General features: G+C 50.7%; 54 protein-coding genes and 1 riboswitch (2 of these 55 only partly in view). Of the genes, 23 read left to right on the top strand and 31 right to left on the bottom strand.

The annotated features are described in order from the left end of the window. The 3 genes in view from ptsH to crr are tightly spaced (at most 50 nt apart) and all read left to right on the top strand, a layout consistent with a single transcriptional unit that may run on beyond the window. Nucleotides 1-135: the 3' portion of a phosphocarrier protein Hpr gene (gene ptsH, locus I2123_RS07575; protein ID WP_003038086.1), read on the top strand. 123 nt of this gene lie to the left of the window's left edge; 135 of the gene's 258 nt are visible here — the last part of the coding sequence; its start codon lies off the left edge, out of view; it ends in the stop codon at nt 133-135. 50 nt (nt 136-185) lie between these two features. Next, complete coding sequence (ptsI, locus tag I2123_RS07570; protein ID WP_112164969.1) at nt 186-1,913, top strand: phosphoenolpyruvate-protein phosphotransferase PtsI; 1,728 nt, start codon at nt 186-188, stop codon at nt 1,911-1,913. A gap of 47 nt (nt 1,914-1,960) precedes the next feature. After that, the gene (crr, locus tag I2123_RS07565) at nt 1,961-2,470 is read left to right on the top strand and encodes a PTS glucose transporter subunit IIA (protein ID WP_056774079.1); all 510 of its coding nucleotides are present in this window, start codon (nt 1,961-1,963) and stop codon (nt 2,468-2,470) included. 65 nt (nt 2,471-2,535) lie between these two features. Here the strand turns inward: crr and I2123_RS07560 are convergent, their stop codons facing one another. The 23 genes from I2123_RS07560 to I2123_RS07450 all read right to left on the bottom strand — a co-directional run bounded on the left by I2123_RS07560 (nt 2,536) and on the right by I2123_RS07450 (nt 24,991). After that, nucleotides 2,536-3,864 (bottom strand): HAMP domain-containing sensor histidine kinase, encoded by a 1,329-nt coding sequence (locus tag I2123_RS07560; RefSeq protein ID WP_112164966.1) that lies wholly within the window; start codon nt 3,862-3,864, stop codon nt 2,536-2,538. 4 nt (nt 3,865-3,868) lie between these two features. Continuing rightward, on the bottom strand, nt 3,869-4,552 hold the full coding sequence (locus tag I2123_RS07555; RefSeq protein ID WP_112164964.1) for a response regulator transcription factor: 684 nt from the start codon (nt 4,550-4,552) through the stop codon (nt 3,869-3,871). A gap of 100 nt (nt 4,553-4,652) precedes the next feature. Next, nucleotides 4,653-5,537 (bottom strand): cysteine synthase CysM, encoded by an 885-nt coding sequence (gene cysM, locus I2123_RS07550; protein ID WP_112164962.1) that lies wholly within the window; start codon nt 5,535-5,537, stop codon nt 4,653-4,655. A gap of 186 nt (nt 5,538-5,723) precedes the next feature. After that, entirely contained in the window at nt 5,724-6,467 is a 744-nt protein-coding gene (locus I2123_RS07545) for a M23 family metallopeptidase (RefSeq protein WP_213052109.1), read from the bottom strand. Beyond that, on the bottom strand, nt 6,467-7,309 hold the full coding sequence (locus I2123_RS07540; RefSeq protein ID WP_112164958.1) for a prepilin peptidase: 843 nt from the start codon (nt 7,307-7,309) through the stop codon (nt 6,467-6,469). Before I2123_RS07540 ends, I2123_RS07545 begins: the two co-directional genes overlap by 1 nt. Before the next feature lie 23 nt (nt 7,310-7,332). Further along, the gene (locus I2123_RS07535; protein ID WP_112164955.1) at nt 7,333-8,304 is read right to left on the bottom strand and encodes a hypothetical protein; all 972 of its coding nucleotides are present in this window, start codon (nt 8,302-8,304) and stop codon (nt 7,333-7,335) included. Nucleotides 8,305-8,325: 21 nt separating this feature from the next. Further along, nucleotides 8,326-9,354: a type II secretion system F family protein gene (locus tag I2123_RS07530; protein WP_213052108.1), complete on the bottom strand. Its 1,029-nt coding sequence runs from the start codon at nt 9,352-9,354 to the stop codon at nt 8,326-8,328. Continuing rightward, a complete protein-coding gene (locus I2123_RS07525; protein WP_274611823.1) occupies nt 9,341-10,828 on the bottom strand; it encodes an ATPase, T2SS/T4P/T4SS family in 1,488 nt (495 codons plus the stop codon). The genes I2123_RS07530 and I2123_RS07525 overlap by 14 nt, the downstream gene beginning before the upstream one ends. A gap of 35 nt (nt 10,829-10,863) precedes the next feature. After that, entirely contained in the window at nt 10,864-11,391 is a 528-nt protein-coding gene (locus tag I2123_RS07520; protein ID WP_213052107.1) for a hypothetical protein, read from the bottom strand. Beyond that, nucleotides 11,373-12,194, bottom strand: coding sequence for a hypothetical protein (locus I2123_RS07515; protein WP_213052106.1), 822 nt, complete (start codon nt 12,192-12,194; stop codon nt 11,373-11,375). The genes I2123_RS07520 and I2123_RS07515 overlap by 19 nt, the downstream gene beginning before the upstream one ends. 7 nt (nt 12,195-12,201) lie before the next feature. Next, on the bottom strand, nt 12,202-12,753 hold the full coding sequence (locus tag I2123_RS07510; protein ID WP_213052105.1) for a hypothetical protein: 552 nt from the start codon (nt 12,751-12,753) through the stop codon (nt 12,202-12,204). 5 nt (nt 12,754-12,758) lie between these two features. Beyond that, nucleotides 12,759-14,030 carry a type II and III secretion system protein gene (locus I2123_RS07505; RefSeq protein WP_244879892.1) on the bottom strand — a complete coding sequence of 424 codons (1,272 nt, stop codon included), beginning with the start codon at nt 14,028-14,030 and terminating at the stop codon, nt 12,759-12,761. 230 nt (nt 14,031-14,260) lie between these two features. After that, nucleotides 14,261-14,845 (bottom strand): TcpQ domain-containing protein, encoded by a 585-nt coding sequence (locus tag I2123_RS25440; protein WP_244207698.1) that lies wholly within the window; start codon nt 14,843-14,845, stop codon nt 14,261-14,263. A gap of 69 nt (nt 14,846-14,914) precedes the next feature. Then, nucleotides 14,915-16,564, bottom strand: coding sequence for a type II secretion system protein (locus tag I2123_RS07495; protein WP_213052104.1), 1,650 nt, complete (start codon nt 16,562-16,564; stop codon nt 14,915-14,917). A gap of 39 nt (nt 16,565-16,603) precedes the next feature. Next, complete coding sequence (locus I2123_RS07490; protein ID WP_244879891.1) at nt 16,604-17,311, bottom strand: type IV pilus major pilin; 708 nt, start codon at nt 17,309-17,311, stop codon at nt 16,604-16,606. Nucleotides 17,312-17,702: 391 nt separating this feature from the next. Beyond that, on the bottom strand, nt 17,703-18,059 hold the full coding sequence (locus tag I2123_RS07485) for a hypothetical protein (RefSeq protein ID WP_120078184.1): 357 nt from the start codon (nt 18,057-18,059) through the stop codon (nt 17,703-17,705). Nucleotides 18,060-18,702: 643 nt separating this feature from the next. Next, nucleotides 18,703-19,797 carry a sulfate/thiosulfate ABC transporter ATP-binding protein CysA gene (gene cysA / locus I2123_RS07480; protein ID WP_213052102.1) on the bottom strand — a complete coding sequence of 365 codons (1,095 nt, stop codon included), beginning with the start codon at nt 19,795-19,797 and terminating at the stop codon, nt 18,703-18,705. After that, nucleotides 19,787-20,662, bottom strand: coding sequence for a sulfate/thiosulfate ABC transporter permease CysW (gene cysW, locus I2123_RS07475; RefSeq protein ID WP_112164933.1), 876 nt, complete (start codon nt 20,660-20,662; stop codon nt 19,787-19,789). The genes cysA and cysW overlap by 11 nt, the downstream gene beginning before the upstream one ends. Then, nucleotides 20,662-21,492: a sulfate/thiosulfate ABC transporter permease CysT gene (gene cysT / locus I2123_RS07470; RefSeq protein WP_112164931.1), complete on the bottom strand. Its 831-nt coding sequence runs from the start codon at nt 21,490-21,492 to the stop codon at nt 20,662-20,664. The genes cysW and cysT overlap by 1 nt, the downstream gene beginning before the upstream one ends. Beyond that, nucleotides 21,492-22,469, bottom strand: coding sequence for a sulfate ABC transporter substrate-binding protein (locus I2123_RS07465; RefSeq protein WP_244207721.1), 978 nt, complete (start codon nt 22,467-22,469; stop codon nt 21,492-21,494). Before I2123_RS07465 ends, cysT begins: the two co-directional genes overlap by 1 nt. Before the next feature lie 297 nt (nt 22,470-22,766). Further along, nucleotides 22,767-23,666, bottom strand: a complete 900-nt coding sequence (locus I2123_RS07460) for a Dyp-type peroxidase (RefSeq protein ID WP_112164928.1) — start codon at nt 23,664-23,666, stop codon at nt 22,767-22,769. A gap of 107 nt (nt 23,667-23,773) precedes the next feature. Beyond that, on the bottom strand, nt 23,774-24,400 hold the full coding sequence (locus I2123_RS07455) for an RpoE-regulated lipoprotein (protein ID WP_213052101.1): 627 nt from the start codon (nt 24,398-24,400) through the stop codon (nt 23,774-23,776). A gap of 147 nt (nt 24,401-24,547) precedes the next feature. Next, nucleotides 24,548-24,991, bottom strand: a complete 444-nt coding sequence (locus I2123_RS07450) for a DUF2919 domain-containing protein (RefSeq protein ID WP_112164924.1) — start codon at nt 24,989-24,991, stop codon at nt 24,548-24,550. A 171-nt stretch (nt 24,992-25,162) separates the two neighbouring features. Here I2123_RS07450 and I2123_RS07445 point away from each other — a divergent pair, with 171 nt between their 5' ends. Then, nucleotides 25,163-25,561, top strand: coding sequence for a YgiW/YdeI family stress tolerance OB fold protein (locus tag I2123_RS07445; RefSeq protein ID WP_213052479.1), 399 nt, complete (start codon nt 25,163-25,165; stop codon nt 25,559-25,561). 68 nt (nt 25,562-25,629) lie between these two features. Here I2123_RS07445 and I2123_RS07440 read toward each other — a convergent pair whose 3' ends face one another. Further along, nucleotides 25,630-26,055, bottom strand: a complete 426-nt coding sequence (locus I2123_RS07440; RefSeq protein ID WP_112164920.1) for a GNAT family acetyltransferase — start codon at nt 26,053-26,055, stop codon at nt 25,630-25,632. A 277-nt stretch (nt 26,056-26,332) separates the two neighbouring features. Here I2123_RS07440 and amiA point away from each other — a divergent pair, with 277 nt between their 5' ends. The 4 genes from amiA to uriH all read left to right on the top strand — a co-directional run bounded on the left by amiA (nt 26,333) and on the right by uriH (nt 29,699). Beyond that, nucleotides 26,333-27,217, top strand: a complete 885-nt coding sequence (gene amiA, locus I2123_RS07435) for an N-acetylmuramoyl-L-alanine amidase AmiA (RefSeq protein WP_112164916.1) — start codon at nt 26,333-26,335, stop codon at nt 27,215-27,217. 72 nt (nt 27,218-27,289) lie between these two features. Beyond that, nucleotides 27,290-28,255 (top strand): oxygen-dependent coproporphyrinogen oxidase, encoded by a 966-nt coding sequence (gene hemF / locus I2123_RS07430; protein WP_213052100.1) that lies wholly within the window; start codon nt 27,290-27,292, stop codon nt 28,253-28,255. Beyond that, a complete protein-coding gene (locus I2123_RS07425) occupies nt 28,255-28,704 on the top strand; it encodes a YaiI/YqxD family protein (RefSeq protein WP_112164912.1) in 450 nt (149 codons plus the stop codon). The genes hemF and I2123_RS07425 overlap by 1 nt, the downstream gene beginning before the upstream one ends. Before the next feature lie 47 nt (nt 28,705-28,751). Beyond that, nucleotides 28,752-29,699: a uridine-preferring nucleoside hydrolase UriH gene (gene uriH, locus I2123_RS07420; RefSeq protein ID WP_213052099.1), complete on the top strand. Its 948-nt coding sequence runs from the start codon at nt 28,752-28,754 to the stop codon at nt 29,697-29,699. A 171-nt stretch (nt 29,700-29,870) separates the two neighbouring features. Here the strand turns inward: uriH and maeB are convergent, their stop codons facing one another. After that, on the bottom strand, nt 29,871-32,150 hold the full coding sequence (gene maeB / locus I2123_RS07415; RefSeq protein WP_112164908.1) for an NADP-dependent oxaloacetate-decarboxylating malate dehydrogenase: 2,280 nt from the start codon (nt 32,148-32,150) through the stop codon (nt 29,871-29,873). Nucleotides 32,151-32,549: 399 nt separating this feature from the next. Here maeB and tal point away from each other — a divergent pair, with 399 nt between their 5' ends. The 3 genes from tal to yegD all read left to right on the top strand — a co-directional run bounded on the left by tal (nt 32,550) and on the right by yegD (nt 37,135). Further along, a complete protein-coding gene (gene tal, locus I2123_RS07410) occupies nt 32,550-33,503 on the top strand; it encodes a transaldolase (protein ID WP_112164904.1) in 954 nt (317 codons plus the stop codon). Between the two features lie 62 nt (nt 33,504-33,565). Next, nucleotides 33,566-35,560: a transketolase gene (tkt, locus tag I2123_RS07405; RefSeq protein ID WP_213052098.1), complete on the top strand. Its 1,995-nt coding sequence runs from the start codon at nt 33,566-33,568 to the stop codon at nt 35,558-35,560. 222 nt (nt 35,561-35,782) lie between these two features. Continuing rightward, nucleotides 35,783-37,135 (top strand): molecular chaperone, encoded by a 1,353-nt coding sequence (gene yegD, locus I2123_RS07400; RefSeq protein ID WP_112164900.1) that lies wholly within the window; start codon nt 35,783-35,785, stop codon nt 37,133-37,135. Nucleotides 37,136-37,215: 80 nt separating this feature from the next. On the opposite strand, the gene I2123_RS07395 is transcribed toward yegD, so the two are convergent. Further along, the gene (locus tag I2123_RS07395; protein WP_213052097.1) at nt 37,216-38,172 is read right to left on the bottom strand and encodes an aldo/keto reductase; all 957 of its coding nucleotides are present in this window, start codon (nt 38,170-38,172) and stop codon (nt 37,216-37,218) included. A 269-nt stretch (nt 38,173-38,441) separates the two neighbouring features. Here I2123_RS07395 and mdtD point away from each other — a divergent pair, with 269 nt between their 5' ends. The 9 genes from mdtD to I2123_RS07350 all read left to right on the top strand — a co-directional run bounded on the left by mdtD (nt 38,442) and on the right by I2123_RS07350 (nt 49,356). After that, complete coding sequence (mdtD, locus tag I2123_RS07390; RefSeq protein ID WP_213052096.1) at nt 38,442-39,914, top strand: multidrug transporter subunit MdtD; 1,473 nt, start codon at nt 38,442-38,444, stop codon at nt 39,912-39,914. After that, nucleotides 39,911-41,296: an envelope stress sensor histidine kinase BaeS gene (baeS, locus tag I2123_RS07385; protein WP_112164894.1), complete on the top strand. Its 1,386-nt coding sequence runs from the start codon at nt 39,911-39,913 to the stop codon at nt 41,294-41,296. The genes mdtD and baeS overlap by 4 nt, the downstream gene beginning before the upstream one ends. Beyond that, nucleotides 41,296-42,015 (top strand): envelope stress response regulator BaeR, encoded by a 720-nt coding sequence (baeR, locus tag I2123_RS07380; RefSeq protein WP_112164892.1) that lies wholly within the window; start codon nt 41,296-41,298, stop codon nt 42,013-42,015. The genes baeS and baeR overlap by 1 nt, the downstream gene beginning before the upstream one ends. A 167-nt stretch (nt 42,016-42,182) precedes the next feature. After that, the gene (locus tag I2123_RS07375) at nt 42,183-42,530 is read left to right on the top strand and encodes a YegP family protein (protein WP_112164890.1); all 348 of its coding nucleotides are present in this window, start codon (nt 42,183-42,185) and stop codon (nt 42,528-42,530) included. A 185-nt stretch (nt 42,531-42,715) separates the two neighbouring features. Continuing rightward, nucleotides 42,716-44,101 carry a prephenate-dependent tRNA uridine(34) hydroxylase TrhP gene (gene trhP / locus I2123_RS07370; RefSeq protein WP_213052095.1) on the top strand — a complete coding sequence of 462 codons (1,386 nt, stop codon included), beginning with the start codon at nt 42,716-42,718 and terminating at the stop codon, nt 44,099-44,101. A gap of 372 nt (nt 44,102-44,473) precedes the next feature. Further along, nucleotides 44,474-45,361 (top strand): lipid kinase YegS, encoded by an 888-nt coding sequence (gene yegS / locus I2123_RS07365; RefSeq protein ID WP_112164885.1) that lies wholly within the window; start codon nt 44,474-44,476, stop codon nt 45,359-45,361. Between the two features lie 336 nt (nt 45,362-45,697). Continuing rightward, nucleotides 45,698-46,912 (top strand): starvation-sensing protein RspA, encoded by a 1,215-nt coding sequence (rspA, locus tag I2123_RS07360; RefSeq protein ID WP_112164883.1) that lies wholly within the window; start codon nt 45,698-45,700, stop codon nt 46,910-46,912. 11 nt (nt 46,913-46,923) lie between these two features. Then, a complete protein-coding gene (locus I2123_RS07355; RefSeq protein ID WP_213052094.1) occupies nt 46,924-47,937 on the top strand; it encodes a Zn-dependent oxidoreductase in 1,014 nt (337 codons plus the stop codon). 129 nt (nt 47,938-48,066) lie between these two features. Beyond that, nucleotides 48,067-49,356, top strand: a complete 1,290-nt coding sequence (locus I2123_RS07350) for an MFS transporter (RefSeq protein WP_112164880.1) — start codon at nt 48,067-48,069, stop codon at nt 49,354-49,356. 72 nt (nt 49,357-49,428) lie between these two features. Here I2123_RS07350 and I2123_RS07345 read toward each other — a convergent pair whose 3' ends face one another. Both I2123_RS07345 and I2123_RS07340 read right to left on the bottom strand, forming a co-directional pair. Further along, nucleotides 49,429-51,405 carry a glycoside hydrolase family 127 protein gene (locus I2123_RS07345; RefSeq protein WP_213052093.1) on the bottom strand — a complete coding sequence of 659 codons (1,977 nt, stop codon included), beginning with the start codon at nt 51,403-51,405 and terminating at the stop codon, nt 49,429-49,431. 26 nt (nt 51,406-51,431) lie between these two features. Continuing rightward, nucleotides 51,432-52,841 (bottom strand): MFS transporter, encoded by a 1,410-nt coding sequence (locus I2123_RS07340; RefSeq protein WP_213052092.1) that lies wholly within the window; start codon nt 52,839-52,841, stop codon nt 51,432-51,434. A gap of 272 nt (nt 52,842-53,113) precedes the next feature. On the opposite strand from I2123_RS07340, the gene I2123_RS07335 reads away from it, so the two are divergent. The 3 genes from I2123_RS07335 (at nt 53,114) to I2123_RS07325 (ending at nt 55,721) form a co-directional block, all read left to right on the top strand. Then, nucleotides 53,114-53,950 carry a helix-turn-helix domain-containing protein gene (locus I2123_RS07335; RefSeq protein WP_213052091.1) on the top strand — a complete coding sequence of 279 codons (837 nt, stop codon included), beginning with the start codon at nt 53,114-53,116 and terminating at the stop codon, nt 53,948-53,950. A gap of 112 nt (nt 53,951-54,062) precedes the next feature. Beyond that, entirely contained in the window at nt 54,063-54,749 is a 687-nt protein-coding gene (locus I2123_RS07330; protein WP_112164874.1) for a GntR family transcriptional regulator, read from the top strand. A gap of 123 nt (nt 54,750-54,872) precedes the next feature. After that, nucleotides 54,873-55,721 carry a hypothetical protein gene (locus tag I2123_RS07325; RefSeq protein WP_213052090.1) on the top strand — a complete coding sequence of 283 codons (849 nt, stop codon included), beginning with the start codon at nt 54,873-54,875 and terminating at the stop codon, nt 55,719-55,721. 17 nt (nt 55,722-55,738) lie between these two features. Here the strand turns inward: I2123_RS07325 and thiD are convergent, their stop codons facing one another. The 3 genes from thiD to I2123_RS07310 all read right to left on the bottom strand — a co-directional run. Continuing rightward, nucleotides 55,739-56,539 carry a bifunctional hydroxymethylpyrimidine kinase/phosphomethylpyrimidine kinase gene (gene thiD / locus I2123_RS07320; protein WP_112164871.1) on the bottom strand — a complete coding sequence of 267 codons (801 nt, stop codon included), beginning with the start codon at nt 56,537-56,539 and terminating at the stop codon, nt 55,739-55,741. Further along, the gene (thiM, locus tag I2123_RS07315) at nt 56,536-57,345 is read right to left on the bottom strand and encodes a hydroxyethylthiazole kinase (protein ID WP_213052089.1); all 810 of its coding nucleotides are present in this window, start codon (nt 57,343-57,345) and stop codon (nt 56,536-56,538) included. The genes thiD and thiM overlap by 4 nt, the downstream gene beginning before the upstream one ends. Before the next feature lie 34 nt (nt 57,346-57,379). Next, a riboswitch (TPP riboswitch) is annotated at nt 57,380-57,481 on the bottom strand. A gap of 89 nt (nt 57,482-57,570) precedes the next feature. Next, on the bottom strand, nt 57,571-57,671 hold the 3' portion of the coding sequence (locus I2123_RS07310) for a carbon starvation CstA family protein (RefSeq protein ID WP_213052088.1). The gene runs 1,705 nt beyond the window's last position; only the last 101 of its 1,806 coding nucleotides appear in the window; its start codon lies beyond the right edge, outside the window; it ends in the stop codon at nt 57,571-57,573.

The raw sequence follows: 57,671 nt of genomic DNA, 5'->3' as shown, positions 1-57,671 counted from the left end.
GCCAGTGCTAAAAGTCTGTTCAAACTGCAAACTTTGGGCCTGACCCAAGGTACCGTTGTGACCCTCTCAGCTGAAGGTGAAGACGAGCAGAAAGCCGTTGAACACTTGGTAAAACTGATGGCAGAGCTCGAGTAACAACAAGCCGCTCTTATATCGTTTAAACCAGTCAAGAGAAAGGTAGGGTTATGATTTCAGGCATTTTAGTATCTCCCGGTATCGCTTTCGGCAAAGCACTTCTGTTGAAAGAAGATGAAATTGTCATCAACCGGAAAAAAATCTCTCCCGATCACGTTGATCAGGAAGTTGAACGTTTCCTCACTGGCCGTGCGAAAGCGTCCGCCCAGTTGGAAGTGATCAAGACCAAAGCCGGTGAGACCTTCGGTGAAGAGAAAGAAGCCATCTTCGAAGGCCACATCATGTTGTTGGAAGACGAAGAGCTTGAGCAGGAAATCATAGCCCTCATCAAAGACGAGCATGCATCTGCTGACGCAGCCGCTTTCTCTGTCATTGAAGGCCAGGCGAAAGCCCTGGAAGAGCTTGATGATGAATACCTCAAAGAACGTGCGGCTGACGTACGTGATATCGGTAAGCGTCTCCTGCGTAACATTCTGGACATGGCGATTGTCGATCTGAGCTCCATCCAGGATGAAGTCATTCTGGTTGCGACCGATCTGACGCCTTCAGAAACAGCACAGCTGAACCTGAACAAGGTGCTCGGCTTCATTACTGATTTGGGTGGCCGTACTTCTCACACCTCAATCATGGCTCGCTCACTGGAACTGCCTGCTATCGTGGGTACCAGCGACGTGACCAAACAAGTCAAAAATGATGACTATCTGATCCTCGATGCCGTCAACAATAAAATCTACGTTAACCCGACTGCCGATATTATTGACGAGCTGAAAGCGGTTCAGAACCAGTACATCTCTGAAAAAGACGAACTGACGAAACTGAAAGACTTGCCAGCCATCACACTGGACGGTCATCAGGTTGAAGTTTGCGCCAACATCGGTACCGTGCGCGACGTCGCCGGTGCAGAGCGCAACGGCGCTGAAGGTGTCGGCCTGTATCGTACTGAATTCTTGTTCATGGATCGTGACAGCCTGCCTACCGAAGAAGAGCAATTCCAGGCGTATAAAGCCGTTGCTGAAGCGATGGGTTCACAAGCTGTTATCGTGCGTACCATGGACATCGGCGGTGATAAAGACCTGCCGTACATGAATCTGCCAAAAGAAGAAAACCCGTTCCTGGGCTGGCGTGCAATCCGTATCTGTCTGGACCGTAAAGAAATTCTTCACGACCAGCTGAAAGGTATTCTGCGTGCTTCTGCTTTCGGCAAACTGCGCATCATGTTCCCGATGATCATTTCTGTTGAAGAAGTGCGTGAACTGAAAGCAGAACTCGAGATGCTGAAAGCTCAGCTGCGCGAGAAAGGCCAGGCATTCGATGAAACTATCGAAGTTGGCGTGATGGTAGAAACTCCGGCAGCTGCCGTGATTGCTCACCATCTGGCAAAAGAAGTCGATTTCTTCAGTATTGGTACAAACGATCTTACCCAGTATACTTTGGCTGTGGATCGCGGTAACGAGCTGATCTCTCATCTTTACAACCCAATGTCTCCGTCTGTACTTGGCTTAATCAAGCAAGTTATTGACGCATCTCATGCTGCCGGTAAATGGACAGGGATGTGTGGCGAGCTAGCCGGTGACGAACGTGCTACACTTCTTCTATTGGGCATGGGATTAGACGAGTTCAGCATGAGTGCTATCTCAATTCCACGCATCAAGAAAATTATTCGCAATACAAACTTCGAAGATGTGAAAGCGCTGGCAGATGAGGCTCTGGCTCAACCTACGGCGCAAGAGTTGATGAACCTGGTTAACAAGTTCATTGAAGAAAAAACACTCTGCTAATTGCGCGATGCTGTAAAGCTGCCCAAATTAATGCTTAGGAGAAGATCATGGGTTTGTTCGATAAACTGAAATCATTGGTTTCTGATGATAAAAAAGACGTTGGCACTATTGAAATCGTAGCGCCAATCTCTGGTGAAATTGTCAACATTGAAGATGTGCCAGACGTTGTTTTCGCTGAGAAAATCGTCGGCGACGGTATTGCAATCAAACCAACTGGCAACAAAATGGTTGCTCCGGTTGACGGCACTATCGGTAAAATCTTTGAAACTAACCATGCTTTCTCAATCGAATCCGACAGTGGCATTGAACTGTTTGTTCACTTCGGTATCGATACGGTGGAACTGAAAGGCGAAGGCTTCAAACGCATCGCTGAAGAAGGCCAACGTGTGAAGAAAGGTGATTTGATTATCGAGTTTGATCTGGCTCTGCTGGAAGAGAAAGCGAAGTCTACCCTGACTCCGGTTGTCATCTCTAACATGGACGAGATCAAAGAGCTGATTAAACTGACTGGTAGCGTGACTGTGGGCGAAACCCCAATCATCCGCATCAAGAAGTAAGTCGCTCAGCGATAAAGAAAACGGCGCTTAAGCGCCGTTTTTTATTGCTCGAATTCAGAGAGTCTTTACTGAATCTTCCAGTGGGGAACCTGCAGACTGATCACCAGCCCGTGCGGCTGGGCATTACGGGCATCTACTTTGCCTTCATGCGCCACCATCACCTTACGGGTGATTGCCAGCCCCAGACCGTAACCTTTGCCTGATAACGGCGACTTGACGCGCACGAACGGGTCAAAGATGCTCGAGAGCTTGTCTTCTTCCACACCCGGCCCCTGATCGGCCACTTCAATCTGCAAGAAGTCTTCAAAATGCGCCAGCGAAACGGTAATCGTTTGCCCGCGGGCTGAGAAACGTAACGCGTTACGTACCACATTATCAACTGCACGACGCATCAGTTCCGCGTTGCCTTTCACGGTGTAATCCGCGTCATCCGGCGTTTCAGGATGCATAGCAATTTCCACACCCGGTAACTGCGCTTCATAACGAGCATCATTGACCACCGCTTCGACCAGCCCGAACAGATCGAAATATTCTTCATCAGGAATTTCGCTGCTTTCTGTTCGTGACAGCGCGAGCAGTTCACCGATCATCTTATCCAGGCGCCCTGCTTCATGCTCTATGCGGCTCAGAGACGTTTCTACATTCGACGGATTCTGCCGCGCCAGACCGATCGCCAGCTGCAAGCGAGCCAGCGGCGAACGCAGCTCATGTGACACATCGTGCAGCAGTTCTTCGCGCGCTTTCACCAGCACTTGTAAACGTTCGGCCATAGAATCGAAATCACGCGCCACTTCAGAAAGCTCGTCGTGACGTTTCCCCATGCTGGAGAACAACCGCACCGATAAATCACCCTGCGCCACCCGTCCGAACGCTTTACGCATTTGCAGCATCGGCCGCGTCAGGTTCCATGCCAGCACCGCACTGAACAGTAATCCACCCAGGCCGCCCAGCCACAGCAGCGGCGGCGGCATGTTCAGCAGATCTCTGTGCCGGCGTGGCCGGTATTCGTGCATCAGCCCCTGAACGTCGTAACGCAGGCGATAGCCTTGTCCATCCGGTCCCTGAACAAATTCGACGACTTCATGGGGGATTTTGCCCGGTTCCAGATCCTGCACGGTATTGCCCTGCGCCGGCAGCAGTGAAGGCGTTACCGAAAACAGTTTGCGGTCACTCTCCGGCCAGTTAGCCATCATGTTATTGAGTGCGGGCATTCCACCGGTATGCAGCATCGAGACGGCCGAGTTGATTTGCAACTTAACGAAACGCCGTGCTATGCCGCTTTCCGGCGGTTCATGCGGATTATAAAAGGCGAATACCACCCAAAGGCCCTGGGTGATAGCAACGAAAGTAAACCAAAATCCTAAAAGGATTTTCCAGAACAACCTTCCGCGCATACGTTTATCGGATCCGGTAACCAATACTGCGCACCGTCTCAATAGTCAGAATATCGCCACCGTCCAGTGATCCCAGTTTTTGACGAATATTACTGATATGCACGTCAATGCTGCGGTCGTATGCTTCACGTGGGCGTCCCAGACCTTTCTCGGACAATTCATCTTTGGAAACAACACGCTCCGGGGAACGTAAGAGCAATTCAAGCAAGTTGAATTCGGAAGCGGTCAGATCGAAAGGCACACCGCGCCATTCGCTGCTGCGGGTGGCAGGATTGAGCGTCAGATCGCCGTAGTTGACCGATGAGGAATCTGAGTGTGATTCCTGTTGCTCTTCCACACGACGCAGCACAGCACGCAGGCGGGCCACCAGTTCACGCGGATAACACGGTTTTGGCATGTAATCATCCGCGCCCATTTCCAGACCAATCACGCGATCGATGTTGTCGCCTTTGGCGGTCAGCATGATGATCGGCAGACGGCTGTTTTTACGCACCTGGCGTAGCACATCAATACCGCTCATGTCAGGTAACATAATGTCGAGGATCATTGCGGTGTATTCGCCAGACATGGCGCCTTCCACCCCCGCTTTCCCGGTCAGCACCAGTGAGGCGTCAAAGCCTTCGGCAATCAGGTATTCGCTGAGCATGGTGCCTAACTCGAGATCGTCATCGACTAACAAAATTTTCATTATTTTTCCGCCTGGCTAAAATTCTGGTCATTTTTACCACTAAGCATGCAATGCGCAGCCGCTTTTACTCTAATTTTACATTCTAGTGATGAATATAGGATCAGAGATCAAAAACGCCAGTCGACAGATAGCGATCGCCGCGATCACAAACGATCGCAACGACAACGCTGCCTGGGTGGCTTTTTGCCACACGTAATGCACCCGCCACGGCACCGCCGGAGCTGACGCCGCAGAAGATACCTTCTTCACGCGCCAGCGCACGCATGGTGTCTTCAGCTTCCGTCTGGCCCATGTCCATGACGTCATCGACCAGTTCAGGTTTGAAAATACCCGGCAGATATTCCTGTGGCCAGCGGCGGATCCCCGGAATGCTGCTGCCTTCAGAAGGTTGCAGGCCGACAATGGTGACGCCCGCATTCTGGCTGCGCAAATAACGGCTGACGCCGGTAATGGTACCCGTTGTGCCCATACTGGATACAAAATGCGTGATCCGCCCCTGGGTCTGCTGCCAGATTTCCGGGCCTGTGGTGGTGAAATGAGCGAGGGGATTGTCCGGGTTATTGAACTGATCCAGCACTTTTCCCTGTCCCTCCTTTTCCATGTCCAGCGCCAGATCACGTGCGCCTTCCATACCCTGTGCGCGGCTAACCAACAGCAGCTCTGCGCCGTAAGCCCGCATTGAAGCCTGACGTTCGAGGCTCATGTTTTCCGGCATCAGCAATTTCAGCTTGTAGCCCTTCAGCGCAGCAATCATCGCCAGCGCAATACCCGTGTTTCCACTGGTGGCTTCAATGAGCGTATCGCCGGGGTGGATTTCTCCGCGCTTTTCCGCCTGCTCAATCATGAACAGCGCTGCGCGATCTTTTACCGAGCCGGCAGGGTTATTGCCTTCCAGCTTAACCCAAATCTCGCTGTCCAGACCTTTGGTCAGGCGCTGTAATCTCACCAGAGGGGTGTTACCGATAAATTGTTCGAGCGTACTCACTGGGACTGGCCTTATGACAGGGCGTTATTGACGATGCCAATACGGAATTAAGGGAATTCAGACGTAAAAAAAGCGACCTCAGGGCCGCTTTTTAAGCCTGCTGCTCAAGAAAAATTAACAGCAGGAAGATTGATTGGCAAACATTGTTAGTTTGCCATAAACAGAAAGGGGAAAGACGACGCCCTGTTAATTGCCGATTTTTTGTAAGCTGTAACGTTTACCGTTATTTACTACTCTGAATTCTTTGAAAACTTTGTCTCCGGGATTAACTAAAACCAGCTTTTTCCCTTTTTTCACCCCGATCACGGGGCCCCCCGCTTTCTGGGTGATAAAGATAATTCGAGCCTCCTGAGAAACCTCCGGTTCAGCTGCCTCCCTTGATTTTTTTACCATCTGCATCTGCGCCGACAGAACGTAACGGGAAGGCGAAAAGTATACCAAACCGGGATCTAAAGATTGCCCTCTGTAACTGAGTTCCAGATGCAAATGAGGTCCGGTAGTTCTACCGGTGGTACCGGATAATGCAATCACCTGGCCTTTGGACACGGGTTGATTGACAGAAACGTTAAATACGCTCAGGTGCAAATATTTGCTGACCCAGCCATTTTTATGGGTAACAACAAGATAGCGCCCCGAAATCGGGTCACTGCCCACTTTTGTCACCACCCCGCTCTGAACTGCCAGCACCTTGCTATGTAGCGGAGCTGCAAAATCGGTACCATTATGCGTCGCGAAACGCGCAGTCACCGGATGAAAGCGGCGCCCAAAGCCGGACGTCACGCGTAAAGGCACCTGCAGCGGTGAGGCGAAAGAAAGCTGGCCGCTATAACGCAGCGGTGATACACCGTCCACGTTATCCGTCTGCACACTACCGTAGGCTGATACAGAACAGACCAGAATCATCCATAAACTCTTCAGCCCTAATTTCATCACTGTACAATATTCACATGGAAAAGAATCAACGTGGCTACTGCAATAGCAGGACCATAAGGAATGTAATTGTTCTCTTTAATTAGCGGGCTTTCAGAGACACGTAAAATCTTTTCGTAATAAGCCCATGAGACGAAATAAACAAACCCGCCTACTACCGCTGAAATCAAAATCAGTTCAGGCAGCAGATCCAACCCTAACCACGCCGATGCTGCCGCGTACAGTTTAACGTCACCGTTGCCAAGGCCATCCTGGTGACGAAATTTTTTGTACAGCGTCATTACAGTGTACATCAGTGCCCAGGACACCACTATTCCCAGAACAGACTGTTGCGGTTTTACAGGGATAATTCCAAATACCGAAGCCAGAACGCCACCCCACAGCAACATGTATACCAGAGGGTCAGGCAGATAAAGGGTTTTGATGTCAATAACCGCCAGCGTATAGAGAACACAGAATAACCCCATGCAAAACACAAATTCAGTCACACTGATACGAGGTACTAAATAAAAAGCCATAACAAAGAACCACAACCCGACCACCGCTTCGGTGATCGGATATTGTGCGGAAATGCCGTTGCCGCAGAAACGGCATTTCCCTTTTAACAAAAGCCAACTGATGACCGGTATATTATCCCGTTTCAGTACTGGTTTTTCACATTGCGGGCAATGAGAAGGTGGCCACCAGAGATTCACTGGTTTAGCCCCCTCATTTTCTTCATCATATTGAGCAAGCATCATCAATGGCAGGCGATAAATGACCACATTGAGGAAACTGCCTATAACTAACCCAACAATCAATGCCAGTATTGGGTAACTGGAAAATAATATAAACTCAGCCACAACGACCTCAGTAATTTAGCATATTAATGACAATTCACATCTTTGCCAGTTTTAGTATTTTTTAATTTATTAAAACTCATGCTGCTGTTTGTATACATAGCATCATTAAAGTCACCTTTGGCAAGTATGGCTATATTATCCAGAGATAGTAGATCCACAGTAGATCCTACAGCCATGCCAGGAATCGCTTTATAGGTACCAAACGTAGTGCCATCTTTTTTATTATAAAGCTCAGACCGGGTCACTTTAAGTCTTGTACCATCCTCAGATGAAATTGACTCACCTTCCCAAACCATAATTTTACTTAACCAATTCGGAACATTGTAATCAGTTGCCCCACTTACGACCTCAATGTGTAACATTTTATAATTCCTAATGGGGATACGCATTGTAATAGGGGCGCGGTCGATATAATCCATATAGGTGTCGTCACCATGCTCTGTTATTTCTGTCAAAACGTTGAGGTTACTTTCCCCATATTTTTTGGCAAGAGAAGGATAGTCAGACTTGGTATCCGACCAACTACGAACAGGTTGTTGAGCTACGTTCTTTCTGAGCAGCGCTCCCGTAACAGGACCTGAAACATCCCCTGCCGGGTAATTTGCTATGCGTGCTGCTAAGCCTGAGGGTGAATTATGACCTTTTCTTTCGACCGGGTATTGCGATAAGTCAGTCTCAGTCTTGATAAAATTCCCGGTGTATTCTCTCTTATCATTAAGGACATACATCACGTTAACAGCCAGCGGTCTTCCGTGATCACCATACCACTCATACTGATAATTCGTTCTATTCTGAGTCGTTATAGCGAGAGACTCATACGGACCTGGGCAGGCATTCATATTAGACATACCGGAAGGTACGACATATTTGAAACTGCCCGATTTTGCATCTGTTGAGGTTCCGGCATGGCTCATACCTGATACGCCGAGACCAACAACAAGAGATATTATCGCTGAGATTAATTTTTTATTCTTATCTGACATGTTATTTTTCATAAATAATTTCCTTATAATGAATTAATACTGCGACATTTTCGATAGCGCATCAGTCAGTGCATACAGCGCCAAAAACACCCAGATAACGCAACCACCGAGAATAAGGGTTGATAATGACTTTAATAGCCCAGCAATTTTCTTGATATATTCCTGAATCTTCGTTCTTGAGCGTTCAGAAACAGCAGATAAAACCTCATTAAAAGACGGTAAACTGGAATACAAGGTAATATTCAATAGTTCCTCAGCGCCAAAAAGTCCGGTATTAAGGGCTTCGGCATAATTTGCGCCTGATGTCATTTTATTCAACATTTTATTTACGTGACTTTTCTGCCAACGACTAGAGTTTAGAGCGATAATACTTAAACTGTCATTAATAGGAATGTTATTTTTTAACATCCTGGCCAGGTTATTCAAAAATACTGACGCCGATATTTCTTTAAATGTTGAGAATGGCAATACTTTATCAAAATATTTATCACGTACAGGACCGGTCAAATTACCCATCAGGAAACGCAAGAAGAAGAACACAGCCACCCCCCCCAGTAATATCATAAACCACAGACCGTGGAATAATGCATTACCAAAACTAAACAGCAGTTGCGTAATTTTCGGCCAGTGAACTACAGGAACAACCTTTTCAAAAGCAGGAAATACTTTTAATGCATAACCCGTGATCACAATAAGTGCCATACATGTCATGATAATAGGGAATGTGACAGCAGAGACGAGTTGCTTGCGTAGTACTTCATTATATTTAATCATACTCACTAAAGTCAGGAAGCCATCAGCCAGGCCTCCGCTTCGTTCAGAGGCATGAATAACACTCAGTTCATCTTGTGGGACTAAATCCTGAAATACTGAGGAAATAGAAATACCCGCCTTCATTTTACCGATTAATGACTGCAGTTTTTTAACGAAACTTTTACCAAGAAGCGTTTGACCGTCGCTTTCCAGTTTCAGCAAAGACTCATAGAGTGGCAATTCAGCATTAATCATATCAGCACAAAACTGATACAAATAAAGACGATTGGCTTTACTAAATTTTCTCAAGGATCACCTCCAGTGCTTCATTTTCCAAAACACCGAATTCCATATCAAACCATGATGAGCAGACTTGCCCTGCTAAAACTTTAGCCATGACCTTCTCCTTTATTTCAAATCCTTCAGAGAGAGACGGCATCAACTTTCTCTTAGCACGCCAAATAGTATATACACGCAACCATTCTTGCTTTGAAATAGCCTCAAGTTCTTCATACCCTGGGCGCATATATTCCAGTACCAACTGACGGCCAGCAATACCCGTATCCTTACAATTTGAGCATCCCAAATTGTGGCGGGTAAATACTGAGAAACTTTTTCCTAATATGGTTATCTCTTTACTGATTTTGCATTTATTACAAAGCACGGGAATCAATTTCTGACACTGCAATCCTGCAACAAATCCTGGTGTTGATAATTTATCACTGGTAATACCCAAAGCAGATAAACGCTGCAAAAGTGAGACAATGTTACCGGCGTGAACAGTTGTAAAGCAGTAGTGACCACTCTCTACCGCGCCAGCCAAAGCATTGGCAGAAATATTGTCGCGTATTTCCCCCACCATCAGCACATCAGGGTCACGGCGCAGTGCTGATTTAATCGCTAAATGGAAACCACCGCCTTCAGCATTCAACACCGAACTTTGCTTCGCACCATATATTTGATACTCCACGGGATCCTCAACCGTCAGGAAACAACCCTTGTCGTCATAACGGTTGATTTGCAACCACTCCATTAAGTTTTTTAGCGTTGTTGACTTACCGGAACCCGTGGTACCTGCAATAATATAAGCCCCATAAGGGTTACTTAATATTTTTTTCAGATCGGATAATTCATCATCTGAAACACCTAATTTATCCAGACTGGCGATAGCCGCTTTCTGTATTCCTGAACGAATAACACGCAATACTGCGTGATAACAACCCGCCGTCTCACCAAAAATTGGGAAATGTGCATAACGGAAGCGATAGTTGTTATTACCTAACGTATATAATATGTTAGCACTCTGGGGGATAGCACGATTCCAGGTGGTATCTTTAGTACTAGCTTCAACGTTATATAATACAAACACCAGTTCATCACACTTATCTGCCTTCATTTGCATAAAGGTACTCAATACACCATTAACACGTAACTCTATTTGAGCAATATTATCATTACGGGTAATATGCAGGTCACTGGCACCCATATTAACAGCACTAAGCAAAATGCTTTCCAATGCATTTTGAATATCACTATTATCAGCGAGATTTAACTTCCTCTTATTAACAGACGCTTGCTCAAGCACGCGGTAATAATCAGCTTCTGATATGATAGCAATCCCACAGATATCACAACTGTAGAATGAATTCAGCCTAGAAATATCACTATCGAGTGTTAGAAGATTGTCGGATAATGATTTAACAGTCAGCAAATATTCTCTATCATCAAAAGACCCGGTAATCAAATCTTCTTCATACTCAACAAAACGCCACTCCCCCGCCATAACGGAGTCGCTTGTCAGATAAAGAAAATCCAGAATCACGGGGTGACTTCCTTAATCGTAGGCATATTATGACCAGCATTGAAAACTATAAAGTTATGCCCGTCCATTGAGAATTTTTCATTTATTTTAACTAATTTCACTACATTATTAGAGGATATTGCTACTCGCGACACTCCACCAATATCAGAGACAAGTAAAACTTTAGGCAAAGGCATTTCCTCAATCATTTTACCTTCGTCAGGGGTACCTTCATTGGCATCAGTATTGTTGGCTGAAGTCTCAACAACCGGAGCTACCTCAGTGATCCCTTTCGCTTTTTGGATTTCACTGCGGATCTTTTCAAGCTCCAATTCATTAGATAATGCACGCTTTTGATTTTCAAAAGTAAAATCATCCTGCATCATCTCAATCATATGATCTTGCACTGGTGCAGGAAGAGCATCGGATTGGGTATTATTCTTTGCAGCCGTACTGTCTGAGGGCTTCGTATCTGCTGCATTCACTTCAGATGAGGTAAAGCCTAAAACCAGTAATGTCCATAAAACTATTTTCCACTTTTGCATACAAAACCTCCTGAAATATTCAATGCTTTAGATTTAAGCTCAATACCTTTAACAATAAAGCTGTTTTTTAATGCCTGACGTTGAAAAATGCTCATGACATGTATAACGTCATTTTTAGCATTCATAGACCAGGTACCAAAAAGCAACCCATAATATTTATTATTGCCTTTTATTTTCTCCTCAACATCAAGTACTGATGATGCAGGAGCTTTAGCAATAACCAACTGATCTGACTTATCATTAATTGAGTTAAAAGCGTAAATATAACTTAACAATTCTCCACAATCAGCTATAGATACATCTTTGCCTCGTTTATAGCTGTCTAATATACTATTACTCTCTAACTTAGCTGGGATTCCTGAAAAATTAATCCCTTTATTAGAAAAGCTGGCCGAGTAATCTTTGCCCCAGAAATTTTTCTTCTGCACATTGAAAACGTGTGATTTCAATATCTCATAATTAAAGTTACAACTATTATTTTTGCACGTTATGACTTTTTCATCATATCCGGTCATAGCTAAGAGCGTACGGCTTCTGTAAATCTCATTGAGCAGCAAATTAAAACTCTCGATACTTCCGCCTTTTAATTGCTCTTCATAAAAGCTATTTACTGCCTTAACATTCTGTTGTAATTCATTTTTTTTCCTTAGGACTTCTTCCTCATGTTTTTTATGAGGTACATAAACCATGTAATACCATCCGGAAACTGACGCAAGAACAATCGCAACTATAACAGTCAGTATTATCCATTGTCTTTTATTGGGAGTGAGACTACTCTTCCAAAAATACAATCCCTTGTTCATAAACCACCTAAGATAGCATCATGTTAAGCAGCACCGCCATCAGTGCCAGCAAGAATACCCCGACAGCGGTGACACCTATTATAAATAACTTTTGCTTACGCTTAATAATAACTTGTCGCTGTTGGCATAAAGATGAAATATGCTCTATCCAGGGACGTTGCAACTCCCTAACATTCAAATGAGAAAGAGCTCCTTCAGAAAAGTCATGCATCAAAGCATCAAAGAACCCTTTTTTGACTATTCTATCACTGCCACTCACGATTCTATCTTCGTTGACGACAAGAAAATATACATCATCAACTTCTTTGGAAGCAGTAAAGTAATATATACCATCACCAAATTCACTCCTGACATGGATCGCAAAAGGTTCTAATTCAGCCAATTTCTTGTCAGAATATCCTTTAAGCAATCCACCATCAGAAGTGGTGTAGACAAGTTGACTGTGAGTACGACGCACTTTGTTTAGCCACAGTTGATAATTCCTGCTATTTCCTTCTGTATTTTCCGATTCCCAAATCAAGCCTGTAACGACATTATGCTCATAAAGATAATTAATCATAAGAATCACCTAGCTGAAGTAGGAGCCCGGTAATAATCAATGCCAACCACAGTAACTACCGTCACATTTGATTCACTATTCGTTGCATCGGCACCGAGCATTAAATAACTATGACCATCTGATGACTCTTGTGCCTCATACTTACCAACCATTAACATAGTACCCGCAGATACCATTGTTGTATTATACATTTCAGTCGTGGTTGTTTTAGGCAATTGCACCGAATCAAAAGTTTGTATTTCATTTAAATAACGCTTGGTAAAACCACTTGTTACCTCAATACGGCCATCGGTTTGTACACGTGGCGTAATGATAAAACTGGTACCCGTCACTAACTCGGAAGTTTCAACTGAAGTGTCTTCGGTTGAAGTCAGATCATTAGTTGTTTTAGTACGCCCTGAGACATAGTGTTGCGTCTGCGTCATATTTAATGGTATAGGCGTTCCATTTCGAGTGACAAAAGATCCACTTTGAATAACTTTGTTACCTGTAAGTTCGTATAATGCATTCATCTGAGCACTTACATTCAAGGTATGGCCAGAGCCCGCATAGAAATTGCGGCCAAACGACATTCCACCCTCCATATTGCTCAATATTTTATTGCTATCAACGTTGAATGTTGTGCCACCATTTTTGTACTGCATCGTCGCACCAGCACCAAGTTCTTTCATTTTCGATTTATCGAGTGTATAAATTTTGTAGGTAACGACAAATTGTTTATTATTATCAACTTGATATTTCTTTAACACATCATTGAGTGCATTATATTCTGAAGGACGCCCAGAGAATGTTAAAATGGAAGCATCTTTGAAGATTGTATATACACCACTTGAAATGTATTTTTGCGCCATATCATCGACATCATCCCAGTAGGATGAGTCAAACTTAGTTTCTGACTTACCTTTCAATCCACCGCTGGATGTAGATGCATTACCCGCAATATCTAAACTAGACTCTGATTTGGTGTCTTCACCATAGAAGTCCATTTTAATAATGTATGAACTGTACAGGTCGAGTTTTAAGACATTGTTATCATCAAGCGTCGCACTAATGTCATAAAGCGCAGAAATATAGCGCATAAACTCTTCAAAATTACCATTGAAGTTGACGCTGCGCGTATCTTTACTTGGGTCATTGGTGGCATCAACTTTCGCTGTTCCGGTTCCTGGCGCCGCGTAATTAAGTCTGAAACTGATCCCCGTCTGTTCAGAGACTGCGTTCATCAGCGTATTCAAATCCATTTGCTCATAGGATTGAATATTCACTTTTTTCGCCAATAACTCCTGAGTTTTGGCGTTATAGTCTACTTTTTTACCCAGGAACGCAGTGTCAAATTTCTGGTATGGTCGCGTTTTTACATCATCCGTGGTCGTGACCTTACCATCTTAAGAATCAGTTAACGTATCTGGATTATATTTTTGGTCAATCGTCGTGCAGCCCTGCAAGATGAAGAGCAGTGAGTAGACTCCAATTTTAGTTTTCATAAGTATTCCATAAAAATCGCATATTATTGTTCATCAACCAGTAGCACTTTGTTTTTTTGGTAAAGTTTTATAACTAAACCATAATTCTCGGAAGAGAATAATTTACCTAAATCACCGAGAACATCATCTGTAGTTGCTCCCGTATAGGTAATAGTGCTATAAATCATGTAGTCTTTATTACTATTCCAAAGCATTTTATACCCAGAGTCTTTTGCCCATTGGTTTAACGCCTGGCTTAATAAAACATTCTCATGTAACACAAGAGCTCGAGTGGGGTATGTAGGTGCCACCATCGCATATTTTTGTGTATTCAGTGCAGATGAAGCTACAGGCCGTACTGGCGTTTTTAACTCTGTAACTTTTTTCGGTGAAGCACTTGGTACAGTGGGTTTAGGCGATGCAACGATATTATTCACACTCGACTCAAAATCAGGCTCTGTCAGTACGGAAGGATATTCCGAACGATCGCTCGTGCTACGGCTTTCGCTAAAGGGGTCGCGACTCTGCGCTTCGGTGAAACCGCCTTCAGTTGCTAGAGTTGGCACTGATAGAAATAGCAGACAGTAACCTATCGCTTTTTGTATTATTTTTGCGTCCCTTTTGCTCATAAATATTCCTAGTTTTTAAATTCCTGTTTAAAACTGAGTTATTTCAGTTGTTGCTAACTTGATTTATGGTCACTGCTTTATCGTACTGCACCAAGAAGTCAGAACAACCGACACTGATTTGGAGTTAATAAGATTAATACCATCACCTGAGGTATTATCGTAAATAGCGGACGTAGCACTGACAGTCCAGCTAGTCGCATCACCATTTAAGTTAACCTGGAGTGCAACACCGGCCAGACGGCCAACAACACCCAATTCCGTTCTATTTTTTGCCTGATTGGAAAAATCACTTTCACTTTTACCACCATCACTATCTGTACCGGCATCAGCAGCAACCGAAGAGATAGCAGCAACCAGTCGTGGATACATTTCTCTACCACCAGGCGCAACCGGGCATTTTTGTACATTGACCTTCATTGTTCCACTTTCACTGTCGACATTCCCGGTATAGTCAGTGTCTTTTTTAGCAGAATCATAATCATTACCAAATGCACGATATTCAATGACAGGTACAGTCAGTAATTCTGGAGAACCGTCACTGTCTACATTTCCTGTATTTTCCACAATAATGTTGGCCATTAATGTGCCGGTAACCGTCTTATTATCTTTCTCAGTGGTCAGATGCATGGTTTGGTCATCACCATTTACGCCTGTACTGTCCCCTTCAGAAACAGACAAGCAGGGCAGACTTTTACCTTCATTTGAATCCCAACATAAACCCGGTTTATTCGTTGTGCTCCCTGTGCCACTGTAAATCTGCAGGCGATCCGCATTGTTCGCTTCTATGCATGGTCCTGTCATACGGGTATTCATATTCCAACACATCTTGTCCACACCCGTAGAACCATCAGATTTTGCGTATTTCCCAATCCCGGTTTCAAAACTAAATCGAATCGCATAGTCATAGTTTTGCGAATTAGTCAGATCGCTGGTGTGGCTTGCCACAGTGCCAAAATCAATAGCAGCGTCAGTTCCCGATTTATTTGTCAGGATAATTTTCCAATCTTTATCCGTCGCCCCTTTGGTGCGACGCAATAATGCGGCTTGCTTATAACTTATTTTATAGTTTGTCAAAGCCTGGTCAAAAGCGGGTTTGTAATTCTCAAAAAATAAGTACTCAGATTTCGTATCTGGTATAAATCTTACAATAAAATCTACACGCTCAATCGCAAGACTTTCAGTCGCACTACCCACTAAATCGACACGGTCAAACTTCATATTGCCATTAACAGCAATTAGAGGTAACTCACAACGGATGTAATCTTGTTCAAATGTTCGATCAACTTGTCCTTGAGTTGGGTCCGCGCTGCTACCATCACAGCCCTTACGGGTAAAATACTTACGTTTTGAGTCAGTTCCTTTCCAGGATAAATAGTCAGTCGTTGATAAAGAATCCAGTAATCCTGTATTGCTCACACGTTTATAATAAACATCTTTGTATGAATCAATATTGCTTTTATCTTTGGTATAGAGTGGGTTAGTTAATGGCTTAGCGGAATTATCCATCGCAACTTCATCTTCATTAACAAACTTTAAGAAACCATACATTTCCTGAACTATTGCATTTGCTGTTATCTGTCGTCCGGCTTCGTCAATTTGTTTCTTTTTATAATTTGCTAACATCACTAACATCATGCCGATCAATGCCAAAACGATTATTACTTCCAGAAGTGAAAAACCAGAATTTCCCTTTCGCACCTGATATCTACCTTTAGACAAAGTTTGAACCCCCTCCCGTATGGGAGGGGGATATAACACTTATTTACTACCTAAAACAACGGAGTTATCAGATGTTTCTTTACAAGCTTCAGCAATACGATTAGGGGTAACGTTTACCGCACCCTCTGCATTCATGCTTCTCAGAACACCGGTTTCACCAGAAGCTGCAACCGTGGTATCAAGACTGGTTGGAGCAGTAGAAATAGCACCTGCTTTCGCTGTGCTTACCGCGACATAATCCCACTGGTTAGCAACCTGAGTCAGTACACTACGGCACTCACCGGAATCCAAGCCATTGATTTCCAAAATGAAACCTTTAGCCGCTGTAGCATCGGTAGAAATTTTCACACCTTGCATCTGGAAGTAATCCCCAGAAATACCATTTCTAGCTTCAGATTCGCTAACCTGACCCAACTGTACCAGAGTACCGACCATTGCTGCCTCGTCACCTTTCTTAGTAGTAAGGTCCGCTGCACTCATTTTAGTTGCATCGCCTACCGTCGTTGGATATTCGCCAGCGTCATGGAAAGCATTACCGGCAGCAACACGCACGGAGTTGGTGTTATCTACCAGGTCGGTGATATCCTGACTTGAGAATGCACGCTGAGCCAAGATAACCACGGCAGCTGCCATGGTACCGATGATGCCCAATACAATGATAACTTCCAGCAAGCTCATACCACGTTGTTTTTTCATGGCAAGAGTCTTATTTGCCTTGGATTTCATTTTGTTAACAAATTTGTTCATTATATTTTCCATAATTTAAAAGATTTAATAGAGATTATTGCCCGTTGCATTTCCAATTAAATATCAGTAAGCAATTCCTAAAGGAATACACCCAGCATTTACCCTACCTGCTAATAATCATTAGGAGAGAGATTAAATGCTTACCTGTCTTATTTAATGAATAAGCTCTAGGCGTCCAGACTAACAACACTAACAACTTTCGTACAAAATAATACTTCACCTACCCTGCAACCTGAATCGCGTGGGAAAATGACAATATATTTATAGATGAATCCAACTCAACTACAAGAGAGTTACACACAAGCATTACAATAAAACAGGATGATAAAAAAAGAATAAACCACCACAATTTATTTTATTGAAACTACTTCTTTTCACATAACACTCTATTTTATAGAGCGTTTAATTCAACTGACCGTTTCTTCATATTCTTAAATGCAGAGCTTTTCACTCTTGCGCAAATAAGTTGAAGCTTGGTGTCAATTTCAAGTCCAAGTACTTCTTTTGCATCTTTATTAACTTTATCCCCTTGCGCTTTAAAGGTGGCATAGGATTTGTTAATTTCAGCAAATTGTTTTGCATATAATGCATAAGCATTTGGATCAAGCTTACCTAAAGCTACAAATTCTTTATTACATGCTTCACGTCCTGGCTGAGCCTGTTCCTGTACGGGCAGCATTTTATTGCTGCAACCTACAGAGGCGAAAACCATTAGACACAATGCCAATAATGAGTATCTCTTATTCATACTAACCCCATCCGTGACGGCTCCCTGACATTTGTCAGATTAGAAATCTTTTCAATTCATAAATAGGCTATCCGATTTATTGGCCGCATTATAGATAGCTATTTTTAATATAGCAACACTATTTTAAATTCATAACTTTGACTTATTTACAAGTAAAATACATACAAAAAAACTATTAAAAATTCATTCTCTTCATTCAATATTAAATTATATTCTAAATAAAAATAAACTATAGAAATCAGAAAGTTAAACATAATAATACAATTGCCTTAAAGATTTACCCAAAGCATGAAAAATTATTTTCACATGCTAATTAAAAGTCCAACTTATTCTTTAAAAAGGATATTACCTTACATGCCATTTTGTTGGTTATATTTATAGCTCTCATTCTCATTATCTATCAGTAAGGTACAAGTTACAGATTTACTCTGTCTTTTAGTGTCCTTTAGAATTCATGAAGTCACTTCTCCTCCACTACACAAGTTCTTGAAGAGATCATGTCTGCTTTTTTTATTCGAGGGGAACAAGGAGAAGAGCAAGGAAGGTGTCGGAGATATTACTAAAAATACGGAGGTAAAGAGAGGATTACATCAGTAAACCGAAAGCAGTATTTTGCTACTTTCGGCTAATAACCAATGAATTATCAGGCACTTTTTGCCAATGCAACGGATTGCAACTGTTGATCGCCGGCATACAGGCGACCATTAAGACCGCCGACATAAAAGCGATCGCCGCGCTGTGGCGCGCTGACACCGTGAGTTTGTGAAAGCACCACTGCCAGCGGTTCGTCATGCCAACCTTCGGCCTGGACTATTAGTTGCCAAAAATGCCCTCGCGGGCTGACTTCCACCACTTTAACCGGCAGCGGGCAGCGCGCATTACTTTGCGGGGTGATTTCCATTTCCCACGGACGCAGGAAAAGATCGACCGGCCCCTGATGCAAAGGCGGGTTTTCCAGCGGCCAGTGATGTGCGCCTACGTATAGCTGCGAGCCACGGATGTCACCGCTGATTTTATTCACTTCGCCCATAAATTCGAGTACAAAACGGGTCGCCGGTTCGCGCCAGATTTCTTCCGGAGCCCCGACCTGTTCGATATTGCCCTGACTCATCACCACCACGCGGTCAGCAACTTCCATTGCTTCTTCCTGATCGTGCGTTACGAACACGCTGGTGAATTTCAGTTCTTCATGCAGTTGACGCAGCCAGCGTCGCAGTTCTTTACGTACCTGAGCATCCAGCGCGCCGAAAGGTTCATCGAGCAGCAAGATTTGCGGTTCAACGGCCAGCGCACGCGCCAGCGCGACACGCTGTTTCTGGCCACCGGAAAGCTGGGCAGGATAGCGATTGGCCAAATGTGCCAGTTGCACCATCTCCAGCAGTTTGGTGACTTTTTGCCTGATAGCCTCGGCGTTTGGACGCTCGCGACGCGGCAGCACCGTAAGACCAAAGGCGATATTATCGAATACCGTCATGTGGCGGAACAGCGCGTAATGCTGAAACACAAAACCGACCTGACGGTCGCGGGCGTGCAGACGTGTCACGTCTTTACCGTGAAAGCTCAGGGACCCGGCGCTCTGATTTTCCAGCCCGGCGATAATGCGCAGCAGCGTGGTTTTCCCTGAACCGGAGGGCCCGAGCAGCGCAACCATTTCTCCGGAAGCAATATCGAGCGAGATATCATTAAGCACTTTCGTGCGGCCAAAATATTTGTTGATACCGTTAATTTCAATGCTCATGAATTTCCTCCCGCTCAAGACGGTCGTTGTGGCGCTTCAGACGCCATTGCAGTCCGCTTTTCAGAAACAGTGTGACGATGGCCATCAGGGTTAGCAGCGCGGCGGCAGTAAACGCGCCGGCAGTGTTGTAGTCCTGATGCAGTAATTCAACTTGTAATGGCAGCGTATAGGTTTCGCCGCGAATCGACCCGGACACCACCGAGACAGCGCCGAATTCTCCGATAGCGCGGGCGTTAGTCAGCACCACTCCGTACAGCAGTGCCCAGCGAATATTCGGTAATGTCACACGGCGGAACATTTGCCAGCCTGACGCACCGAGTAATACCGCTGCTTCATCTTCATGGCTGCCCTGGCTTAACATCACCGGCACCAGCTCACGGATAACAAAGGGACAGGTGACGAAAACGGTCACCATAACCATACCCGGCCAGGCGAACATGAACTGAATATTATGCGCGTCCAGCCAGCCGCCCAGCGGCCCGTTGGTGCCGTAGAACAGTAGATACAGTAAACCGGCAACCACAGGCGACACGGCAAACGGAATGTCGATAAGCGTCAGCAGCAGCTGGCGGCCAGGGAAGTTAAAGCGCGCCACCAGCCAGGCCAGCAACGTGCCGAAAATCAGATTGACCGGCACGGTAATAAGCGCCATCAGCACGGTCAGCCAGATGGAGTGCAACATGTCGGAATCCGACAGGTTCTTCCACACCGCGGCAATACCGTCAGAAAACGCCAGCACAAAGATGCTGATCATCGGGATCACCAACAGCAGAATACAAATCAGCACGCCGGTGCCGATCAGCGCCCATTTCACCCAGTCAATACGCTGGCGGGATGCGCCTGCAAAAGCCGGAACATCAGACATTATTGGCCTCCCAGACGACGGCCATAGCGGCTCTGTAACGTATTAATTGCGAACAGTAAGATGAGAGACGCCGCCAGAATAACCGAGGCAATGGCGCTGGCCGCCGGATAATCAAATTCCTGGAGGCGGATGAAAATCATCAGCGACGTTACTTCAGTTTTCCATGCGATATTGCCGGCGATGAAAATCACTGCGCCGAATTCCCCGAGGCTGCGGGTAAAGGACAGCGCCGTGCCCGCCATCAGCGAAGGCATCACTTCCGGCAACACTACCCGACGGAAACTCTGCCAGCGCGATGCCCCTAACGTTTCAGCCGCTTCTTCATATTCAGGGCCTAACTCTTCCAGCACCGGCTGAACAGTACGCACCACAAACGGGATGCTGGTAAACGCCATTGCCACCGCGATACCGAGCCAGGTGTAAGAGACTTTGATATCAAAATGTGCCAGCCACTGGCCGTAAAAACCGGTGGTTGAGAACAGTCCCGCCAGCGTCAGCCCCGCTACGGCAGTCGGTAACGCAAACGGCAAATCCATCAGGCCATCGATCAGACTTTTGCCGGGGAACTCATAACGGGTGAGGATCCACGCCATCAGCATGCCAAACACGCAGTTGAAAAGGCTGGCCACGCCCGCCGCCAGAAGCGTCACTTTGTACGCGGCGACAACCTGACCGTTGGTTATCACGTCCCAATATTGCGACAGCGTCATTTGTGACAGCTGCATCACCAGTGCACTCAGCGGTAAGAGCAGCACCAGACACACGAACAGCAGGCTGCTGCCGAGGCTCAGGGTGAATCCGGGTAATACGCGTTTGCTCGACAACAACATTACTTGTGACCTTGCTCTAACAGTTTATCCAGCTCACCGCCGGTACTAAAATGGGTGTCCATGACCTGCTTCCAGCTGCCAAACTGGTCTTCGACTTTGAAGAGTTGGGTGTCCGGGAACTGCCCTTTCGCCGCGGCCATTGCCGTTTTGTCATATACGCGGTAGTTAAAACTGGTGATAATTTTCTGCGCCTGCGGGCTCCACAGGTAATTCAGATAATCTTTGGCCGCTTTCTCGGTGCCATTTTTCTCGACGTTTTTATCGACCCACGCCACCGGGAACTCAGCAAGAATATCCACAGGTGGAACAATCACTTCGTATTTGTCGTCGCCGTACTGTTTGCGAATGTTGTTCACTTCGGATTCGAAGCTTATCAACACATCGCCCAGACCGCGTTCCACAAACGTGGTGGTCGCGCCACGGCCGCCGGTATCAAAAACCTGCACGTTTTTCAGGAAGCTCGCCATTTTGGCGCGAGTCTTCACGGTATCTTTCTTATCTTCAAGATTGAAAGCGCCCCAGGCGGCCAGATAGGTATAACGACCATTGCCGGAGGTTTTTGGATTTGGGAACACCAGCTTCACATCAGCACGGGTTAAATCATCCCAGCTGTGAATGTTCTTCGGATTGTCCTTACGCACCAGGAACGCCATGGTGGAATAGAACGGCGAGCTGTTGTTTGGGAGACGGCTTTGCCAGTCGGCGGGGATTAGATCACCACGGTCGTGAAGGATCTGCACATCCGTCACCTGATTGTAAGTGACCACGTCGGCCTTCAGGCCCTGCAAAATCGCCAACGCCTGTTTTGACGAACCGGCGTGCGATTGTTTGATCTCGAGTTTGTCGCCGTTATTTTGCTCAGCCCACTGTTTTTGAAACGGCGGATTCAGCGCCGCGAACAGCTCGCGGGAAACATCATAAGAGCTGTTCAGCAATTCGGTGGCGGATGCCGCACCGCTTGCCAGCAACATCGCCATCACGGAACCTTTCAGCACGTTGCCTGTAAACCACGCTTTACCCAACCCCGTTTCTGCAAACCCGATAGTTTTCATGCTTAGCCTTAGGTGAGTGAACCGATATGCGACGCTGATAAATGCCGCTCAATATCACACAGTGTATTTATAACTGAGGTTCAGGCTGTAACGGTTTTATATACCATTTAGTGATTTTCAAGCATGAAAAGCTATAAGGCATTAACAATCGAGGGGAGAAACAAGGCGGGTGGGAAGGAGGATGGGAAAACAGCGCGCCCGAAACGGACGCGCAGGGAGAATTTACAGCGCTAACAGACGGGTCAGGGAAGGCGCGAAATAATAGCTGCCGGTCACTGGGCGGGTGAAGCGCAACATGGCGTCGCGTTTACCGTCCAGGTCACCAAACATGCTCAGCAGTTGTTTCTCAATGTTCCACAAACGCGCGCAATAACTGATGAAGTACAAACCGTGCTCGCCGCTGACGGTGCCGTACGGCAGACTCTGACGCAGGATCTTCAGGCCTTTGCCTTCTTCTTTCAGATCCACGCGGCTGACGTGAGAGGTATCCGGACGTGTTTCTGAATCCAGTTCTTCGTCGGTCAGCTTGGTGCGGCCAATCACCTCTTCCTGCTGTTGCACGGAGAAGCGCTCCCACTGCACCAGATTGTGTTTCCAGCGCTGTACCATCACGTAGCTGCCACCGGCATCAACGCTGCCTTCAGGAATGATCGCCACCTGCGCACGGGCTTCGGCTTTCGGATTTTCAGTACCATCGACAAAACCACTGAGATCACGTTCTTCGATTCCGCGAAAACCGTGCGTTTCTTCTTCCACTACAATGGATGTCCCAAAGGCTTTTAGCGCCGCCTGCGCCAGCGCAAAGTTCACGTCATGGCGAAGAGACTGAATGTGCAGCAACATATCGCGCTGCGTGGCCGGTGCCAGCCCTTTGCCCAGTGGCACGAAAGATTTCAGCTCGTCCGCGCCCTGATTACCGGAAAGGTCGCGCCAGACGTCGTGACCAAATGCCACCACCGCGCCGAGATGTTGATCAGGAAACTTTTGCTGCAACTCTTCGAGCGCAGCTACAAATGTCCGGCAGCCCTGCCGGAGCGCATCCAGGTCGCCCTGAGCTTTCGCTTCTATGTAAATGGCGAAACGGCAATGTTCGGGCAAGATGCCGCTCTGAACCTGAGTCATGTTTTCATCCTCGTTAATTTGACCGGCGATATCATACCGGATGTCAATAAAAATGCCTTGCGCGAAGGCAAGGCATTGAGGATTTAGTGAGGCCAAAAATTCAGGCTTTATTGCGCAGTTGCCGCCGCAGGATCCGCGCGCCAGATAATTTTGCTGACCTTCCAGTCTTTGAGTGAATCATCTGCAGGCATCAGAGAATCCGGGCCATGCCAGATACCACTGAACACGTAGCTGACGTGCGTGCTTTGTGGCGCTTTACACTCGATGTTTTGGGCATCGTCGCCCTCGCCTTTCACGCACACATCAAACGCTTTGGTGTAGAGATCGCTAAACGGCGTACCGATTTTCACGCCCCATTCGCTTTCGACTTTAGCATCCACCACATCAACACGCTCCACCGAACCCTTCGGCGCGCCGCTGATGGACATTTTCACCTCTTTATCACTCATCGCCTGATAGAAGCTCAGCATCTTGCCGTTGCTCATCGACATGCCGCTTCGCAGGGTATAATCACCGTCCAGCGCGTCCTTGATGGCCTCTTCTGTCAGCGGCGTGCTGGCGGTTATCTCGCCGACGCCCTTGTCGGACACGGTCAGGCTGCTGCCGAACCAGTTAAGCGGATTGAAAGATGACCAGGACACGCTCGGCATCGACATATGTGACATTGACGAACAGCCGGTGAGGATCAGAGGCAGCGCCAGTAACATCGGGCGAACCTGTAAGCGAACAGTCATTCAGTACACTCCTTGACGGCCCGTTCCCGTTGGCCGGTGCGGCCTGACGGATAAACCGGCAGCATAAAAATGGGATATTTTTCAGAGATCAGTTTTTCGAAATCAGCGCCAGTTCGAGTGCTTTCTTTGTGTAAAAGTTCAAAAGCTTCATACCAGACGTCGTGCGGCATCAAAACAGGCGCGCAGACGGCGGCTCAACAGCCAGTACGCCAGCGCGGCGGCATCGAGCAGCGCCAGCACGATATCGACACCCGAAATCATATCAGTACTTTGCCACAGCCCGAGCGCCTGCAACGCGAACGTCACGAACATGCCCGCCAGCAATAACCAGTAACCGGCCTGCCAGACACGCGGAAACAAATGACGGCGGCCGCTGAGCAGAAAAATCATCGCGGGCGGCAGGCCGAGCAAAATACCTGACCAGAAACTGCGGGGATCAGGGTAGAACAGCGCCAGCAAATCACTGCCCTGCTGACGCGACGCGCCTGCCATCACAAACAGCAACCAGGTTCGCGCCTGTAAAATCAAAATCGTCCAGAACCACAGCGGCAATCGCAACATACCGTGGTCGTTATAATCATCCGGGTTCATAAATGAGGACAATGTTCCTGCACATTAAGGGAAATTAAACAATAATCAGGGCAGCTTAAGAAACCGTTAAGAAGACTCTGTTTTAATGGTTCTCAACGCAGCAACACATCGAAAAGATGCCATAGTTGCTGACACTCACCAGAAACAGTTAATTAAGGAAGACCTATTATGATGAAGAAGATCACTCTGGCAACCCTCATCGCACTATGTTCAGCGACTGCCTTTGCACAACAGACCGGCGGATTTAATGGTCCTTCGGCGCAGGAAGCTCAAACTCAGGCCGCACCACAGGGCGGATTCACCGGCACGACTGCGCTCAGCACGGTGAAAGATGCGCAAACCATGAAAGACGATCAGTGGATAATGCTGGAAGGTTTTATCGATCAGCGCATCGACCATGACAAATACATTTTCCGCGACAGTACCGGTACCCTGAATGTTGAGATTGATGGCAAACGCTGGCAGGGACAGAACGTATCGCCAAAAGATAAAATCCGCATCGAAGGTAAAGTCGATAAAGACTGGAACTCTGTGGAAGTGGACGTCAAAAGCGTAAAAGTCATCAAGTAACCACGCCCTGACGTAAAAAGCCCCGACGGTGAAAGCTGTCGGGGCTTTTTAATGAATGCCTGAGGGGATCAATATTCCTGATCTTCGATCAACCGCTTCCCCAGCAATAACGTGTCTGAAATCTCATAGCCGAGCTTTTCGTACATACTGACAACCGCATCGTTTTCAGCGCGCACCATTAAATTGATTTTCGGACAGCCGCGCGCGATGAGTTTCTTTTCCAGACGGTTCACCAGCGCATTGGCAATGCCGCGCCCGCGATAATCCGGATGAACACCGAGATAACCCGCTGATCCACGATGACCGTCGTAGCCGCCCATCAGCGTGCCGACCACTTCCCCACCGACTTCCGCCACCAGGAAAAACTCCGGGCTGTGGTTAATTTTGCGCTCAATATCCAGTTCAGGATCATTCCACGGACGCAGCAAGTCGCAGCGCTCCCATAAGGTCAGTACTTCTTCGAAATCTTCTTGACGGTATACGCGAATTTCCATCACTGTCGCCACGGGTAATAAAGGGATGATCTAATTATCGCGTGATCTGCTTGATACGCAACATCAAAATCGAAAATCGTGTATTTTATAACCGCAATTTATCCGTCACTTTCATCGCCCGGCAGAGAATTAATCATTACTTTGGGAAATATTTGCGCGGCAATATATTCATTCACGACACAAAATTCATAAAAAGTAATAGTTCTCAGATCGAAACTACAAAAAAGATACTCTATAACATAGGGCATTCTGCACTTATTCTGACGGTAATGGACTGATGTTAAACCCTCTGAACAAATTTCTGCATTTCCAGCCTCTGCCTGCTGCCGCTACACGTCGCCAACTCTTGTTGTCCGGTCTGGGTTTAGCCATTGCCGCTTTTGGTTCCCGCTCCGCCACCGCCGCGCAGCAGGAACACATCACCAAATCAGCTCCGGCACCCAAGCCGCCCGGCTCTAAAAAGCTGGTGATGATTGATCCGGGCCACGGCGGGATTGATTCGGGTGCCGTTGGCCACGAAGGCTCAGAAGAGAAACACGTGGTGCTGGAAATCGCCAATTATGTACGCGCCATCCTCGGTGAGCAGAGCCATATTGAAGTCAAACTGACCCGCGATTCCGATCATTTTATTCCGCTATATCAGCGCGTCGAGCTGGCTCATCAGCATCAGGCCGACCTGTTTGTATCGATTCACGCCGATGGCTACACCAGCCCGAGTGCCTCCGGTGCCTCGGTGTTTGCCCTCTCCAATCGCGGAGCCAGCAGCGCGATGGCGCGATATATGTCGAAAAAAGAAAACGACGCCGATCTGGTCGCCGGGGCGAAATATGCCAAAGAAGACAACAATTACCTGCAACAGGTTTTATTCGATCTGGTGCAAACCGATACCATTAAAAACAGCCTGACGCTCGGCCACCATGTGCTCGACCGCATCCGTCCGATCCACCACCTGCACAGTCAGCAGACCGAACAGGCGGCGTTCGCGGTACTGAAATCCCCGTCGATCCCGTCGATTTTGGTGGAAACCTCGTTCATCACAAACCATCAGGAAGAGCAGTTGCTGAGCACCACGGCGTTCCGTAAAGAGATAGCGCAGGCGATTTCGCAGGGCATTATCAATTTCTTCAGTTACTTCGATGCCAACGAACGCAAACCCCGCTGATCTGCCAACCTGAGCACAAATCACGTTATACTGACCTCCTATTTTTTTGATTCAGCGCTCGCAAGGCGCTGAATGTCTTTTCAGTCAACGTCTGCGAGTTTGCCCGTGAGCCAATCGATTCCCGACATCCAGCAAGTTAAAACTTTCCTGCTCCAACTGCAGGAGAACATTACTCAGCAACTGGCAGCCGCCGACGGTCAGGGCCAGTTCGCCGAAGATCAGTGGGTGCGCGAAGAAGGCGGCGGCGGCCAGAGCCGGGTGTTAACCGACGGTGCAGTCTTCGAACAGGCGGGCGTCAACTTCTCGCATGTTTCAGGCGCCACGCTTCCGGCCTCCGCCACCGCACACAGGCCGGAGCTGGCAGGACGCAGCTTCCAGGCGATGGGCGTTTCGCTGGTCATCCATCCGCTGAGTCCTTACGTGCCAACCAGTCATGCCAACGTGCGTTTTTTCATTGCTGAAAAAGAAGGTGAAGCGCCGGTGTGGTGGTTCGGCGGCGGGTTTGACCTTACGCCTTATTACGGATTTGAAGAAGACGCGCGCCACTGGCACCTGACGGCGCAGCAGCTTTGCCAGCCATTTGGCGACGACGTTTATCCGAAATACAAAAAGTGGTGCGACGACTACTTCTTTATCAAACATCGCAACGAGGCGCGCGGCATCGGCGGCTTGTTCTTCGACGATCTGAACACCCCGGATTTCTCAACTTGCTTCGATTTCATGCAGGCCGTGGGCAACGGTTTTACCGACGCCTATCTGCCGATTGTTGAAAAACGTAAAGCGCTGCCGTGGGGCGAACGCGAACGCCAGTTCCAGCTTTACCGTCGTGGCCGCTATGTGGAATTCAATCTGGTATGGGATCGCGGTACTCTGTTTGGCCTGCAAACCGGAGGCCGCACAGAATCGATTCTGATGTCGATGCCACCGCTGGTGCGCTGGGAATACGGTTATCAGCCAGAGGCGGGAAGCCCGGAAGCCGCGCTGTACAGCGATTTCCTGCCGGTACGCGACTGGCTAAAAAATGAGGAAAAGTACTGATGCAAATCTGGGTCGATGCCGATGCCTGTCCGAACGTCATCAAAGACGTTCTGTTCCGTGCCGCCGAGCGCACCGGCATGATGGTGACGCTGGTGGCTAACCAAATCATCCATACCCCGCCGTCCAAATTCCTGCGCACGCTGCGGGTAGAGGCCGGTTTTGACGTCGCCGATAATGAAATCGTCCGGCGCACTGAGCCGGGCGATTTAGTGATCACCGCCGATATCCCGCTGGCAGCGGAAGTGATCGAGAAAGGCGGCGTCGCGCTTAATCCGCGCGGCGAACGCTACACCACTGAAACCATTAAAGAGCGTCTGAACATGCGCGATTTCATGGATACCATGCGCGCCAGCGGCGTGCAGACCGGCGGACCGCCTGCACTCAATCAACGCGACCGTCAGCAATTCGCCAATGAACTGGATAAATGGCTGCAACAGGCCAAACGCTAAATCCGGTCGGGCAAACCGATTTACCCTACACATTAAAGGAATAAGAAATGGTCAAAAAGATTATCCTCGATTGTGATCCGGGGCACGATGACGCCATTGCGATGTTACTGGCGCACGGAAATCCGGAGATCGAGCTGCTCGCCGTCACCACGGTGGTCGGCAATCAGACGCTGGAAAAAGTCACCCGCAACGCCTTAGCCGTAGCGCGGGTCATCAACCTGACCGGTGTGCCTTTTGCCGCAGGCGCAACCCGCCCGCTGGTGCGTCAGGTGGAAATCGCCGATGAAATCCACGGGGACTCTGGCCTCGATGGTCCGGTTTTACCGGAAGCCGCCATTACCCTCGAACCGGTTCACGCCATCGATCTGATTATTGATTTGATCATGTCCCATCCGCCGAAAACCATCACGCTGGTGCCGACCGGTGGTTTGACCAATATTGCTATGGCGGTACGCAAAGAGCCGCGCATTGCAGAACGCGTCAAAGAAGTGGTGCTGATGGGCGGTGGTTATCACGTCGGTAACTGGAGCGCCGTGGCGGAGTTCAATATCAAAATTGACCCGGAAGCCGCACACATCGTCTTCAACGAAAAATGGCCGCTGACCATGGTCGGGCTGGATTTAACCCATCAGGCGCTGGCGACGCCGGAAGTGGCGGCACGCATCGCCGCCGTCGGTACGCAACCGGCAAAATTCGTCGGCGAGCTGCTCGAATTCTTCGGCCTGAGCTACAAAGACCGTCAGGGCTTTGATTCCCCGCCTGTGCATGACCCCTGCGCCGTGGCTTATGTAATTGATCCGAACGTGATGACGGTGCGCAAAGTGCCGATAGATATCGAGCTGACCGGTATGCTGACGCTGGGCATGACCGTCGCAGATTTCCGCGCCCCGCCGCCGCCGGACTGTCATACACAGGTCGCAGTGAAACTCGATCATCAACGCTTTTGGGATCTGATCGTCGATGCGCTTGAACGGATCGGAGAAGTGAAATACTGACCTAATGATGTCTGAGGCAGTTCACAAACAGTCCGCAACAGTGAAACCAGGCAGAACCGCGCTATCCATGGCGTGGACGCTTTACTCTTCTGCCTGTCTTTATCTGCACAGACTGGACTTCGCAATCTGATGGGCTTCCTCCGGGACGCCCTTTTACTTATATAACGAAAGTTATAATGGTTCGGTCTGCGCTTCGACCACCGCCAGCGCCACCATGTTTACAATGCGTCTGACCGAAGCAATTGGCGTCAGAATATGCACCGGTTTCGACACCCCCATCAACACCGGCCCGACGGTCACCCCTTCCGAACTGGAAACCCGCAGCAGGTTATAACTGATACGTGCCGACTCCATGTTTGGCATGATCAGGATATTGGCAGCCCCTTTCAGCGGGCTGTCTGGCATGATGTCCTGACGGATGCTTTCCACCAGCGCAGCATCGCCGTGCATCTCTCCGTCGATTTCCAAATCCGGCTCGCGGGCGTTCACCAGTTCCAGGGTTCTGCGCATTTTCAACGCCGCCGGGCTGTCCGAGGTACCGAAACTGGAATGTGATAACAACGCTACTTTCGGCTCGATACCGAAGCGTCGCACCGTTTCGGCCGCCATCAGCGTGATTTCCGCCAACTGTTCCGCCGTCGGATCGTCATTAACGTAGGTATCGGCGATAAAGGTGTTTCCGCTCGGCAACAGCAGCGCATTCATGGCCCCGGCAACGTGTGCACCTTCGCGGAAACCAAACACATTTTCCACAATGTCATAATGCTCATGATAAGTACCGACGGTGCCACAAATCATCGCGTCGGCTTCGCCGCGCAGCAACATGATGGCGGCAATCAGCGTCGGGTTGCCGATCACCGCGCGACGGGCCTGCTCCTGCGAGACGCCGCGCCGTTTCATGCGCTCATAATATTCGCGCCAGTATTCGTTAAAACGCGGATCGGATTCGTTATTCACCACTTCAAAATCTCTTCCCGCCTCAAGTTGCAGACCGAGTTTTTTAATGCGCATCTCAATGACACTAGGCCGTCCGACCAGAATCGGTTTCGCCAGCCCAAGGGAAATCAGCTCCTGCGTCGCCTGCAGCACGCGCTCCTCTTCCCCTTCGGCCATCACCACGCGTTTGGCGTCTTTTTTAGCCTGTGCGAAAATCGGCTTCATAAACAAATTGGTCTTGTAGACGAACTCAGACAGCTTCTCAATGTAAGCGTCAAAATCGACGATGGGCCGCGTCGCCACGCCGGAATCCATCGCTGCTTTAGCGACTGCCGGAGCAATTTTCACGATAAGCCGTGGATCGAAGGGCTTAGGAATGATGTACTCAGGCCCAAAAGACAGCTCCTCTTCCCCATACGCCGAAGCCACTACGTCGCTTTGTTCGGCCATCGCAAGGTCGGCGATCGCATGTACGCAGGCCAGTTTCATTTCCTCATTGATGGTGGTCGCACCAACGTCCAGCGCCCCGCGAAAAATGAACGGAAAACACAGCACGTTATTCACCTGATTCGGATAATCCGACCGGCCAGTGCAGATAATTGCATCCGGGCGCACGGCTTTGGCCAGCGGCGGCAGAATTTCCGGTTCAGGATTAGCAAGCGCCAGAATCAGCGGATCTTTAGCCATGGTTTTCACCATGTCCTGTGTCAGCACGCCCGGTCCGGAACAACCGAGGAAAATATCCGCCTGCGGGATCGCATCAGCCAGCGTGCGCTGTCCATTGTCCTCAATGGCATAGGCCGCTTTGGTTTCGGCCATATTTTCTTCGCGCCCCTGATAAATTACACCGCGCGAATCGCATGCCGTGATGTTGTGGCGTTTAAGCCCCAGCGCTACCAGCAAATTGAGGCAGGCAATGGCCGAAGCTCCCGCGCCTGACACCACCAGCCGCACATCGGAAATGTTTTTCCCGACCACGCGCAGGCCGTTAAGCACCGCAGCAGTACAGATAATTGCGGTGCCGTGCTGATCGTCATGGAACACCGGAATGTTCATACGTTCGCGCAGTTTTTTCTCAATGTAGAAACATTCAGGCGCTTTGATGTCTTCGAGATTGATGCCGCCGAACGTCGGTTCAAGCGCGGCGATCACGTTTATCAATTTGTCCGGATCCAGCTCATCTATTTCGATATCAAACACGTCGATACCGGCGAATTTCTTAAAAAGTACGCCCTTGCCTTCCATCACCGGTTTACCCGCCAGCGCGCCGATATTGCCAAGCCCGAGCACCGCCGTGCCGTTGGAAATCACTGCCACCAGATTGCCCTTAGCGGTGTATTTATAGGCAGCCAGCGGGTCTTTTTGGATTTCAAGACAAGGTGCCGCCACACCTGGAGAGTACGCCAGCGCCAGATCGCGCTGCGTGGCGAGCGGTTTGGTGGGTGAGACCTGAATTTTTCCGGGCACCGGGAATTCGTGGAAGTCGAGCGCACTCTGTTTCAGTTGTTCGTCCATCGTAGGGTCCTTTTTGTGTTTCTTATTTTTTATAGGGGTACAGACCGGGGAAGCCGCAACATTTGGTTCACCAACGCTTTCAGTTTTCCCGCACAACAGTATAGATAACCTGCCACGACAGAGGGTGAAGCACGACCAAAACTTGCGCGTTACATTGATTACTTTTCGTTCGCGGAAGACGTCTCGCAAATTTCGACTAAGCTTAATGTTCCCCCTTGCGCAACACAGGTTGAAAGTTCAGCCTTGCGTAGGCTTTTGCTTTTTCATTGCTCTGACCCATTACAACAATCAGAGAAAGCGCATTCAAATTGTTAACAGAATGATGCAGGGTAGTAGCCCTGTGAAAAGAGACGAACGCTTCTCTTCTCGTATCATTTTTCTTCCTAAGGAGATGTTGAAATGAACCAGTTAGACGCCCTCAAAAAGCTAACGACTGTCGTTGCCGACAGCGGTGATATCGAATCCATTCGTCATTTCGAACCGCAGGATGCCACCACCAATCCATCCTTAATTCTCAAAGCCGCCGACCTGCCGCAGTATCAAAACCTCATCAAAGACGCGCTGGATTACGCACGTAAAAAAGGCGGCAGCAAAGAGGATCAGGTGATCAACGCCACGGACAAGCTGGCGGTGAATATTGGTGTCGAAATTCTGAAAAGCGTCCCTGGCCGCATCTCGACCGAAGTCGATGCGCGCATGTCATTTGACAGCGAAAAGTGCCTGGCTAAAGCGCGAAAACTGATTGGCTTGTATCAGGAACAGGGGATCGATAAATCCCGCATTCTGATCAAACTGGCTTCCACCTGGGAAGGCATCAAAGCTGCCGAACAGCTGGAAAAGGAAGGCATTAACTGTAACCTGACGCTGCTGTTCTCTTTTGCTCAGGCACGCGCCTGCGCCGAAGCCGGTGTGTATCTGATCTCCCCGTTCGTTGGCCGAATCTATGACTGGTACAAAGCCAAAGAGCCAAATGCGACCTATGACGTGGAAAAAGATCCGGGCGTGAAATCCGTTCGTGAGATCTACAAGTACTACAAAGCGCAGGGCTATGAGACCGTCATCATGGGAGCGAGCTTCCGTAAAGTGGAACAGATCCTGGCGCTGGCCGGTTGTGACCGCCTGACCATCTCACCTAACCTGCTTGAAGAGCTGAAAGCCAGCGATGCGCCAGTGGAACGAAAACTGCAATCCTCATCAGCCCCGGGCAACAAACAGCCTGTGCCGCTGACTCAGGCCGAATTCCTCTGGGAACATCACCAGGACGCCATGGCTGTTGATAAACTGGCCGAAGGTATTCGCCAGTTTGCCGTCGATCAGAAGAAACTCGAAGATGTGCTGTCTGCTCAACTGTAATTTCACCCATTGATATTCCAATGGCTGCTGCCTGTGGGCGCGGCCATTCACCGGAGAAAAATATGCCTTCTCGTAGAGAACTAGCGAATGCTATCCGTGCCTTAAGCATGGATGCGGTGCAGAAAGCGAATTCCGGCCACCCCGGCGCACCAATGGGGATGGCGGATATCGCTGAAGTTCTGTGGCGCGATTACATGAATCATAACCCGACCAACCCGCACTGGGCCGATCGCGACCGCTTTGTGCTGTCGAACGGTCACGGTTCGATGCTGATTTACAGCCTGCTGCATCTCACCGGTTATGACCTGCCGATGAAAGAGCTGGAGAATTTCCGCCAGCTGCACTCCAAAACGCCGGGGCACCCGGAATACGGCTATACGCCGGGCGTTGAGACCACGACCGGCCCGCTGGGTCAGGGCATTGCCAACGCCGTCGGTTTTGCTATCGCCGAACGCACGCTGGCTGCGCAGTTCAACCGCGAAGGCCACGATATCGTCAACCACCATACCTACGCTTTTATGGGTGACGGTTGCATGATGGAAGGAATTTCCCACGAAGCCTGTTCGCTGGCTGGCACCATGAAACTCGGCAAACTGACTGCGTTTTATGATGACAACGGGATCTCTATCGACGGCCACGTGGAAGGCTGGTTCACCGATGACACTGCCAAACGTTTCGAAGCATATGGCTGGCATGTGATCCGCGGTGTTGATGGGCAGAACGCTGACGCCATCAAAGCAGCGATTGAAGAATCGCACAAAGTCACCGACCGTCCTTCCCTGCTGCTGTGTAAAACGGTCATCGGTTTTGGCTCGCCAAATAAACACGGTACGCACGATGCGCACGGCGCGGCTCTGGGCGTGGATGAAGTGGCTGCCACCCGCAAGGAACTGGGCTGGAACTACCCTGCCTTTGAAATTCCGCAGGATATTTATGCCGCCTGGGATGCCAAAGAAGCGGGTAAAGCGAAAGAAAAAGCCTGGGATGATAAGTTTGCGGCTTACGCCAGCGCTTATCCTGATCTGGCGAAAGAATTTAAGCGCCGCGTGAACGGTGAGCTGCCGGAAAACTGGGAAGCCGACGCGCAGAAATTCATCGAAGGTTTACAGGCTAATCCGGCCAACATTGCCAGCCGCAAAGCCTCACAAAACACGCTGGAAGAGTTCGGTAAAATTCTGCCTGAATTCCTCGGCGGTTCTGCTGACCTTGCGCCAAGTAACCTGACCATGTGGTCCGGCTCTAAATCGCTGGGTGATGACATAGCCGGTAACTATATCCATTACGGCGTGCGCGAGTTCGGCATGACGGCTATCTCCAACGGTATCGCGCTGCACGGCGGCTTCCTGCCTTATTCGGCTACGTTCCTGATGTTCGTCGAATACGCCCGTAATGCGGTGCGTATGGCGTCACTGATGAAGATCCGCAATGTGTTCGTCTACACCCATGATTCCATCGGCCTGGGCGAAGACGGCCCGACGCATCAGCCGGTCGAGCAAATGGCCAGCCTGCGCGTTACGCCAAACATGAGCCTGTGGCGTCCGGCGGATCAGGTCGAATCAGCAATCGCCTGGAAATACGCCATTGAGCGCAACGACGGCCCATCCGCACTGATCTTCTCCCGTCAGAACCTGACCCAGCAACCGCGTACAGCGGAGCAGCTGGCTAATGTGGCGCGTGGCGGTTATGTGCTGAAAGATTGCGAAGGCAAGCCAGACGTCATTCTGATAGCCACCGGTTCTGAAGTGGGTATTACCGTCGAAGCAGCCGATAAACTGGCCGCAGGCGGCACCAAAGTGCGCGTTGTTTCCATGCCGTCGACTGACGTTTACGACAAACAGGACACGGCATACCGTGAATCAGTGCTGCCGAAAGACGTTCCGGCGCGACTGGCAGTGGAAGCCGGTATTGCGGATTACTGGTACAAGTACGTTGGCCTCAACGGCGGCGTAGTCGGCATGACCAGCTTCGGCGAATCTGCTCCGGCAGAACAGCTGTTCAAAGAGTTCGGCTTTACTGTCGATAACGTTGTCGCGAAAGCGCAGGCGTTGCTGAAATAACGTCGTCGCCTGCCATACCCCTCCCGCCCTCCCTCTTTGCAGGGGGAGGAGCAAATTCAAAATCGGCTGGGTCTGCTCCCTCTCCTGCCAGGGAGAGGGCCGGGATGGGGTATCACCGCAAACACCTTGCATTTTTAAGGGCTAAAATCCCTTCGCTTTGGTCTTGCTCTAAATCCCTCGCTCCGGTAAAGTCCCGCACCTTCTTTGGCATGGGGATCAGTGATGTTTATTGGATTTGACTACGGTACAGCGAATTGCTCAGTTGCGGTGATGCGCGACAATAACGCCCAACTGCTGGCGTTAGAAAATAACGATCCTTATTTACCCTCCATGCTTTGTGCGCCAACTCGCGAAGCGGTCAGCGAATGGCTGAACCGTCACGGACAGGTGCCAACGGGCAGTGATGAAAATCTGGCGCTGCTGCGTCGCAGTATAAGCTTTAACCGCGAGGAAGATATTCCGGTTAACGCCAACAGCGTGCAGTTTGGTTTGCAGGCACTCGCCACCTATATGGAAGATCCGGAAGAGGTGTACTTTGTCCGCTCACCGAAATCCTTCCTGGGCGCAAACGGCCTGAAGCCGCAGCAAATTGCTCTGTTCGAAGATCTGGTCTGCGCGATGATGTATCACATCAAACGTCAGGCAGAATCCGTGTTACAGCAGACCATTGAGCAGACCGTCATTGGCCGCCCGATCAACTTCCAGGGCATGGGCGGCGATGATGCCAACCGTCAGGCACAGGGTATTTTGCAACGCGCCGCAGAACGCGCCGGTTTCCGCGATATCGCTTTCCAGTTCGAACCGGTAGCAGCAGGGCTGGATTTTGAAGCGACGCTGACGGACGAGAAAACCGTGCTGGTGGTGGATATCGGCGGTGGTACCACCGACTGCTCAGTATTGCTGATGGGCCCACAGTGGCGCGATAAGGCAGAGCGTCAGAACAGCCTGCTCGGCCACAGCGGTTGCCGCGTGGGCGGGAACGATCTGGATATCATGACAGCGTTCAAACAGCTGACGCCACAGTTCGGCATGGGCAGCGAAACCCACAAAGGAATCGCTATTCCTGCACTGCCTTACTGGAATGCGGTAGCGACTAACGATGTCCCTGCTCAGATCGATTTTTACAGCGTCGCCAATGGCCGCATGCTGCGTGATTTAATCCGCGATGCCGCACAGCCAGATCTCATCAAACGCCTGCTGAAAGTTCAGCAACAGCGTCTGAGCTATCGTCTGGTGCGCGCGGCGGAAGAGAGCAAGATTGCGCTATCCGAACGCGAAAGCGTCACGGCGGCAATGGACTTCATCGAGGCGGGTCTGGCAGAAACTATCAGCCAGCAGCAGCTGAGCGAAGCTATCGCACAGCCGCTGGAGCGCATTCAGGAACAGGTGAACCTGGCGCTGGCGAGCAGCGACATCAAGCCGGACGTGATTTATCTGACCGGTGGCAGTGCGCGCTCTCCTCTGCTACGGGCTGCGTTGCAGGCACAATTGCCGGGTATTCCGCTGGTCGGGGGCAACGATTTCGGCTCAGTCACCGCCGGTCTGGCCCGCTGGGCGCAAACCCTGTTCCGTTAATCGCAAGATTCCCGGCACATCAGTACGCAATAAAAAACCGCCTGATTTCTCACGGCGTTTTTTTTATTTTCCAAACGAGGTTATTTCCAGGCGCTGGCGTCGTTCAGCGTCTGAATATCGGCATCGTCCAGCCTGAGCGTCGCGGCCTGCGCCAGTTCATTGAGCTGTTGCAAAGAGGTGGCGCTGACAATCGGAGCGGTAATGCTCGGGCGCGCAATCTGCCATGCCAGCGCCACCTGCCCCGGCTGCACGCCGTGCTTCTCAGCCACCTGATCCAGCCCTTTAAGCACTTTCAAACCACGATCGTCGAGGTAACGTTCGATCACGCTTTCGCCACGCTTACTTTTGCTGGCATCCGCTTTGGTACGGTATTTCCCGGTCAGGAAACCGCTCGCCAGCCCGTAAAAATTGATCACACCGACACCGTTTTCCGTGACGACCTTTTCCAGCGCTTCTTCATACACTTTGCGGTCATACAAGTTGTACAGCGGTTGCAGCGTTTCATAACGCGCCAGCCCGTTATCCTTGCTGACTTTCAGCGCTTCGGCCAGACGCGGTGCGCTGTAGTTAGAAGCACCGATGGCCCGTACTTTACCTTCTTTGATTAACGCATCGAACGCGGCCAGTGATTCCGCCAGTGGTGTATCTGCGTCGTCATCATGGGACTGATAGAGATCGATATAATCCGTTTGCAGGCGCTTGAGCGATGCTTCAACCGCCTCTTTGATATAGCGTGGCGACAAGCCGACTTTGCCTTCGCCCATCGGTTTACCGACTTTAGTCGCCAGAACTATCTGGTCGCGCTTACCGGTTTTCTTCAACCAGTTGCCGATGATCGTTTCAGATTCGCCGCCCTGATTGCCATCGACCCAGCGGGAATAGACGTCGGCGGTATCGATAAAGTTCAGGTTATTATCCAGCAAGGCATCGAGCAGGCTGAAAGAGGCGGACTGATCGACTGTCCAGCCAAACACGTTGCCACCAAAAGTCAGCACCGGTACCTGAATACCTGAACGGCCTAATTCTCTTTTACTCATCACTCTCTCCCTATAACGGTCAGTGTAAAGTTGCTTCGCGTGCGAACGGTTTGTGATTCAGGGTTAACCTTAGCATTTTGATATAAAATGAGTGGCTTACTGCCCGACCTTTTTGTCATAAGTAATTTCAAAAATGTTAAGAGGATTGAGAAGGACTCTCCTTATTTCCTCCATTTTCTGCCGGAGCATTCTGGCTACACTGTGGGTCTGGCCTGCTGACGGTTGCCGTCCCCAGGCCGCGACAATGATTGTGCTGATGCGATAACCCGATGAAATCTGAAAATACTGAGACTGTACCGCCCTCCGAGCCGCTGCCGCCTTCTGTGCGCTGGCAGTTGTGGATCGTCGCGTTTGGCTTTTTTATGCAGGCGTTGGATACCACCATCGTCAATACCGCGCTGCCGTCGATGGCCCAAAGCCTCGGTGAAAATCCTCTGCACATGCATTCGGTGGTGGTCGCTTATGTGCTGACCGTGGCAGTGATGCTGCCCGCCAGTGGCTGGCTGGCGGATAAAGTCGGCGTCAAATGGGTGTTCTTCTCGGCCATCGTGCTGTTCACCCTGGGTTCACTGCTCTGTGCGCAATCTGACAGCCTGCGCGAGCTGGTGATGTCCCGCGTGGTACAAGGGATTGGCGGCGCGATGATGGTACCGGTCGGGCGGCTGACGGTGCTGAAAATCGTGCCGCGCAGTGAATATATGGCGGCCATGACCATGGTGACGTTACCCGGTCAGGTCGGCCCGCTGCTTGGCCCGGCACTCGGGGGTTTTCTGGTGCAGTACGCCAGCTGGCACTGGATATTTTTGATCAATCTGCCTGTCGGCATTGCCGGTTGTATTGCCACATTAATGATCATGCCGAATTACAAAATGCAGACGCGCCGCTTTGATATCAGCGGTTTTGTGATGCTGGCAGTGTGTATGGCGACGCTGACGCTGGCGCTCGACGGCAGCCGCGGGCTCGGGCTGACGCCGCTGGAATTACTGCTGCTGGTGGTGGTTGGATTTGGCGCGCTCGGTATCTACTGGATGCACGCGCGCGGTAATTTATCTGCCCTGTTTTCACTGCGTCTGTTTCATACGCCGACCTTTAAAATCGGCCTGACCGGCAGTTTTCTGGGTCGCATCGGCAGCGGTATGTTGCCGTTTATGACGCCGGTCTTTCTGCAACTCGGCATGGGCTTCACCCCCTTTCACGCCGGGCTGATGATGATCCCGATGGTGCTCGGTAGCATGGGAATGAAGCGCGTGGTGGTCCGGCTGGTCAATCAGCTCGGCTACCGTTCTGCGCTGGTAACCGCCACGCTGTTGCTGGCGCTGATTACGCTTATCTTCCCGCTGGTGGCGATTTACGGTGCTGTGTGGATGATCCCGATTGTGCTGTTCTTCCAGGGGATGGTGAATTCGCTGCGCTTCTCGTCGATGAATACCCTGACGCTGAAAGACTTGCCACCGCGCCTTGCCAGCAGCGGCAACAGTTTGCTGTCGATGATCATGCAGCTGTCGATGAGTCTGGGCGTCAGCGTCGCAGGTATCCTCATCGGCGTGTTTGCGCAACAGCAGGTGAACGTCGGCAGCGGCGCGATGCATACCGCGTTTCTGTACTGCTATATGGCGATGGCGGTGATTATCGCCCTGCCAGCCTGGGTCTTTTCGCGCGTGCCGGAGGATGCCCAGAAAAATGCCCTTATTGACCGTCGTCGCGCTGCGGCCAGCTCTCCCGATCCAATGAGAAAATCATGAAACTAGGAATTACCGTCAAACTGTTCATGGCCATCTTCTGCACCTGTGCGCTGGTGTTAATCACCATGAACTGGGGCGTGCGGATGAGCTTCGAGCGCGGCTTTATTGATTACATCCGCCAGAGTAACGAACAGCGCGTGGAGTTGCTGGCCGACACGTTGCAGGAACAATACAAACAGCACGGCAGCTGGGAGTTTTTAGAAACCAATGACCGTCTGATCTATCAGCTGATGCGTTCCTTTGAACAAAACAGCAGCCCGCGTATGCCGCCGCAGGGATGGCGCACAAAATTTTGGATCCTCGACAGTCACGATCGCCGGATTGGCGGATACGATCAGCCGGTGCCGCCTGATTTGCAGGGACCGCGCCGCGTGATGACCGTCAACGGCGTAGTGATAGGTTCGGTGATTTCGACCCCGGCTGAACGCCTCACGCGCGACGCCGACATCAACTTCGAGCGTCAGCAAAGCCGCACCAGCTGGATGATTGTCGCCTTTACCGCCCTGCTGGCCGCCGCCGTCACCTGGTTGTTATCGCGCGGTATGCTCGCGCCGGTCAAACGGCTGGTTAACGGCACCCATCAGCTGGCCGCCGGAGATTTCAGCACCCGCGTGGAAGTCGACAGTCAAGATGAGCTGGGGAAGCTGGCGCAGGATTTCAACCAGCTGGCGATGACGCTGGAAAAGAACGAGCAGATGCGGCGGGCGTTTATGGCCGATATTTCCCACGAGCTGCGCACTCCGCTGGCAGTGCTGCGCGGTGAACTGGAAGCGATGCAGGATGGCGTGCGCAAAATGACCCTTGGCTCACTGGAATCATTGCAGTCGGAAGTCTCAATCCTCACCAAGCTGGTGGATGATTTGCACCAGCTTTCCCTTTCCGATGCCGGTGCGCTGGCGTACCGTAAAGTGGATACCGATGTTGTGCATCTGGTGCAGTTGGCGGAAGCCGGTTCTCGCGATCGTTTCCACAGCAAGCAGTTAACGCTGACCAGCAAATTACCTGAAAGCGCGCAGGTGTTTGGCGATCCGCAGCGTCTGTCACAGCTTTTCAACAATCTTATGGAAAACAGCCTGCGCTATACTGACCCCAATGGCGGACTGGAAATTCTGGGCGAAATCCGCGACAAATTGCTGATACTCACGTTTCAGGACAGCGCGCCAGGCATCAGCGATGAACAGCTGATCCGCATTTTTGAACGCTTTTATCGCACCGAAGGCTCGCGTAACCGCGCCAGCGGCGGCTCCGGTTTAGGTCTGGCGATTTGTCAGAATATCGTCGAAGCACACGGCGGGCAGATAAGCGCCAGCCACTCTCCCGCAGGCGGCGTGCGTATCACGGTCGTCCTGCCGCTTTCTGTTCCACATGGACCGAGAAACTGATGAACGATTTAGTAGCATCCGGCCATGCGCCGTTAAAAATTTTGATTGTGGAAGATGAGCCGAAACTCGCTCAGTTGCTGATCGATTACCTCGACGCGGCGGGTTATGTCACCCAGTGGCTGCCTGACGGCCACGACGTGATTACTCAGGTCAAAGCCAGCCCGCCGGCGATGATCTTGCTGGATCTGATGTTGCCGGGCAGCAGCGGCCTGTCGATCTGTCGTGATATCCGCCAGTTTTCTGACGTGCCGATCATGATGGTAACGGCAAAAACCGAAGAGATTGATCGCCTGCTGGGGCTCGAAATCGGGGCGGATGATTACATCTGCAAACCGTACAGCCCGCGTGAAGTGGTGGCGCGCGTCAAAGTTATCCTGCGCCGCTGCGTGCGCCCGGATGAAAACATCACCAAAAGCCACGGTCTGCATATCGATGAAGCACGCTTTCAGGCATCGTTTCAGGGGCATGAACTGGAGCTGACGCCAGCAGAATTCCGCCTGCTGAAAACCCTGTCGGTAAAACCTGGCTATGTGTTTACCCGTGAAGTGCTGCTTAATAATCTCTACGATGATTACCGCGTGGTCACTGACCGCACCATCGACAGCCATATCAAAAACCTGCGCCGAAAGCTGGAGTCGCTGGACGGCGAGAAAGCCTTTATCCGCGCGGTCTACGGCGTTGGTTATCGGTGGGAAGCGGAGCCCTGCCATCTCGCCTGACGCTCATAGCCGTTCTTTTCGGGCCGACAGTTCAGTTTTGTAAAGTTGCTGAAAGTCTGTCGGCCAGTTCACATTTCATGCCTTAACTTCCTCTTATCGCCGCGAAAGATTCTCCTTTAACTACACTTAGCTGTGGAAAATAACCCCCCTTGCTGGAGATAACCTTTATGGCGACTGGTCACTATGATCTGAAAAAAGCGAAGAATGGACAGTTTCACTTTAACCTGAAGGCCGGGAACGGAGAGATTATTCTCACCAGTGAAATGTATGCCAGCAAAGCCTCGGCAGAAAATGGCATCACGTCTGTGCAAAACAACGCGCCATATGAAGAACAATACGAGATAAAACCCTCAAAAGACGGGCAGTTTTATTTTGTGCTGAAAGCCAAAAATCATCAGGTGATTGGCGTCAGTGAAATGTACACCACCGAAGGCGCGGCGAGGAAAGGCGTGCAGTCAGTAGTGAAAAACGGGGCGACAGCCGATATCCGTGATTCAACCCAACAACCCGCCTGATCCCTTTTACTGAGGTTGTCGCATTCCTTGCGGCAACCTCAGAAGCCAAAAATTGATCTGACCCCGTAAAACCCCAAATACCCACACTAACCGGCTGCTTTTGTTCAACTCAGACGTTACAATTCTGGCCTTTCGTCGCCCCGCATCCGGGACGGCCCTGACTTGTGATCAGACTGAGATTGACTATGTTAACCCCCGATTCCTTTGTTCCTGAACTGCTCTCCCCTGCCGGTTCCCTGAAAAATATGCGTTATGCCTTCGCCTATGGCGCAGACGCAGTGTACGCCGGACAACCGCGTTACAGCCTGCGCGTGCGTAATAACGAATTTAATCACCAGAATCTGGAAATCGGCATTAACGAAGCCCATGCCCTGGGTAAAAAATTCTACGTGGTTGTCAATATCGCGCCGCACAACGCCAAGCTGAAAACCTTTCTGCGTGATCTGCAACCGGTTATCGACATGGGGCCGGACGCGCTGATCATGTCTGACCCAGGGCTTATCATGATGGTGCGCGAAGCATTCCCGCAGATGGATATTCATCTGTCGGTGCAGGCCAACGCAGTGAACTGGGCGACGGTGAAGTTCTGGAAACAAATGGGGCTGACGCGCGTGATTTTGTCGCGCGAGCTGTCACTCGAAGAGATCGCCGAAATCCGCGCACAGGTGCCGGATATGGAACTGGAAATTTTCGTCCACGGCGCGCTGTGCATGGCCTATTCCGGCCGCTGCCTGCTTTCCGGTTACATCAACAAACGTGACCCGAATCAGGGTACCTGCACCAACGCCTGCCGCTGGGAATACAAAGTTCAGGAAGGTAAAGAGAACGATATCGGCAGCATCGTGCATCAGCATGAGCCGATACCGGTGCAGCAGGTCGAGGCCGTGCAGCCCACTCTGGGCATCGGTCTGCCGACGGACAAAGTGTACATGCTGGAAGAAGCGCTGCGTCCGGGCGAATACATGAGTGCGTTCGAAGATGAACACGGCACCTACATCATGAATTCCAAAGATTTACGCGCTATTCAGCACGTCGAGAGCCTGACCAAAATGGGCGTTCATTCGCTGAAAATCGAAGGCCGCACCAAATCCTTCTACTACTGCGCGCGCACGGCGCAGGTGTATCGTCGCGCCATCGACGACGCCGTTGCCGGTAAACCTTTCGATCCAACATTACTGACCACGCTGGAAGGCCTGGCGCATCGCGGTTATACCGAAGGTTTCCTGCGCCGCCATACGCACGATGCGCAGCAGACGTACGAGTATGGATTCTCAGTCAGCGACCGTCAGCAGTTTGTCGGCGAATTCACCGGTAATCGCGTGGATGGCTGGGCTGAGATCGACGTGAAAAATAAATTCAGCGTCGGCGACAGCGTAGAAATGATGACGCCGCAGGGCAATATTCAGTTCCGCCTTGAAGCGCTGCGTAATAAGAAAGGCCAGCCGACCGACGTCGCGCCAGGCAACGGCCACATTGTTTACGCCGCCCTGCCGGACGACATCAGCCTCGAGTTCGCCATTTTGTTGCGCAATCTGCAAGAAACAGACACGCGCAATCCACACGCAAAATAGGCTTTTGCTGAAAATAAGAAACGGATCACATCTATTTCTTTCTTAGCTGGATAATATGCATTCGCAATTTACTTCGAATGCAAAATAAAGCAACGGACTACACTAGGAACCACCTCCTTGGCCGGCTCAATCTCCCTTGAGCTGGCTTTTCTTTTGGTAATCAATCCATTCAAACATCCCCTTCGTCAAAATCATTATTCTTTTCTTTTAGTCGATTAATAAAAATAATGTATTCCAAAATAATAATAGCTTTATCGAATATATTTAAGTTCAATTATTTTATTCATGCGGAGTTTTTTTCAATCATTTATCTGATAGCCAAGTATGAGCATTTTCATTTATGGTAGTTATGTATAGAGAAAAGGAGCATACATGACCACAGCATTGCTGATTTTGAATGGAAAAGGCGCAGGCAATGAGGAGCTGCGCGTGGCCGTCGGTGCGCAGCGAAAAGAAGGTGTGGAGCTGACAGTCCGCGTCACCTGGGAATACGGCGATGCCGCACGTTATGTCGCAGAAGCCGTGGCGCTGGGTTGTGACACCGTTATTGCCGGTGGCGGCGATGGCACCATCAATGAAATCGCCGGAGCATTGGCACAGCTTGAGGAACCGCGCCCGGTGCTGGGTATCGTCCCGCTGGGTACGGCGAATGATTTTGCGACCGCCTGTAATATTCCGCTGGCCCCCGAACAGGCGTTGCTGCTGGCGATAAAAGGCCGGGCGGAAGCCATCGATCTTGCCAGGGTGAATGATAAGCACTACTTCATCAATATGGCGACCGGCGGATTTGGTACGCGTATCACCACCGAAACGCCGGAAAAGCTGAAAGCGGCACTCGGCGGCGTCTCGTATTTTATCCACGGGCTGTTACGTCTTGATACGCTGAAAGCCGACCGCTGTGAAATCAAGGGTCCGGATTTCAGCTGGGAAGGCGATGCGCTGGTCATTGGCATTGGCAACGGTCGTCAGGCCGGTGGCGGCCAGCAAATCTGCCCGGAAGCGCTGATCAACGACGGCCTGCTGCAATTGCGTCTGCTGACCTCCGAAGAGCTGCTGCCCTCATTCCTGCGCAGCCTGATCAATAATGAAGAAAATAAAAATATCGTCTCCGCTCATCTCCCCTGGCTGGAAATTACTGCGCCGCATGATATGACCTTCAACCTCGACGGCGAACCGCTGACCGGTAAGCAGTTTCGCATCGAAGTGCTGGCCAACATCATTCAATGCCGCCTGCCGCCGCATTGTGAACTGCTGGGGTAAATTTCTGCCCGTTCAGACAGCCCGCAACCCTGCGGGCCTTTTCATTTTGGAAGCTGCTGGCGGCTCATCGAAAAACAGGCAAACGTGACTGATCCGCATTCAGCCTGCCAACCGGAGGTTTTTTTATGGGTTATTCTGAGGTTCGTATCCCGCTCATCTGACCGCATGGCCTGTGTTTACCTTCGCCATTATTCCCTTCTCTTCAGATAACTTTCGCGCAACAAAGTGTGATCCTCTCCGGCAAAAATCAAGAAACATACTTGTATGGTAGTTGTCATCTGGCGTATTTATAGCCAAAGGAAATGCATCCAACTTTACTGCAGAAGGTCGTAACCGATGAAAATCGTGAATGCTGAAGTCTTTGTTACTTGTCCGGGGCGCAACTTTGTTACGTTGAAAATCACCACCGACAGTGGCCTTACTGGTATCGGTGACGCCACGCTCAATGGTCGCGAGCTGCCGGTCGCGTCATACCTGAAAGACCACGTTTGCCCGCAGCTTATCGGGCGCGATGCGCACCAGATCGAAGACATCTGGCAGTTTTTCTACAAAGGGGCTTACTGGCGTCGCGGGCCGGTCACTATGTCAGCGATTTCAGCGGTGGACACGGCGCTGTGGGATATCAAAGCCAAAGCCGCCAATATGCCGCTATACCAGTTGCTTGGCGGCGCATCCCGTACCGGCGTGATGGTTTACTGTCACACCACCGGTCATTCGGTAGACGAAGTGCTGGATGATTACGCCAAACACAAAGAGCTTGGCTTCAAGGCGATCCGCGCGCAGTGCGGCGTTCCGGGCATGAAAACCACTTACGGGATGTCGAAAGGTAAAGGCCTGGCCTACGAACCGGCAACCAAGGGAAACTGGCCGGAAGAGCAACTGTGGTCGACGGAAAAATACCTCGATTTCACCCCAAAGCTGTTTGAAGCCGTACGTAATAAATTCGGTTTTGACGAACATCTTCTTCACGATATGCATCACCGCCTGACGCCTATCGAAGCGGCACGCTTTGGTAAGAGCATCGAAGACTATCGACTGTTCTGGATGGAAGATCCTACGCCAGCCGAGAATCAGGAATGCTTCCGTTTGATCCGCCAGCACACCGTGACCCCGATTGCCGTCGGTGAAGTCTTCAACAGCATCTGGGATTGCAAACAGCTCATCGAAGAACAGTTGATCGACTATATCCGTACCACTATCACCCACGCGGGCGGCATTACCGGTATGCGCCGGATCGCTGATTTCGCCTCTTTGTATCAGGTTCGCACCGGTTCACACGGCCCGTCAGATCTTTCGCCAGTGTGCATGGCCGCTGCCCTGCATTTCGATCTGTGGGTGCCAAACTTTGGCGTGCAGGAATATATGGGATATTCCGAGCAGATGCTGGAAGTGTTCCCGCATAACTGGACGTTTGATAACGGCTATATGCATCCGGGCGAAAAACCGGGGCTGGGCATCGAGTTCGACGAAAAACTGGCAGCGAAATATCCGTATGAACCGGCGTATTTGCCGGTGGCCCGTCTGGAAGACGGTACTCTGTGGAACTGGTAAGGGAGCGAATAATGAACAGCGTCGTTATACAAGAACCGGGAAAACTGGTGATCGAGCAACGTGCCTTGCCGGTACCTGCCGCCGGTGAGGTACGAGTTCGGGTCAGTTACGCAGGGATCTGCGGCTCGGATGTGCATATTTATCACGGCCACAATCCGTTTGCGAAATATCCGCGCGTGATAGGCCATGAATTCTTCGGCCATATCGACAGCGTTGGAGAAGGCGTCGAAGCATCACGCATCGGCGAGCGCGTGGTGATCGATCCGGTGGTCAGCTGCGGACATTGTTATCCCTGCTCCATTGGTCGGCCCAATGTCTGTGCCGAATTGCAGGTGATCGGCGTGCATCGTGACGGCGGCTTTAGCGATTACGCCTGCGCTCCGGCTAAAAATGCCTATGTCGTGCCCGCCACGATCCCTGACAAACTCGCCAGTATGGTCGAACCTTTTACCATTGCGGCGAACATTACCGCCTTCCTCAAACCGACCCCGCAGGACACCGCACTGGTTTACGGCGCTGGCCCGATGGGGCTGACGGTGATTCAGGTGCTGAAAGGCGTTTACGGTGTGGAGAAAGTGATTGTCGCCGACCGCATAGAAGAACGGTTACAGATGGCACAGCAAAGTGGGGCAGACTGGATCATCAATAATACTGAACGCAGCGTGACCGACGTACTGGCCGCAGAAAACGTACGTCCTACGCTGATTGTCGATGCTGCCTGCCATCCGGCAATTTTGCAGGAAGCCATTTTGCTGGCATCACCGGCAGCACGCATCGGGATGATGGGTTTCTCCGGCGAACCCAGTACCTTCACGCAGCAAAGTATTACCAGTAAAGAAATCTCGTTGTTCTCATCGCGCCTGAACAGCCACCGTTTCCCGCAGGTGATTGAATGGATGGAACAAGGAAAAATTACGCCGGAAAAACTGGTGACGCACTGGATGCCCGCCAGCGAAGTGGAAGCCGCTCTGACGCTGTTTGAAAAGGAGCAGCGTGCCTGCTGCAAAGTGTTACTGACGTTCTGATGATTTAAAATTTATAAGCTTTGGAAATTCAGGAAGGATGCCCGCCATCCTTCCTGCCACTGAGTACCTGAGATTCAACCTACAAATAACGCAACACTATTAAAACGACACCAAGTGGAGCACTTACCTATGTTCAAGAATCTGCGCTGGATTATCGTATTCCTGCTGTTTATGGTGTACATGATCAATTACCTCGACCGCGTCGCGCTGTCGATTACTGTCCCGATGATAGAAAAAGAGCTGACCATTAATCCCGAACAGTTCGGCCTGATATTTGGGAGTTTCTTCTTTGGTTACGCGATATTTAACTTCCTCGGGGGTTTAGCGGTAGATAAATTCGGCCCGACAATTGTTATGGGTTTAGCCGTCGGACTGTGGTCTTTATTTTGCGGGATGACTGCTATCGCCACCGGCTTTTATTCCATGCTTATTCTGCGGGTATTATTCGGTATGGCCGAAGGGCCGATATGCGCCTCGGCAAATAAGATGATTAACGGCTGGTTCCCGAAGAAACAGGCTGCCACCGCCATGGGACTTCTCAGCGCGGGTTCGCCGCTCGGCGGCGCAGTGGCCGGCCCGATCGTCGGGTATCTGGCCATTTCATTTGGCTGGCGTCCGGCGTTTATGGTGATTGCTGCGATCGGCATTGTATGGATGGCCGTCTGGTTCTTCACCGTGGCCGATAATCCGCTGAAAAGTAAACGCGTCTCCCCGGAAGAATTGCGTTTGGTGGATGCCATGAAGAATGAGCATTTAAGTGCAGAAGAAGATCTGGCGCAGGCGGCGCACGGTCTGGGATATTATCTAAAACAGCCGATTATTCTGGTCACCGCGTTTGCCTTCTTCAGCTATAACTATATTTTATTCTTCTTCCTGAGCTGGTTCCCGGCCTATTTGGTGCAGGCGCACGGATTAAATATTAAAGAAATGAGTTTAACCACCGTCATTCCATGGATTGTCGGCTTCGTGGGTCTGGCATTAGGCGGTTATATTTCCGATAAGATTTTTAATATTACCGGTCGCTTATTACTGTCACGTAAAATTATATTAGTCGTCAGCCTGTTAGCGGCAGCCGTCTGCGTGGCGCTCGCCGGCATCGTGACCAGCGTGGTACCTGCGGTGGTATTAATGTCAGTCTCTATTTTCTTCCTGTACACCACAGGGGCGATTTACTGGGCGATTATTCAGGATGTAGTGCATAAATCCCGCGTCGGCGGCACCAGCGGATTTATTCATCTGGTCGGCAGCGTCTCCGGGATCATCGGGCCGGTCGTCACCGGATTTATCGTGCAGAATACTGGCCGTTTCGACAGCGCCTTTATGCTCGCAGGCGGCGTCGCGGCGCTGGGTGCCATTCTGGTGTTCTTTGTGATTAAGCCCCCAAAGCAATCAGTGGAAACCACACTCTCTCATAACTGAAAGCGCGGATATCAATAAGACAAACCCGGCCAAATGCGCCGGGTTTGCTTTTATCACGAACGCTTAATATTTTTACGCTTCATCAATCCACACGCGCATCTCCCCTTCCCCACGGTTTGCCCAGGTAAAGTACGGCACAAACGTCATGGTTTGCGATACGGTCTCTTCGACTGATGGATTGAAGCGGTAGAGCGGCTGCTCACCGGCCTGAGACGACGAGCGGCGCTGCCCCTGAGTTTGCAACAGCGTCTTACCGGCAAAAAGTCCGCTTCCGGCGATCAACCGGAACTGCGCATCGTACGGCAACCGGACATTGTGCAGTTCGCTGCCGTTATCCGCCTGTTCGAGACAATACACCAGCGGACCGCGCTGGATCGCCACTTTTCCAGCGACATGTCGCAGCAACGTATTCCCCTTCACACGCGTCACCGGCATCGGTAATGTCATTTCAATGCGATCGCCCTGCTGCCATTCCTGCGTCAGCCGCAAATAGCCGCGCCGGGTCAGACCGACCAGTTCCAGCGGCTTACCGTTCAGCATCACCTGCGGGCTGGCGCACCAGTCCGGTAAACGCAGCGCCAGCGTGGCCTCCAGCGGCGCATCGGTGTTGACTTCAATCAGCACCTGTTCGGTCCACGGATAGCCGCCGGACTGTTTGAGACGCAGTGGTTTGCCTGCGACCGTCGCTTCCACATCGCTGCCGATATAAAGATTGATGTCCACACCGTCCGGCCTTTGGGTATAAATATAATGCCCGAGCGACGCTAACAGACGTGCGATATTCGGCGGACAACAGGCACAGCCGAACCAGCGCTGACGCACCGTTTTGACGTGATCGTAAATATGGTTGAACGGGATACTTTTCGGATGCACTTCCAGCGGATTAACGTAGAAAAAATGTTTCCCGTCGAGCGCCATACCGGCCAGCACGGTGTTGTAAAGCGCGCGCTCCATGACGTCGCTGTAACGGCTGTCAGCCTCCAGCTGCAACATGCGGTTGGCAAACATCATCAGCCCAATCGAGGCACAGGTTTCGGTATAAGCGGTGTCGTTGGGTAAATCATAATCTGATGAAAACGCTTCGCCGCTGCTTTGCGATCCTACAGAACCGGTAATGTACATCTGCCGCTGGGTCATGTTTTCCCACAGTCGCTGGCAGACTTCACGTTTTTCCTGATCCTGACTCAGTCTCGCCAGATGCGCGACACCGGCGTACAGATACACAAATCGCACCGCGTGGCCGATAGCCGTGGTCTGTAGCGCTATCGGCACATGCGCCTGGCTGTAGGCTTTGTCTTTCACCATCCACGCCGGGCCGTAAGTATTCCAGTGCGACGTTTTACCGCGTTTTTCGTATTCGCTATCGTAGAAATGCGGCTCTGCGCCACGTTGTTCGACGAAGTAACGCGTCAGTTCGAGATAACGGGTTTCGCCGGTGGCTTCATACAAACGCATCAGCGCCAGTTCTATTTCCGGATGACCGGGATAACCGTGCAACTGCTGTTCGCCGGGGCCAAAAACCTGTGCAATGTGGTCCGCCAGCTTGCAAACAATATCCTGCAAACGGGTTTTTCCGGTCGCCTGTGCGTAAGCTACGCCTGCTTCGATCAAATGCCCGGCGCAGTAAAGCTCGTGACACTCCGCCAGATTCGTCCAACGCTGCTGCGGTGCTTTGACAGTGAAATAGGTATTGAGATAACCATCAGGTTGTTGCACCGCGCCGACCAGTTCAATGACTGCATCCGCCGTTTTTTCCAGTTCAGCATCCGGCGTTTTTGCCAGCAAATACCCGACCGCCTCCAGCCATTTGGCGACATCGCTGTCCTGAAACACCATGCCATAGAACTCCCCCTCGCTCTGACCGGCGGCAATTCTGAAATTCTCAATCGCATGGCTCGGCTCGGCCTCTGCCACATCGTCGTTCAGCGCTTTCCACTGATAAGGCACCACCACATCCCTCACCAGACGCTGATATTCGAGCCAGAACGCATCGGAAATATTCACTTTTTGCAAAGGTACTTCTAAAGATTCAACCGGAGAAAATGACATACAACCTCCTGAAATAATGAACGTCATTAAATTTTGGCCGCCAGATCGTGCGACATCCGCGTCAGCAGTGTGTTATCGAGCTTGCAGAACATCAGCGTCCCCGCCAGCAGAAGATGCATCGCCGCAGGCAGCAGCGTTTCAAGCAACGTGATGCCGCCGAGCGACGCAGGCGTCTGGTGTTCGGCACCTGCCTGATAAGACACCCAAATGAAAACCAGGCTGATGATCCCGGCACTTGACGCCCAGGCCAGCTTGATGAAGAACAGATTGAAGGCGAAGTTCATGCCCGAGGAACGGATGCCATTTTTCCAGTGACCGTAATCGTCTGCGAACGCCATGATGGAAAAGTGCAGCGGCAGGGTGAATCCGAGGATCACGCAATGCACAAAGATTATCCCCAGCCACAGCGTCTGGAATTGTTCACCCACTGGCACAAACCACAGCAGCAGAGAAAATACCGCCAGCACCAGATTGGTGATCATATAGAGACGGACGCTGTCGATAAGCCGGGTCAGTTGATTGACGATCACCGCCCCCAGAATCGACGCCAGCGTCACCATGCCAAAGAACATAGAGGCGTATCCGGCACCGCCTTTCAGCACGTAAGTAATGAAATACATGTAGCCGCCGCCGCGCAGATTGAACACATTGATCAGCAGAAAGGACATCAGCAATACCAGCAGCAGCTGATCGTTTTTCAGCATTCCACGAATATGTTCACGAATGCTGAACTGGCCGAGCAGCGCCAGCGGCAGACGTTCGCGTACGGTAAAGAAGCACCAGAGAAACATCACTACGGCAATGGCACACAGTAAGCCGACACCTTGCTGATACCCGAGCGCCGCATCGCCTTTGCCGAAAATCTGCACCAGCCACGGCAGCCCGACGGACACCATAAAGCCCGCCACGCCGCACAAAACAAAGCGCCATGACTGGCAGGAAATGACTTCGCGATGATCGGTGGTCATGGTGTTGATCAGCGCGCAATACGGCACATTTATCGCGGTGTAAGACACTGAAAGCAGAAAATATGTGAAGAAGGCATAGGCAATTTTGGCGTCGCCGCTCAAACCTGGCACGGTAAACGTCAGAAAACCCACCACACCAATCGGCAGCGCGATCCAAAGTTGCCACGGGCGAAAACGTCCCCACCGGCTTTGCGTGCGGTCGGCCAGAATGCCCATCAGCGGATCGGAAATCGCATCGATAACGCGCAGGGAAATAAACAATGTACCGACAATCGCCGGTGTCAGGCCAAATACGTCGGTATAGAAGAAGGTCAGGAAACTGGTGATCAGGCAGGTAATGATCGTGCCACCGGCATCCCCTAATCCATAACCTATTTTCTCACTGACAGAAAGTTTGGTGTGCGCGGAAATTATTCCCTCCGCGTTCTTTCCCGATATTGAACCGGTATTAACAGAATCTGTTGGCATTATATTTCCTCGCTTTTATATGTGTATTAATAAGCCGTCAGGAATGCAGGGATATCAGGCTGAGGCGTTATATCAGCCTGTTTTTATAGGGTACGCATTTAATCTGGCACGGGAACCAGACGCCAACAAGAGGAGGATAAAGTAGTTAAACGGGACAATTCCGACTCACGCATGGAATATGTGAAGCAGATCAAAACGTCTGCCGACAGGACGGGTAGCCAGCGTGCCATGTGCTACTGTCAGGCTTTACTTGCTGAGGACGTGACTGCTAAATGACTGATGCACTTTCATTTCCAGTGAAGTACCCGGTTAACGTGCAGAACGGCGGGCTCTTTATCTCACGTGGGATCGGCACACATCCGACACACAGACTTAACTCGCATGAATTGATTTATGTCGTACGCGGCAGCCTGTCATTGCAGGAAGAGAATACGCGTTTTGATTTGCGTGAAGGGGAAAGTTTACTGTTATTCCCCGGCAGAGAACATAAAGGGTTAACGACGTTTGATCCTGAATTAAAATTTTACTGGTTACACTTCGATATTGAGAGCAATCGCACGTTAATGGATTCATGGCAAAATAATCCCTCTTTACAGCTGAATATTCCACAGCATTGCAAAGTCAGGGATCGTGAAACACTCTTAACGCTATTCAGACTATTTTTATATGAGCAGGAAAGAGGCGGGAATTCACTGGCGCTGTATCTGATTTTGCTGTTGCAGGAAGTCGCGCGCACCTGGCCGGAAAATGTGGAACCCGGCGGGCCCGGCGTCGCGCTGGCCTATAAGGCGCGGCAACTCATCACCACTCAGTTTCATCTGCCGCTCGGTGCTTCTGAGCTGGCGGAAAGGTTGCACTGCAATGCCGATTATCTTGGACGCGTTTTTCGTCTGACGTTCCAGATGACCCTGACAGATGCGCTGCATAAACAGCGTGTCGCCGCCGCCGAGAAGCTGCTGCTGGCCAATACCGGAAACGTCGCTGATGTCGCACGGCTCACCGGTTTTAACGACGCTGCATATTTTCGCCGGGTGTTTCGCAAGCTGCTGGGCATGACCCCGGCAGCCTATAAAAAACTTTATTGCCGTGAGCATATCAATTCGGATTAGTTTCTATGAAATATCCCAAATTTCTGTCACAACCTTGCGCTAACAATCTCAAAACCCTGAGAAAACTCATGCTAGTATTGTTAACTCCCGACTCTGAAGACAACTTTTGCCCATGACAGACGCCTTTGAATTTCTCAGTAATGTGCCGGTGAATCAGCAGATTTACCGCACCTTGCGTCAGGACATCGTCACCTGTGCCATCGCGCCGGGGGCATTCCTCTCGGAGAAAGAGATTTCCACACGCTTTAACGTATCGCGCCAGCCGGTTCGCGAAGCCTTTATCAAACTGGCCGAAGCCGGGCTGGTTCAGGTCTTACCGCAACGCGGTACGTATGTGATGAAGATTTCATCCAAGCGCGTCGCCGATGGCCGTTTCATTCGTGAGGCCGTTGAAACCGCCGTGGTTCGCCGTGCTGCTATGGTTGCCACGGATAAAGATCTGGCGCTGCTGGAACATAATCTTGAGCGTCAGACGCTGGCGGCAAAAAGCCAGCAAACGCAGGAATTTCTGTTGCTCGACGATGATTTTCACCGCACTATCGCGCAAATTATCGACTGCCGTCTGGCATGGGAAACCGTCGAACACATCAAAGCGACGATGGATCGCGTACGGTTCCTGACACTCAGCAAAGTCTCCCCGCCGGAAAATCTTATCGCGCAGCACTATGCCATTTTCGACGCTCTGAAAGCGCATGACCCGGACGCCGCTGAAAATGCCATCCGCCTTCATTTGCAGGAAATGATTTCTACCATTACCCCGATAGCCGAGCAAAACAGCGACTGGTTTGATGCGGAGTAAAAGGCATTATCCCGAATAAATCTGCCGTCAGATCGTTTTAGGTTAATTTTTGCGGGTTAACCCTAAAATTTGTATGACAACTTCAGGTAAGCTGTAAACCACATCGATACCGTGGAAATTCTTATGCCTGCTACTGCCTCCCTGAAGAAAAGCTTTTACAGTGCTGAAGAGTCACTGTCCCTCGCCCAGCTGGATGAAGAAAAAATCAGCCAGATCGCCCGCGATCTCGACGTGGCGGAAAGCGAGAAAGAACATTACCTCACCGGATGGATGGGCCAGAACAGCGTGGTGCTGGTGCGAAATTATCAGGACAAACGCGGTACCGCGAACGGCCTGGTAATGTCTCGCGGTAATCGTTACAAGCTGACCATTCAGGCCATTACTTTTCGTATCCCTAAAATCCTGCTGTGGGTCACCTTTCGCCGAACACCCCGCACCATGACGGTGGTCGCCTATAACAAGCTGGGCGAACAGGCCAGCGGTCTGCAACAGTTTATGCACGTGCAGGATCCCGAACTGAAAGAGCGGCTGGAAAATGACTGGCGCGAGCTGAATGATTATCTTGGTATGGCCTGCTGGCAGATGGACAATAACCGTCCAATGTGGCGACAGTTGCATGAAGAGATCACACCGCAGGCGCTGTGGTTGCTGGCAGATTCACCGTGGTTTAGCGGCAAAAAATTGCAAAATGATGGCGATCTGGAAGGTCTTTGGCTGAACGAGCAGTTTATTGGCCGCCGCAGCGGTGAGCATGCGGCGCTGGTGCTGTCATGGAAAGATGAAGAGAATCAGGACATCGCCAGCTATCTTTATGAAAGGATGTCAGCGAATAAAATCCGCGTGATGCTGCGCCCGCGTAAAGACGAAAAATTCTATCCGCTGAATCCGTTCGACGCCGTGCACTTACAACGGGCGCTGTCCATGTTTCATCAGACTCAACAGGCGCTGGCAGAAACTCAACGCAGCGCCTGATTGATGTCAATAACGCCCTACCACCAGCGGTGAAAATGATGCACCGGGCCGATGCCGTGGCCCACTTCAAGAGAGTCGGCGTGCATCAGCGCATGTTGCAGATATGTCTTGGCTTCGCGCACGGTATCCGCCCAGTTGTTGTGACGCGGGCGCAGTGCCGCCAGCGCCGCAGACAATGTGCAGCCGGTGCCGTGAGTATGGCGGGTATTGACACGCGGCGCGGTAAAACGCTCACGGGAACCGGCCATAAATAGCCAGTCAGGACTTTCTTCATCACTCAGATGACCGCCCTTCATCAACACCGCGCCACACCCCATCGCCAGCAAGGTTTCACCCTGCTCACGCATTTCCGCTTCGCTGGTCGCTATCGCACATTCCAGTAACGCTGCCGCTTCTGGCAGGTTTGGCGTGATGATCGAAACCTGCGGGATCAGCAACCGGCGTACTGCATCCACCGCTTCCGGCAGCAATAACGGATCGCCACTTTTCGCCAGCATGACGGTATCAAGCACCACAAACGGCGGCTGATAGTGCCGGAGCCGTTCCGCGACCGCTTCCACAATCTGGCTGTTTGCCAGCATACCGATTTTTGTGCTGTCGATGCGTACGTCGCTGAGCACAGAATCCAGCTGCGCCGCCACAAATTCCGGTTCGATATTATAAACCGACTGAACGCCGCGGGTGTTTTGCGCCACCAGCGCGGTGATCACGCTGGTGCCGTAAGCGCCGAGCGCCGAGAATGTTTTGAGATCAGCCTGGATCCCGGCACCGCCGCTCGGATCGGTGCCTGCAATGGTCAGCGCATTAATCCGCTTCATGGCTGCGTCTCCCCGTTTAACCACTCCCCGTTCATTACGTACAAATTATCGAGAAACTCTGGCGTAAAGCTGCCCGGCCCTTTGACGGTAGCGCAGGCACGTTCACCGGCGCAGGACATGACGCGACAGGCTGCCGCGACGTTATCGAGCCGGTCGCCCGGCAACGCAATGAAAGCGGCCACCACCGCCGACAGCGCACAGCCGGTGCCGACCACGCGGGTCATCATCGGATGGCCGCCCGGCACCGCCCAACAGCGATCGCCGTCGGTCACATAATCTGTCTCACCGGTGACCGCGACAATCGCGCCGGTTTCATGCGCCAGCTGCTGCGCGGCGGGCAAGGCAGAAAGAGAGTCATCACCGCTGTCGACGCCGCGACCGGACGCACTCAGACGGCTGAGCGCGCGGATTTCCGAGGCGTTGCCGCGAATGGCGGCGGGTTTGAGTTTGATGATGTCGAGACAGAATTCGGTGCGCCAGCCCAGTCCGCCAACGGCCACCGGATCCAGCACCCAGGGTTTTCCGGCCTGATTCACCGCCTGAATAGCCGCCAGCATGGCATCGGCGTGAGGATGCGTCAGCGTACCTACGTTGACCAGTAAGGCATCAGCAACGGCGCTAAACTGCGCCGCTTCGGCAGGATCAACCACCATCGCCGGAGACGCTCCCAGCGCTAGCAAAACATTGGCAGTAAAAGATTGCACCACGTCGTTGGTCAGGCAGTGGACCAGCGGTGATGAATGGCGGAGTTGTTGCAAAGAACCGGCGGCAATCGCACCGGGAAATACGGAAGGTCGGACGTTCATAAGTCTCCCAACCGGCTTTCAGGAAGGCGGCATCGGGAGAGATACCTGACTTCCCTACGCTGGCATAATCCAGATCAGGTAATACGGGTAAAATCTCAGCCTGTCTTTTGCAAGAGCGGCACCCCGAGTCAAGGAAGCATTATTGGTGTGGACGGCAGGAAGATCAATCAGCAATTGATACAAAAAAGCCCTGTCCATTGACAGGGCTGATGAGATAACCGTGATTTACACCGTCGCCGCCACATCTTCCACTACGCCTTCACTGCGTGCCTGCCACAGTTTTATCCAGCGCAGGATGGATGCCACCATAATTACCGCGCCGAGCG

This window comes from Rahnella inusitata, from assembly GCF_018288855.1.
Taxonomy (GTDB): Bacteria; Pseudomonadota; Gammaproteobacteria; order Enterobacterales; family Enterobacteriaceae; genus Rahnella; species Rahnella inusitata.
The sequence above is the reverse complement of the archived record's forward strand: the minus strand, read 5'-3'. Positions and strand labels throughout refer to the sequence as shown.

Excerpts from the sequence above, each read along its gene's own strand:
- ptsI (WP_112164969.1), top strand. The coding sequence starts at position 186 with ATGATTTCAGGCATTTTAGTATCTCCCGGTATCGCTTTCGGCAAAGCA.
- crr (WP_056774079.1), top strand. The coding sequence starts at position 1,961 with ATGGGTTTGTTCGATAAACTGAAATCATTGGTTTCTGATGATAAAAAA.
- I2123_RS07560 (WP_112164966.1), bottom strand. The coding sequence starts at position 3,864 with ATGCGCGGAAGGTTGTTCTGGAAAATCCTTTTAGGATTTTGGTTTACT.
- I2123_RS07555 (WP_112164964.1), bottom strand. The coding sequence starts at position 4,552 with ATGAAAATTTTGTTAGTCGATGACGATCTCGAGTTAGGCACCATGCTC.
- I2123_RS07545 (WP_213052109.1), bottom strand. The coding sequence starts at position 6,467 with ATGAAATTAGGGCTGAAGAGTTTATGGATGATTCTGGTCTGTTCTGTA.
- I2123_RS07535 (WP_112164955.1), bottom strand. The coding sequence starts at position 8,304 with ATGAAAAATAACATGTCAGATAAGAATAAAAAATTAATCTCAGCGATA.
- I2123_RS07525 (WP_274611823.1), bottom strand. The coding sequence starts at position 10,828 with ATGGCGGGGGAGTGGCGTTTTGTTGAGTATGAAGAAGATTTGATTACC.
- I2123_RS07520 (WP_213052107.1), bottom strand. The coding sequence starts at position 11,391 with ATGCAAAAGTGGAAAATAGTTTTATGGACATTACTGGTTTTAGGCTTT.
- I2123_RS07515 (WP_213052106.1), bottom strand. The coding sequence starts at position 12,194 with ATGAACAAGGGATTGTATTTTTGGAAGAGTAGTCTCACTCCCAATAAA.
- I2123_RS07510 (WP_213052105.1), bottom strand. The coding sequence starts at position 12,753 with ATGATTAATTATCTTTATGAGCATAATGTCGTTACAGGCTTGATTTGG.
- I2123_RS25440 (WP_244207698.1), bottom strand. The coding sequence starts at position 14,845 with ATGAGCAAAAGGGACGCAAAAATAATACAAAAAGCGATAGGTTACTGT.
- I2123_RS07490 (WP_244879891.1), bottom strand. The coding sequence starts at position 17,311 with ATGAACAAATTTGTTAACAAAATGAAATCCAAGGCAAATAAGACTCTT.
- I2123_RS07485 (WP_120078184.1), bottom strand. The coding sequence starts at position 18,059 with ATGAATAAGAGATACTCATTATTGGCATTGTGTCTAATGGTTTTCGCC.
- cysA (WP_213052102.1), bottom strand. The coding sequence starts at position 19,797 with ATGAGCATTGAAATTAACGGTATCAACAAATATTTTGGCCGCACGAAA.
- cysW (WP_112164933.1), bottom strand. The coding sequence starts at position 20,662 with ATGTCTGATGTTCCGGCTTTTGCAGGCGCATCCCGCCAGCGTATTGAC.
- cysT (WP_112164931.1), bottom strand. The coding sequence starts at position 21,492 with ATGTTGTTGTCGAGCAAACGCGTATTACCCGGATTCACCCTGAGCCTC.
- I2123_RS07465 (WP_244207721.1), bottom strand. The coding sequence starts at position 22,469 with ATGGCGATGTTGCTGGCAAGCGGTGCGGCATCCGCCACCGAATTGCTG.
- I2123_RS07460 (WP_112164928.1), bottom strand. The coding sequence starts at position 23,666 with ATGACTCAGGTTCAGAGCGGCATCTTGCCCGAACATTGCCGTTTCGCC.
- I2123_RS07455 (WP_213052101.1), bottom strand. The coding sequence starts at position 24,400 with ATGACTGTTCGCTTACAGGTTCGCCCGATGTTACTGGCGCTGCCTCTG.
- I2123_RS07450 (WP_112164924.1), bottom strand. The coding sequence starts at position 24,991 with ATGAACCCGGATGATTATAACGACCACGGTATGTTGCGATTGCCGCTG.
- I2123_RS07445 (WP_213052479.1), top strand. The coding sequence starts at position 25,163 with ATGAAGAAGATCACTCTGGCAACCCTCATCGCACTATGTTCAGCGACT.
- I2123_RS07440 (WP_112164920.1), bottom strand. The coding sequence starts at position 26,055 with ATGGAAATTCGCGTATACCGTCAAGAAGATTTCGAAGAAGTACTGACC.
- amiA (WP_112164916.1), top strand. The coding sequence starts at position 26,333 with ATGTTAAACCCTCTGAACAAATTTCTGCATTTCCAGCCTCTGCCTGCT.
- hemF (WP_213052100.1), top strand. The coding sequence starts at position 27,290 with ATGTCTTTTCAGTCAACGTCTGCGAGTTTGCCCGTGAGCCAATCGATT.
- I2123_RS07425 (WP_112164912.1), top strand. The coding sequence starts at position 28,255 with ATGCAAATCTGGGTCGATGCCGATGCCTGTCCGAACGTCATCAAAGAC.
- uriH (WP_213052099.1), top strand. The coding sequence starts at position 28,752 with ATGGTCAAAAAGATTATCCTCGATTGTGATCCGGGGCACGATGACGCC.
- maeB (WP_112164908.1), bottom strand. The coding sequence starts at position 32,150 with ATGGACGAACAACTGAAACAGAGTGCGCTCGACTTCCACGAATTCCCG.
- tal (WP_112164904.1), top strand. The coding sequence starts at position 32,550 with ATGAACCAGTTAGACGCCCTCAAAAAGCTAACGACTGTCGTTGCCGAC.
- tkt (WP_213052098.1), top strand. The coding sequence starts at position 33,566 with ATGCCTTCTCGTAGAGAACTAGCGAATGCTATCCGTGCCTTAAGCATG.
- yegD (WP_112164900.1), top strand. The coding sequence starts at position 35,783 with ATGTTTATTGGATTTGACTACGGTACAGCGAATTGCTCAGTTGCGGTG.
- I2123_RS07395 (WP_213052097.1), bottom strand. The coding sequence starts at position 38,172 with ATGAGTAAAAGAGAATTAGGCCGTTCAGGTATTCAGGTACCGGTGCTG.
- mdtD (WP_213052096.1), top strand. The coding sequence starts at position 38,442 with ATGAAATCTGAAAATACTGAGACTGTACCGCCCTCCGAGCCGCTGCCG.
- baeS (WP_112164894.1), top strand. The coding sequence starts at position 39,911 with ATGAAACTAGGAATTACCGTCAAACTGTTCATGGCCATCTTCTGCACC.
- baeR (WP_112164892.1), top strand. The coding sequence starts at position 41,296 with ATGAACGATTTAGTAGCATCCGGCCATGCGCCGTTAAAAATTTTGATT.
- I2123_RS07375 (WP_112164890.1), top strand. The coding sequence starts at position 42,183 with ATGGCGACTGGTCACTATGATCTGAAAAAAGCGAAGAATGGACAGTTT.
- trhP (WP_213052095.1), top strand. The coding sequence starts at position 42,716 with ATGTTAACCCCCGATTCCTTTGTTCCTGAACTGCTCTCCCCTGCCGGT.
- yegS (WP_112164885.1), top strand. The coding sequence starts at position 44,474 with ATGACCACAGCATTGCTGATTTTGAATGGAAAAGGCGCAGGCAATGAG.
- rspA (WP_112164883.1), top strand. The coding sequence starts at position 45,698 with ATGAAAATCGTGAATGCTGAAGTCTTTGTTACTTGTCCGGGGCGCAAC.
- I2123_RS07355 (WP_213052094.1), top strand. The coding sequence starts at position 46,924 with ATGAACAGCGTCGTTATACAAGAACCGGGAAAACTGGTGATCGAGCAA.
- I2123_RS07350 (WP_112164880.1), top strand. The coding sequence starts at position 48,067 with ATGTTCAAGAATCTGCGCTGGATTATCGTATTCCTGCTGTTTATGGTG.
- I2123_RS07345 (WP_213052093.1), bottom strand. The coding sequence starts at position 51,405 with ATGTCATTTTCTCCGGTTGAATCTTTAGAAGTACCTTTGCAAAAAGTG.
- I2123_RS07340 (WP_213052092.1), bottom strand. The coding sequence starts at position 52,841 with ATGCCAACAGATTCTGTTAATACCGGTTCAATATCGGGAAAGAACGCG.
- I2123_RS07335 (WP_213052091.1), top strand. The coding sequence starts at position 53,114 with ATGACTGATGCACTTTCATTTCCAGTGAAGTACCCGGTTAACGTGCAG.
- I2123_RS07330 (WP_112164874.1), top strand. The coding sequence starts at position 54,063 with ATGACAGACGCCTTTGAATTTCTCAGTAATGTGCCGGTGAATCAGCAG.
- I2123_RS07325 (WP_213052090.1), top strand. The coding sequence starts at position 54,873 with ATGCCTGCTACTGCCTCCCTGAAGAAAAGCTTTTACAGTGCTGAAGAG.
- thiD (WP_112164871.1), bottom strand. The coding sequence starts at position 56,539 with ATGAAGCGGATTAATGCGCTGACCATTGCAGGCACCGATCCGAGCGGC.
- thiM (WP_213052089.1), bottom strand. The coding sequence starts at position 57,345 with ATGAACGTCCGACCTTCCGTATTTCCCGGTGCGATTGCCGCCGGTTCT.